This window comes from Vibrio porteresiae DSM 19223 (assembly GCF_024347055.1).
Lineage (GTDB): Bacteria > Pseudomonadota > Gammaproteobacteria > Enterobacterales > Vibrionaceae > Vibrio > Vibrio porteresiae.
Genome location: NZ_AP024895.1, coordinates 2,994,723 through 3,052,393 on the forward strand (window position 1 = coordinate 2,994,723; position 57,671 = coordinate 3,052,393).

The 57,671-nt window shown below is 44.0% G+C and carries 50 protein-coding genes (2 of these 50 cut by a window edge); 16 read left to right on the forward strand and 34 right to left on the reverse strand.

The window, feature by feature from the left end:
• Positions 1–1,572, reverse strand: partial view of a transglycosylase SLT domain-containing protein gene (locus tag OCV11_RS13640; protein ID WP_261893494.1) — the 5' portion only. 375 nt of this gene lie to the left of the window's left edge; only the first 1,572 of its 1,947 coding nucleotides appear in the window; it begins with the start codon at positions 1,570–1,572; its stop codon lies beyond the left edge, outside the window.
• Between the two features lie 274 nt (positions 1,573–1,846).
• On the opposite strand from OCV11_RS13640, the gene ettA reads away from it, so the two are divergent.
• Both ettA and OCV11_RS13650 read left to right on the forward strand, forming a co-directional pair.
• Entirely contained in the window at positions 1,847–3,514 is a 1,668-nt protein-coding gene (gene ettA / locus OCV11_RS13645) for an energy-dependent translational throttle protein EttA (RefSeq protein ID WP_261893495.1), read from the forward strand.
• Between the two features lie 144 nt (positions 3,515–3,658).
• Entirely contained in the window at positions 3,659–4,024 is a 366-nt protein-coding gene (locus OCV11_RS13650; RefSeq protein ID WP_261893496.1) for a PilZ domain-containing protein, read from the forward strand.
• Between the two features lie 82 nt (positions 4,025–4,106).
• Here the strand turns inward: OCV11_RS13650 and tyrA are convergent, their stop codons facing one another.
• Positions 4,107–5,234 (reverse strand): bifunctional chorismate mutase/prephenate dehydrogenase, encoded by a 1,128-nt coding sequence (gene tyrA, locus OCV11_RS13655; protein ID WP_261893497.1) that lies wholly within the window; start codon positions 5,232–5,234, stop codon positions 4,107–4,109.
• An 11-nt stretch (positions 5,235–5,245) separates the two neighbouring features.
• Positions 5,246–6,322, reverse strand: coding sequence for a 3-deoxy-7-phosphoheptulonate synthase (locus tag OCV11_RS13660; RefSeq protein WP_261893498.1), 1,077 nt, complete (start codon positions 6,320–6,322; stop codon positions 5,246–5,248).
• A 243-nt stretch (positions 6,323–6,565) separates the two neighbouring features.
• Between OCV11_RS13660 and OCV11_RS13665 the strand changes: the two genes are divergently transcribed.
• Positions 6,566–8,254 carry a sensor histidine kinase gene (locus tag OCV11_RS13665; protein ID WP_261893499.1) on the forward strand — a complete coding sequence of 563 codons (1,689 nt, stop codon included), beginning with the start codon at positions 6,566–6,568 and terminating at the stop codon, positions 8,252–8,254.
• 1 nt (position 8,255) lies between these two features.
• Positions 8,256–8,981, forward strand: a complete 726-nt coding sequence (gene btsR, locus OCV11_RS13670; protein ID WP_261893500.1) for a two-component system response regulator BtsR — start codon at positions 8,256–8,258, stop codon at positions 8,979–8,981.
• Positions 8,982–8,988: 7 nt separating this feature from the next.
• Here btsR and nagZ read toward each other — a convergent pair whose 3' ends face one another.
• The gene (gene nagZ / locus OCV11_RS13675) at positions 8,989–9,981 is read right to left on the reverse strand and encodes a beta-N-acetylhexosaminidase (protein ID WP_261893501.1); all 993 of its coding nucleotides are present in this window, start codon (positions 9,979–9,981) and stop codon (positions 8,989–8,991) included.
• Positions 9,982–10,116: 135 nt separating this feature from the next.
• Here nagZ and OCV11_RS13680 point away from each other — a divergent pair, with 135 nt between their 5' ends.
• Both OCV11_RS13680 and murQ read left to right on the forward strand, forming a co-directional pair.
• A complete protein-coding gene (locus OCV11_RS13680) occupies positions 10,117–11,226 on the forward strand; it encodes an anhydro-N-acetylmuramic acid kinase (protein ID WP_261893502.1) in 1,110 nt (369 codons plus the stop codon).
• Positions 11,227–11,244: 18 nt separating this feature from the next.
• On the forward strand, positions 11,245–12,159 hold the full coding sequence (gene murQ, locus OCV11_RS13685) for an N-acetylmuramic acid 6-phosphate etherase (RefSeq protein ID WP_261893503.1): 915 nt from the start codon (positions 11,245–11,247) through the stop codon (positions 12,157–12,159).
• Between the two features lie 64 nt (positions 12,160–12,223).
• Here murQ and OCV11_RS13690 read toward each other — a convergent pair whose 3' ends face one another.
• Entirely contained in the window at positions 12,224–14,032 is a 1,809-nt protein-coding gene (locus tag OCV11_RS13690; protein WP_261896305.1) for a cation:proton antiporter, read from the reverse strand.
• Between the two features lie 27 nt (positions 14,033–14,059).
• Positions 14,060–14,398 (reverse strand): DUF2799 domain-containing protein, encoded by a 339-nt coding sequence (locus OCV11_RS13695; RefSeq protein ID WP_261893504.1) that lies wholly within the window; start codon positions 14,396–14,398, stop codon positions 14,060–14,062.
• Between the two features lie 230 nt (positions 14,399–14,628).
• Here OCV11_RS13695 and OCV11_RS13700 point away from each other — a divergent pair, with 230 nt between their 5' ends.
• Positions 14,629–16,104 (forward strand): carbon starvation CstA family protein, encoded by a 1,476-nt coding sequence (locus OCV11_RS13700; RefSeq protein ID WP_261893505.1) that lies wholly within the window; start codon positions 14,629–14,631, stop codon positions 16,102–16,104.
• A gap of 90 nt (positions 16,105–16,194) precedes the next feature.
• Here OCV11_RS13700 and ispH read toward each other — a convergent pair whose 3' ends face one another.
• From ispH to murJ, 6 genes are all read right to left on the reverse strand, one after another.
• A complete protein-coding gene (gene ispH, locus OCV11_RS13705; RefSeq protein WP_261893506.1) occupies positions 16,195–17,160 on the reverse strand; it encodes a 4-hydroxy-3-methylbut-2-enyl diphosphate reductase in 966 nt (321 codons plus the stop codon).
• Between the two features lie 33 nt (positions 17,161–17,193).
• Positions 17,194–17,625: an FKBP-type peptidyl-prolyl cis-trans isomerase gene (fkpB, locus tag OCV11_RS13710; protein ID WP_261893507.1), complete on the reverse strand. Its 432-nt coding sequence runs from the start codon at positions 17,623–17,625 to the stop codon at positions 17,194–17,196.
• Positions 17,626–17,780: 155 nt separating this feature from the next.
• Entirely contained in the window at positions 17,781–18,287 is a 507-nt protein-coding gene (lspA, locus tag OCV11_RS13715; RefSeq protein ID WP_261893508.1) for a signal peptidase II, read from the reverse strand.
• 15 nt (positions 18,288–18,302) lie between these two features.
• Positions 18,303–21,146 (reverse strand): isoleucine--tRNA ligase, encoded by a 2,844-nt coding sequence (ileS, locus tag OCV11_RS13720; RefSeq protein ID WP_261893509.1) that lies wholly within the window; start codon positions 21,144–21,146, stop codon positions 18,303–18,305.
• A 62-nt stretch (positions 21,147–21,208) separates the two neighbouring features.
• Positions 21,209–22,144: a bifunctional riboflavin kinase/FAD synthetase gene (ribF, locus tag OCV11_RS13725; protein ID WP_261893510.1), complete on the reverse strand. Its 936-nt coding sequence runs from the start codon at positions 22,142–22,144 to the stop codon at positions 21,209–21,211.
• Between the two features lie 70 nt (positions 22,145–22,214).
• Positions 22,215–23,777, reverse strand: a complete 1,563-nt coding sequence (gene murJ, locus OCV11_RS13730; RefSeq protein ID WP_261893511.1) for a murein biosynthesis integral membrane protein MurJ — start codon at positions 23,775–23,777, stop codon at positions 22,215–22,217.
• 259 nt (positions 23,778–24,036) lie between these two features.
• Between murJ and rpsT the strand changes: the two genes are divergently transcribed.
• Positions 24,037–24,297 carry a 30S ribosomal protein S20 gene (gene rpsT / locus OCV11_RS13735; protein WP_261893512.1) on the forward strand — a complete coding sequence of 87 codons (261 nt, stop codon included), beginning with the start codon at positions 24,037–24,039 and terminating at the stop codon, positions 24,295–24,297.
• A 95-nt stretch (positions 24,298–24,392) separates the two neighbouring features.
• On the opposite strand, the gene OCV11_RS13740 is transcribed toward rpsT, so the two are convergent.
• The 7 genes from OCV11_RS13740 to rppH all read right to left on the reverse strand — a co-directional run bounded on the left by OCV11_RS13740 (position 24,393) and on the right by rppH (position 31,288).
• Complete coding sequence (locus tag OCV11_RS13740; protein ID WP_261893513.1) at positions 24,393–24,692, reverse strand: ArsR/SmtB family transcription factor; 300 nt, start codon at positions 24,690–24,692, stop codon at positions 24,393–24,395.
• A 256-nt stretch (positions 24,693–24,948) separates the two neighbouring features.
• Complete coding sequence (gene nhaR, locus OCV11_RS13745) at positions 24,949–25,839, reverse strand: transcriptional activator NhaR (protein WP_261893514.1); 891 nt, start codon at positions 25,837–25,839, stop codon at positions 24,949–24,951.
• A gap of 165 nt (positions 25,840–26,004) precedes the next feature.
• On the reverse strand, positions 26,005–26,856 hold the full coding sequence (locus tag OCV11_RS13750) for a thymidylate synthase (protein ID WP_261893515.1): 852 nt from the start codon (positions 26,854–26,856) through the stop codon (positions 26,005–26,007).
• 2 nt (positions 26,857–26,858) lie between these two features.
• Positions 26,859–27,680, reverse strand: a complete 822-nt coding sequence (lgt, locus tag OCV11_RS13755) for a prolipoprotein diacylglyceryl transferase (protein ID WP_261893516.1) — start codon at positions 27,678–27,680, stop codon at positions 26,859–26,861.
• 32 nt (positions 27,681–27,712) lie between these two features.
• A complete protein-coding gene (locus OCV11_RS13760; RefSeq protein WP_261893517.1) occupies positions 27,713–28,507 on the reverse strand; it encodes a sulfite exporter TauE/SafE family protein in 795 nt (264 codons plus the stop codon).
• A gap of 9 nt (positions 28,508–28,516) precedes the next feature.
• A complete protein-coding gene (ptsP, locus tag OCV11_RS13765; RefSeq protein ID WP_261893518.1) occupies positions 28,517–30,760 on the reverse strand; it encodes a phosphoenolpyruvate--protein phosphotransferase in 2,244 nt (747 codons plus the stop codon).
• A 9-nt stretch (positions 30,761–30,769) separates the two neighbouring features.
• Positions 30,770–31,288: an RNA pyrophosphohydrolase gene (gene rppH / locus OCV11_RS13770; protein WP_261893519.1), complete on the reverse strand. Its 519-nt coding sequence runs from the start codon at positions 31,286–31,288 to the stop codon at positions 30,770–30,772.
• A 591-nt stretch (positions 31,289–31,879) separates the two neighbouring features.
• On the opposite strand from rppH, the gene mutH reads away from it, so the two are divergent.
• Entirely contained in the window at positions 31,880–32,545 is a 666-nt protein-coding gene (gene mutH / locus OCV11_RS13775) for a DNA mismatch repair endonuclease MutH (protein ID WP_261893520.1), read from the forward strand.
• 57 nt (positions 32,546–32,602) lie between these two features.
• Here the strand turns inward: mutH and OCV11_RS13780 are convergent, their stop codons facing one another.
• The gene (locus OCV11_RS13780; RefSeq protein WP_261893521.1) at positions 32,603–32,908 is read right to left on the reverse strand and encodes a DUF6482 family protein; all 306 of its coding nucleotides are present in this window, start codon (positions 32,906–32,908) and stop codon (positions 32,603–32,605) included.
• Positions 32,909–33,225: 317 nt separating this feature from the next.
• Here OCV11_RS13780 and OCV11_RS13785 point away from each other — a divergent pair, with 317 nt between their 5' ends.
• A complete protein-coding gene (locus OCV11_RS13785; RefSeq protein WP_261893522.1) occupies positions 33,226–34,260 on the forward strand; it encodes an NADP(H)-dependent aldo-keto reductase in 1,035 nt (344 codons plus the stop codon).
• Positions 34,261–34,304: 44 nt separating this feature from the next.
• Here OCV11_RS13785 and OCV11_RS13790 read toward each other — a convergent pair whose 3' ends face one another.
• From OCV11_RS13790 to brnQ, 5 genes are all read right to left on the reverse strand, one after another.
• Complete coding sequence (locus tag OCV11_RS13790; protein ID WP_261893523.1) at positions 34,305–34,559, reverse strand: hypothetical protein; 255 nt, start codon at positions 34,557–34,559, stop codon at positions 34,305–34,307.
• Positions 34,560–35,014: 455 nt separating this feature from the next.
• Positions 35,015–36,352 (reverse strand): cyclic-di-GMP-binding transcriptional regulator VpsR, encoded by a 1,338-nt coding sequence (vpsR, locus tag OCV11_RS13795; protein ID WP_261893524.1) that lies wholly within the window; start codon positions 36,350–36,352, stop codon positions 35,015–35,017.
• Between the two features lie 227 nt (positions 36,353–36,579).
• Positions 36,580–38,112 (reverse strand): lysine--tRNA ligase, encoded by a 1,533-nt coding sequence (lysS, locus tag OCV11_RS13800; protein ID WP_261893526.1) that lies wholly within the window; start codon positions 38,110–38,112, stop codon positions 36,580–36,582.
• Positions 38,113–38,146: 34 nt separating this feature from the next.
• Positions 38,147–39,245 (reverse strand): peptide chain release factor 2 gene (gene prfB, locus OCV11_RS13805; RefSeq protein WP_261893527.1). Its coding sequence is split into 2 segments (ribosomal slippage): positions 38,147–39,169 and positions 39,171–39,245, totalling 1,098 coding nucleotides; the frame shifts between segments, so codons are not numbered across the junction.
• Positions 39,246–39,502: 257 nt separating this feature from the next.
• A complete protein-coding gene (gene brnQ / locus OCV11_RS13810) occupies positions 39,503–40,816 on the reverse strand; it encodes a branched-chain amino acid transport system II carrier protein (RefSeq protein ID WP_261893528.1) in 1,314 nt (437 codons plus the stop codon).
• A gap of 320 nt (positions 40,817–41,136) precedes the next feature.
• Between brnQ and OCV11_RS13815 the strand changes: the two genes are divergently transcribed.
• Both OCV11_RS13815 and srmB read left to right on the forward strand, forming a co-directional pair.
• Positions 41,137–41,844: a tRNA1(Val) (adenine(37)-N6)-methyltransferase gene (locus OCV11_RS13815; RefSeq protein ID WP_261893529.1), complete on the forward strand. Its 708-nt coding sequence runs from the start codon at positions 41,137–41,139 to the stop codon at positions 41,842–41,844.
• Between the two features lie 87 nt (positions 41,845–41,931).
• Positions 41,932–43,158, forward strand: a complete 1,227-nt coding sequence (gene srmB / locus OCV11_RS13820) for an ATP-dependent RNA helicase SrmB (protein WP_261893530.1) — start codon at positions 41,932–41,934, stop codon at positions 43,156–43,158.
• 98 nt (positions 43,159–43,256) lie between these two features.
• Here the strand turns inward: srmB and prfC are convergent, their stop codons facing one another.
• Positions 43,257–44,846: a peptide chain release factor 3 gene (gene prfC / locus OCV11_RS13825; RefSeq protein WP_261893531.1), complete on the reverse strand. Its 1,590-nt coding sequence runs from the start codon at positions 44,844–44,846 to the stop codon at positions 43,257–43,259.
• A 204-nt stretch (positions 44,847–45,050) separates the two neighbouring features.
• Here prfC and OCV11_RS13830 point away from each other — a divergent pair, with 204 nt between their 5' ends.
• Complete coding sequence (locus tag OCV11_RS13830; RefSeq protein ID WP_261893532.1) at positions 45,051–47,111, forward strand: putative bifunctional diguanylate cyclase/phosphodiesterase; 2,061 nt, start codon at positions 45,051–45,053, stop codon at positions 47,109–47,111.
• On the opposite strand, the gene rimI is transcribed toward OCV11_RS13830, so the two are convergent.
• From rimI to ubiT, 4 genes are all read right to left on the reverse strand, one after another.
• On the reverse strand, positions 47,090–47,542 hold the full coding sequence (gene rimI, locus OCV11_RS13835) for a ribosomal protein S18-alanine N-acetyltransferase (protein ID WP_261893534.1): 453 nt from the start codon (positions 47,540–47,542) through the stop codon (positions 47,090–47,092). The two genes, OCV11_RS13830 and rimI, sit on opposite strands and share 22 nt — an antisense overlap.
• Before the next feature lie 7 nt (positions 47,543–47,549).
• Complete coding sequence (locus tag OCV11_RS13840) at positions 47,550–47,951, reverse strand: DNA polymerase III subunit psi (RefSeq protein ID WP_261893536.1); 402 nt, start codon at positions 47,949–47,951, stop codon at positions 47,550–47,552.
• Positions 47,952–48,034: 83 nt separating this feature from the next.
• The gene (locus tag OCV11_RS13845; protein WP_315972736.1) at positions 48,035–48,532 is read right to left on the reverse strand and encodes a GNAT family N-acetyltransferase; all 498 of its coding nucleotides are present in this window, start codon (positions 48,530–48,532) and stop codon (positions 48,035–48,037) included.
• Positions 48,516–49,049: a ubiquinone anaerobic biosynthesis accessory factor UbiT gene (gene ubiT, locus OCV11_RS13850; RefSeq protein ID WP_261893538.1), complete on the reverse strand. Its 534-nt coding sequence runs from the start codon at positions 49,047–49,049 to the stop codon at positions 48,516–48,518. Before ubiT ends, OCV11_RS13845 begins: the two co-directional genes overlap by 17 nt.
• Positions 49,050–49,240: 191 nt before the next feature.
• On the opposite strand from ubiT, the gene OCV11_RS13855 reads away from it, so the two are divergent.
• The 3 genes from OCV11_RS13855 to OCV11_RS13865 all read left to right on the forward strand — a co-directional run bounded on the left by OCV11_RS13855 (position 49,241) and on the right by OCV11_RS13865 (position 53,308).
• Complete coding sequence (locus OCV11_RS13855) at positions 49,241–51,313, forward strand: sensor domain-containing protein (protein ID WP_261893539.1); 2,073 nt, start codon at positions 49,241–49,243, stop codon at positions 51,311–51,313.
• Between the two features lie 88 nt (positions 51,314–51,401).
• The gene (gene ubiU, locus OCV11_RS13860) at positions 51,402–52,415 is read left to right on the forward strand and encodes a ubiquinone anaerobic biosynthesis protein UbiU (RefSeq protein ID WP_261893541.1); all 1,014 of its coding nucleotides are present in this window, start codon (positions 51,402–51,404) and stop codon (positions 52,413–52,415) included.
• Positions 52,416–52,432: 17 nt separating this feature from the next.
• Positions 52,433–53,308, forward strand: a complete 876-nt coding sequence (locus OCV11_RS13865; protein WP_373332794.1) for a U32 family peptidase — start codon at positions 52,433–52,435, stop codon at positions 53,306–53,308.
• 29 nt (positions 53,309–53,337) lie between these two features.
• Here OCV11_RS13865 and OCV11_RS13870 read toward each other — a convergent pair whose 3' ends face one another.
• From OCV11_RS13870 to pnp, 4 genes are all read right to left on the reverse strand, one after another.
• Positions 53,338–54,681, reverse strand: a complete 1,344-nt coding sequence (locus OCV11_RS13870) for an MATE family efflux transporter (RefSeq protein ID WP_261893543.1) — start codon at positions 54,679–54,681, stop codon at positions 53,338–53,340.
• Positions 54,682–54,727: 46 nt separating this feature from the next.
• Complete coding sequence (locus tag OCV11_RS13875) at positions 54,728–55,138, reverse strand: MarR family winged helix-turn-helix transcriptional regulator (RefSeq protein ID WP_261893544.1); 411 nt, start codon at positions 55,136–55,138, stop codon at positions 54,728–54,730.
• Positions 55,139–55,249: 111 nt separating this feature from the next.
• On the reverse strand, positions 55,250–56,179 hold the full coding sequence (gene nlpI / locus OCV11_RS13880; protein ID WP_261893545.1) for a lipoprotein NlpI: 930 nt from the start codon (positions 56,177–56,179) through the stop codon (positions 55,250–55,252).
• Between the two features lie 155 nt (positions 56,180–56,334).
• Positions 56,335–57,671 carry the 3' portion of a polyribonucleotide nucleotidyltransferase gene (gene pnp / locus OCV11_RS13885; RefSeq protein ID WP_261893546.1) on the reverse strand. Its footprint extends 799 nt past the window's final position, so 1,337 of the gene's 2,136 nt are visible here — the last part of the coding sequence; its start codon lies beyond the right edge, outside the window — the gene reads right to left on this strand; the stop codon is at positions 56,335–56,337.

Consider the following 57,671-nt stretch of genomic DNA (forward strand, 5'->3'; position numbering starts at 1 on the left):
ACCGCGTGCACCTACTGGTGACTGAGCTTCTGTATCCCATGCACTCTCTTGCCTTGCTAAGGACATCAAGGTCACAGGATCAATACCATTTTTATTGCCGTAAAAGTTAAACCACCATTGATGTGCCAAGGGAAATCGCAATTCGATGTTATTCCAAAGACTGGCTGATATCGAAGCGGTTACGGTTAGGTGATACCAATGTTTATTTGCCGCATAGACCGCCAGCATCTCTTTTTCGTCTTGAGAAACTCTATCTAATAACCAACTCCATTCACTTTTAGCCGCAGTGATCTTGTCCCGATTGATCAACTCTTCAATTCGAGTTAAAGCTTTTTGATATGGGTGAATCAGTTGAGGATCAAACTGCAGATCATGACTAGGATATTGAACCGATTGTCGTAACTCTATCGCTGCAGCGACACTGTAGAAATTGCGATGCCCAATAATGGCTTTTAAGCGTTGATGCCCTTGCTCTGTTTCGCCCGTTTCCAACTCACTACGACCTAACCAGTATTGCCAACAGAACTCTTGCTGTTCATCTTTTGGTAAGAGACTAATCCAGCTTTTCACTCCCGCCCAATCGACTTGACGCAATGCCATTCGAATCCGCATTTTAAGTAAATCAGGGTCACGACTTGCAGCAATCACACTGTCTCGCCATGGAACAAGCTTACGATCATTAGAATCCACCAGTTGCAACGCAATATATTGAGACAACGATTGCACTTGCTGCTCGGTTAAATCAACCGAACTTTTGGTGTCATTCAAAACCGACTTAGCTTTAGCTGGATCGATTCGTGCCAATTTTTCAATAGAAAGTAGCACCTGTGATGGCAAATCTAAGGTAGCAGGATAACGCACCGCAACGTAGGTAATCCGTTCGGGATGATGATACAGCTCAAGCATATGCTGACCCCAAAGCCGAATTTTCTCATCTTTGAGTTGTTGATAAAGGTAGCTCATCAAGCTGATGTTACGCCCTTCAAAAGCCAATAACATTCGCTCATAAATCAACTCATCCGTCTTCCCGCCAAGACGCGCCCATTCTCGAAACAAAGGATCACAAGCATCAGAGATGCTTGAACCTTTTAACCAAAGCGACTTAGCACCTTTAAAGGCCTCTTTAAGATCACCAGTTTGCAATTTGGCGTAGTAATACCAACACTGATACTCTTCACCTACTGGTTCTTGCCGCTGAAATTCAACCAATCTTGCCCACTTTTGTTGACTGGCCAGAGCAGTGATATAAGGAGCACCAATCCGCGCCGCAAAGGGATACTCTTGGTGGCTATCAATAAAAGCGCGCACCACAATCGGAGGCTTGCTACCAATATTGATTAGCAACGAGCGATAGTCCAAATATGGAGTTAAGGGGTATTCATCAAGCTGGGAACGAATTTTTTGGTAAACAGCAAGATTATCTTCGTCTAGCCATCGTTGAGCTTTGTCGTATAAATCCCTTTGCTGCTCCAAGGTTTGCGCGGTGACACCAAAACTACTTGCACAAACCGTTAATGCCAGACCATACAGAGTCGCTCCACAAAACCGAATGGCCCGCCAACATCTTGTCATGAAACTAACTTCCTTATCCCACTCATCAGGTTGACTATTTATTACGCAAATTTTGAAGAAAAAAGTAAAGAGTAAGGCTGTAAACTTGCTGTAAATAATAGGACATCACCTACCTTTATAGTGAAAGTCTATATAACAATCGTGATGTCGTTACCAAGCTGTTTTGGATAGGCCCACATTTTGACAACCTCTCACTTGACGCTAGTAACAAATCATTGATGTTTAGTATAGAATGACGGTTTTACTTTGTTAGAAAGATTAGGAACGATCGGCAATGGCTGAATACGTATATACCATGTCTCGGGTGAGCAAAATTGTGCCACCTAAGCGTCAAATACTGAAAGACATCTCGTTGAGCTTTTTCCCTGGGGCTAAGATCGGTGTTTTAGGTCTTAATGGTGCTGGTAAATCCACTCTGCTACGTATCATGGCAGGTGTTGACCAAGACTATGATGGTGAAGCTCGTCCTCAACCAGGCCTCAATGTAGGCTACCTACCTCAAGAACCAAAACTTGATGAAAACAAGACAGTTCGTGAAGTAGTTGAAGAAGCTGTTGCCGATGTTGCAGGGGCACTTAAACGTCTTGATGAAGTGTATGCTGCATATGCTGAAGAAGATGCAGACTTCGATGCACTAGCAAAAGAACAAGGTGAGCTTGAAGCGCTCATTCAAGCAAAAGATGGCCACAACCTAGAGAACGCTTTAGAACGTGCGGCTGACGCACTGCGTCTCCCTGAGTGGGATCAAAAAATCGCTCACCTATCCGGTGGTGAACGTCGTCGTGTGGCTATCTGTCGTTTACTTCTTGAACGCCCAGATATGCTGCTTCTCGATGAACCAACCAACCACCTTGATGCAGAATCAGTTGCATGGCTAGAACATTTCCTTGTTGATTATTCAGGTACTGTTGTGGCGATTACCCACGACCGTTATTTCTTGGATAACGCAGCAGGTTGGATTCTAGAGCTTGACCGTGGTGAAGGTATTCCATGGCAAGGTAACTACAGCTCATGGCTTGAACAAAAAGATGCGCGTCTAAAACACGAAGCAGCTCAAGAGAAAGCTCGTCAAAAAACCATTGAGAAAGAGCTGGAATGGGTTCGTCAAAACCCTAAAGGTCGCCAAGCGAAATCAAAAGCACGTATGGCACGTTTTGAAGAGCTGCAAAATACTGATCATCAAAAACGTAACGAGACCAACGAACTGTTTATTCCGCCAGGTGAACGCCTAGGTGACAAAGTGTTGGAAGTGAAGAATCTGACCAAGTCTTTTGATGGTCGAGTGCTAATTGACAACCTATCGTTCAACATGCCTAAAGGTGCAATCGTCGGTATCATCGGTGCCAACGGTGCAGGTAAATCAACACTATTCAAGATGTTGAGCGGCGTTGAGCAGCCTGATTCTGGCACCATCGAAATGGGCGACACCGTGAAATTGGCGTCTGTGGAACAGTTCCGCGATAGCATGAATCCGAAAAATACCGTATTCCAAGAGATCTCTGAAGGTAACGATATTATTCGCATCAATAACTTCGAAGTACCTGCTCGTGCTTACTGTTCACGCTTTAACTTCAAGGGTGTCGATCAGCAAAAAGTGATTGGTGAGCTTTCTGGTGGTGAACGTAACCGTGTTCATTTAGCTAAGCTGCTTAAAGCTGGCGGTAACGTACTCTTACTCGACGAACCAACCAACGACCTTGACGTAGAAACTTTACGTGCGTTGGAAGAGGCTCTATTGGAATTCCCAGGCTGTGCCATGGTGATTTCGCACGACCGTTGGTTCCTAGACCGTATCGCTACGCACATCATCGATTATCGCGATGAAGGTCAAGTTAACTTCTATGAAGGTAACTACACCGAATATATGGAATGGTTAAAAGCAACGCTTGGTGCACAAGCTGCTGAACCACACCGTATCAAGTACAAACGTATCGCTAAATAATCGCTATAAGATGCATTAAGAGGTCACTCATCGTGGCCTCTTTTTTTGCCCTATCCCGCATTTTTATATCTACATCTCTATTATTTAAGACAATCTGCTATGCTTACCAGCGTAATCCATTTCTCTTTTATGGACCTAAATACAATGGAAAGACGGCGGTTTTTACGAGTCATTTATCAAGCTCCTGCGAGCTTAACGCAATGCGATATCAGCTTTAATGCAATGGTGAAGGACATATCCCTTCACGGACTACTCGTTTCCTGTGAAACACCGCAAGCACTATTGTCGGACAAACCCATCGAGGTCAATATTCCTTTATCCGGTAGTGATGTCTCTATCCAATTAACCGCTCAAATAGTAGATTTACGCAGTAACCTTCTCCGGCTACAAGTGGATCATATCGATCTAGAGAGCCTAGGCCATCTCAAACGCCTCGTTGAACTCAATATGGGGAATGATGAATTACTGCATCGCGATCTAGACCATTTGATGGATCAGCATGACATTTGATGCCCATCGCTTCTCAAGCCCAACTTAATCCCATAAAAAAACGCTGCACAAAAGCAGCGTTTTTTTATTAAAGCATCATCAGTTAGCCGCGATGAATCGCATCATGTGCTTGTTTTAGCAGGTTTTGGCTCTCTTTCATAAACTGCTGAGAGTAATCGCCAAACCATTCGCTAACTTGATTGAAATTATCAATAAAGCCTTGCTTATCCTGACGTTTGATCAATTCAACTGACTCAGAGAAACTTTGGTAGAAGCGATCAATCATGTCGATATTTTCTTGAGAAGAAAGAATGATGTCACCGTACAAGTTAGGATCTTGAGCAAATAGTCGACCGACCATAGCGATCTCCAAACGGTAAATCGGCGAACTCAACTTCAGGAGTTGTTCAATGTTCGGTTTTACTTTGGATAGATGCACACCGTAAGCAAACGTCGTAAAGTGACGCAGCGCCTGAATCATCGTCATACCATGATCATGATCTTCTGCTGGCATATGGCACACACTGGCACCCCAGATACCAAACTGTTGTAACAACCATTGGTAAGACTCTTCGCCACGGCCATTACAGCAAACAATGACTTGCTTAGCCAAGCTAGGAACATCAGGACCAAACATCGGGTGTAAACCCACAACTGGACCTTTGTGCGCGTTTAGCATCGCAGCCAAAGGCTTTGACTTAATTGACGTGAAATCAGCAAGGATACAGTCTTCTGGTAATTGATTGAGTTTAGCAATGACATCCAACGTTAAATGAATCGGCACAGTGACAATCACTAATCCTGCGTTTTTCAACACTTCATCAGCATTATCCCAGTCGTTTTTACCAATTACATTTACTTGATAGCCTGATAAACGGAACATACGGCCAAACAAAGAACCGAGTTGACCATTACCACCAATCAACACCACTGAACGCAGATCTGGATTTAAGCATTTAAAGCCTGAATCCTTTTCACTGGCATAAGACTCACGCATCGTACGACGCAGTATGTCTTCAATCAGTTGCGGAGGTACACCTTGCTTTTCAGCTTCTGCGCGGCGAGAAGCTAACATGGCTGCTTCACGATCAGGTGCATAGATGGGTAAACCGTGCTTACTTTTGACTTGTCCGACTTGCTCAACTAAAGCAAGACGACGTGCCAATAACGCAACCATTTGTTGGTCGACCGCATCGATTTGATCTCTTAATGCACTTAATTCTACAGCCATGTTCTCTTTCCTTAATTATTCTTCAATCGTTCTGTCAAAAACGGAGTTAATTCACTATGCGCACGACGTAGCAAGGTCTCAGTCGTATCCCAACCAATGCATGCGTCGGTAATAGAAACCCCGTATTTCATTTCAGACAGAGGCAAGTCAGCCGATTGACTTCCTTCATTAATATGACTTTCTATCATAAGACCGATGATAGAGGTATTCCCTTGACGAATTTGCTTAATCACGTCGTTCGCCACCAAAGGTTGACGACGGTAGTCTTTGCGTGAGTTCGCATGACTGCAGTCGACCATTAATGAAGGTTCAAGATGAGCATTTTTCATCTCTTCTTCACACTCAGCCACAGAAACTGAATCGTAGTTAGTCTGCTTGCCACCACGTAAAATGACATGACCATTCTGGTTGCCTTGTGTTGTCAGCAGTGCAACTTGACCTTCACGGCTAATCCCCATAAAACGGTGACTTGAAGAAGCCGCTTTCATCGCATTAATTGCTGTCGATAAGCTGCCATCAGTACCATTTTTAAAACCAATTGGCGAAGACAAACCACTGGCCATTTCACGGTGCGTTTGCGACTCAGTCGTACGAGCGCCAATCGCCGCCCAACTAAAGGTGTCAGATAAATATTGAGGACTGATTGGATCCAGTGCTTCTGTTGCTAAAGGAATTTCCATCTCAGAAAGTTCCACCAACAAACGACGACCGATGTGTAACCCCTGCTCAATATCAAACGTACCATCTAAACGAGGGTCGTTGATCAAGCCTTTCCAACCTACCGTAGTACGAGGCTTTTCAAAGTAAACGCGCATAACCAGATAGATTTGGTCTTTTAATTCTTCAGAAAGTGCTTTCAGGCGACGAGCATAATCTTTAGCAGCTTCGATATCATGAATGGAGCATGGACCACATACCACCAGCAAACGATGATCACGTTTGTGAATAATATTAGCGATCGTTTCGCGTGACTCGCGAATAAAACGACGCGCTTTATCACTCAGTGGCAGTTTTGCTTTGAGCACATCTGGGGTGATCAGTATCTCTTCATCAACGATATGAATATCGCTTAAATCACTTTTTTTCATCTCGACACCTGTATATATATCTTTACACTTTGTATTAAACATCAGTTCCTCAAACCCAATAGGCAACAAATTAACAGTCTTTTGAAACATTGCAAGTGTAAATTTAAAAAAACATATAATGTAAATAATTATATACGGTCCAAATACTCTCACAGAATGACAAAAATCTGGTGAGAGTGATGTTTTCTCTTCCTTGAGTTATTTAAAATAGGCACTCGTATTGATTAGGAATCTTGGACTCATATGGAGTTAATACTCTCTTTAATGCAGCAAATGTGCGTCTATCTAGTATTAGCGTACATGTTGAGCAAAACTCCTATTTTCTTGCCGTTACTGAATATTTCTTATCGTCCCGGCCATAGAATATGCCTATATATCCTGTTCTCCCTCTTTTGTATCACTGGAACCTACTTCGGTCTACAGATCGATGACGCTATCGTAAATACTCGTGCGATTGGTGCCATAATGGCAGGCTTGTTCGGTGGGCCTATTCTGGGTTCTGCGGTCGGTTTTACTGGGGGAATACACCGTTATTTCATGGGCGGCTTTACCGATGTGGCTTGTGCGGTTTCAACTACAGTCGAAGGATTAATTGGTGGCTTACTGCACGCCTACCTAATTTATCGTGGTAAACCCAAGCAACTCTTTAGTCCTATGATTGTCTTTTCAATTACGCTCGTTGCTGAAATCATTCAAATGGCGCTCATTTTGGCCATCGCCGATCCATTTGATGAAGCATTTCATCTAGTCAAGAAAATCGCTGCCCCGATGATCATAACCAACTCGTTTGGTGCGGCGCTCTTTATGAGCATCCTCGTTGACCGCAAAACCATTTTTGAAGAGTATTCTGCTGCGTTTTCTCGCCGCGCTCTGAACGTGGCTGAACGCTCGGTGGGCATTCTTTCTGAGGGATTTACCCCAGAAAATGCCAAGAAGATTGCCCGCATTGTTTATGAGCAGACGAACGTCGGGGCTGTGGCCATTACCGACACCGAACAAATTCTTGCGTTTATTGGCATTGGTGATGATCACCATATTCCTGGACGACCTATCTCCTCAACCAGTACGTTAGACTCCATCCGCTCCAATCGGATTATTTACCTTGATGGGAAAGACCACCCTTATCAATGTTCGATTCATGAGGACTGTAAGCTAGGTTCGGCACTGATCATCCCTCTGCGTGCTGGCGATCGAGTGATTGGTACCATCAAGATGTACGAACCTCGCCGCAAGTTGTTTTCCACCATCAATATGTCGATGGCGCAAGGGATCGCTCAACTGCTCTCTAGTCAAATTCTGTATGGTGAATATCAACAAAAACAAATGCTGCTGTCTCGCGCGGAAATAAAACTGCTCCAAGCGCAAATCAACCCGCATTTTTTGTTTAATGCGCTCAACACCATTAGTGCGGTCATTCGCCGCCATCCTGATACCGCAAGAGAGCTGATCCTTAATCTTTCCCAATTCTTTCGCAGTAACCTAAAACAGAATGTCGAATCAGTGACCTTAAGAGAAGAATTGGCTCACGTGAATGCCTATCTTTCTATTGAAAAGGCACGTTTTTCCGATCGACTTGATGTTGAGATATCAATATCTCCGACACTACTCGACAAGAAAATCCCCACATTCACTCTACAGCCATTAGTGGAAAATGCCGTGAAGCATGGCATCTCTAACTTGCTCGAAAATGGACGTATCCGAATTTACAGTGAAACCCATTTGTCTGGTGACAAAATCGTCGTTGAAGATAATGCGGGGGCTTACCAAACAAAAGCGTCAGATGAAAGAGAAGATCACTGCGGATTGGGCATGGAGATTGTTGATAAACGCTTGACCAATAAGTTTGGGCATATCGCGAAATTACAAACCGATGTAAAATCAGGATATTACACAAGAATGAGTTTTATCATCCCCTTTTTAGGAAGCGAGTAACATGAGCCAGAAATTGACGGCACTGGTCATAGACGATGAAAAATTTGCGCGTGAAGAGCTGATCGATCTATTGAGTGAAAGCGACGACATTCAAGTGTTAGATGAAGCAAACAATGCCATCGATGGTTTAAAGAAGATCCACCAGCTCAAGCCTGATGTGATCTTTCTAGATATTCAGATGCCTCTGGTGACTGGTATCGAATTGATTGGCATGCTCGATCCCGACAATATGCCCCACGTTGTTTTCGTCACCGCGTATGATCAATATGCGATTCAAGCTTTTGAAGATAACGCCTTTGATTACCTACTCAAACCCATTGATACCCAGCGACTGCAAAAAACACTGCAAAGATTAAAACGTACCCAACAAGAAAAAGGTTCTTATCAGGTGCTCTCGCCCAATCAGTTGGAACAGATTCCCTGCGCAGGGCATAACCGCATTATGCTGATTCCAACCGATAACGTCGAATTTGCTTGTATTGAAGTCAGTGGCGTTCAGATTCAAACAGCAGAGCGTAAGATGACCACGCAACTAACGCTCAAAATATTGGAAGAGAAAACGCCACTGTTACGCTGCCATCGCCAATATTTGATTCACCTAAAAGCCATTCGGGAAATCAAGCTGATTGACAACGGACTGGCAGAAATCACCACTGTGAGTGGTCACCAAATTCCTGTCAGCCGTCGCTACTTAAAAGAGCTCAAAGAACGTCTGGGTTTCTGTTGATGACGTCTTAAGCCAGCAATGAATCACGAATTTTTAGTGCAGTGTTGTGAGCCGTTTTCCACTCATGACTCGTTATCAAATCGCTGTATCGGATAGTTTTTTTCTTTAACAGAGATAACGCATTCGGCACGTCGATAATCGGTAGGTTATCCAAGACTTCGATCGCGGCAGCACGTTGATTGCACATCAATATCATATCGCAGCCGCCGTCTAATGCTTGTTGAGAGCGCTCAGCAGGCCCTCCCATAATTGCCGCACCTTCCATGCTTAAATCATCGGAAAAGATAATGCCGTTAAACCCTAGCTCACGACGTAATACCTGTTTCAACCAATAGTGGGAACCACTGGCTGGAGAAGCATCGTAACTTGGATAAATGACATGGGCAGGCATCATGGCATCCAAAATACCTTGATTGATCTGATGACGAAAAATTTCCAGATCTTGGCTAATGTCATCACGATGATCATACGGTGTTTCTAAATGGGAATCGGCGATTACCCCACCATGCCCTGGAAAATGTTTGCCAGTGGTTGCCATACCAACACTTTTCATCCCACGCATAAAGGCTGAGCTGTACTCAATGATGGTATTCACTTTATCGCCAAACGCCCTGTTACCAATCGCTTTACAGTCATAGCCTTTGTCTAATACCGGGGCAAAACTTAAGTCCACATCATGAGCAATCAACTCTGCTGCCATGAGCCAACCGCATTGTTCAGCAAAACGAGCGCCTTCGTCGAATTGTTGGTACGCCTGCGCCGGCGGTAACAACGAAAATCCCTCTTTGAAGCGCTGAACTCGTCCCCCTTCTTGATCAACACCAATCAAAATAGGCCGTTTTGCTGCTTGGCGAATGCTCGCATTCAACGCAATAAGCTGCTCATTATCATGATAGTTGCGTGCAAAAAGAATCACGCCACCCACGGTCGGGTGAGCCAAAATTTCACGCTCTTCTGCGTCCAATTCATAACTTGCAACGTCTAACCATAACGGACCCATGTTGTCTCCTTGGTTCTTAGGCAAAAGTTGAGGAAAAAGGTGATCTGGAAAATTTGTCACATTGCAGGAGGTTATTCAGTTTAAATTTCAATTACAATGCCTTTGTGGTGATATCACAGAGGGATGACAGAAGATATGCAGAAAGAACTTTATATTGGCATTATGTCCGGTACCAGTTTAGATGGGGTTGATACCGTATTGGTTGCCATCAATGAAGGAAAAATTGAGCGAGTGGCGAGTGATTGCTTTGCCATTCCAGCATCGCTACGTGAAGCCATCTTAGCCATCAACTTAAATCAGCCCACGACAATTGCTCAAATTGGAGCCATTGATCATCAACTCGGTAAACTTTATGCACAATCGGTGCAAGCTTTACTGGCTCAATCAGGTCATTTAGCCCAAGAGATCACTGCAATAGGTTGTCACGGACAAACAGTTTTTCATCAGCCCGTTGGCGAAGAGCGTTTTACGATTCAATTGGGTGATGCCAACCTTATCGCTGCACAAACCAACATTACCACCATCGCAGACTTTCGCCGTAAAGACATGGCCTTAGGCGGTCAAGGAGCGCCACTCGTCCCAGCGTTTCATCAAGCCATCTTTGGTCTAAAAGAGTCCACTGTGGTCATTCTTAATATCGGCGGTATTGCCAATATCTCCGTATTGAACTCCGATGGGACTGTTCTCGGCTATGATACTGGTCCTGGTAATATGTTGATGGACGCTTGGTGTTATCAGCATCAAGGTAAGTTGTATGACAAAAACGCCGCTTGGGCGAAACAAGGGCAAGTTCATCCCGAGTTACTAACCGAGCTGCTCTCTGATCCCTATTTTGCCTTGTCAGCTCCCAAAAGTACTGGGAGAGAATATTTTCATTTAGATTGGCTTACTCAGCACTCGATGCTTAACGATATCAGCGCCGTCGATGTTCAACGAACCTTGTGTGAACTCACCGCACGAAGCATTAGCGATCAAGTTAGGCGGTTTAGTCAAGGCACCCAACCGGCGCTCTATGTTTGCGGTGGCGGCGCGCGCAATCCATTGCTGATGCAACGCCTTGCCAAGCACCTTCCTAACTGGTCAGTATCAACGACATCTGACCAAGGCGTAGACAGTGATGATATGGAAGCTATCGCCTTTGCATGGCTAGCCTATCGTCGATTCCACGCTCTTCCTAGCAATCTGCCCTCGGTGACAGGCGCTTGTCGCCCAGCCTCTTTGGGCGTAATTTATTACCCAGATTAAGATCACCCAAGGATATTTATGACAAACGATGCCCTGCTAACCGCACTGTCCCATCTAGTATCAGAAACCCGAAATCCTGACACGATGGATATCGACTTGCTCAGTTCGCTAGATATCGTCACCCGCCTCAATCAACAAGATAAGCTGGTTCCGCTCGCTGTGGAAAAAGTACTTCCTGAGGTTGCAAAAGGGGTTGAAGCCATTACGGCAGCTTTTAAACAAGGCGGTCGATTAATTTATCTTGGCGCAGGCACGAGTGGACGCTTGGGCGTTTTAGATGCCGTGGAATGTCCGCCTACCTTTAGCGTCAGCGATAGCATGGTCATTGGTTTGATTGCTGGCGGCAAAGAGGCGATGTTTAAAGCCCAAGAAGGGGCAGAAGACTCACTCTCTCTTGGCGAACAAGAACTCAAGAATATCGAATTCAATCAGCATGATATTTTGGTGGGCATCGCTGCGAGTGGCCGTACGCCTTATGTGATTGGCGCCATTGATTATGCAAATCGCGTCGGAGCAACCACTATCGCTATCTCATGCAATCCTAATTCTCCGATTGCCGATATTGCGACTATTGCCATTTCACCAGTGGTAGGCCCCGAAGCATTAACCGGTTCTACACGGCTAAAATCAGGCACAGCTCAGAAGCTGATTTTGAATATGTTAACTACCGCAAGTATGATTCGCTTGGGCAAGAGTTATCAGAACTTGATGGTGGATGTGAAAGCGACCAACAAGAAGTTAGTTGCGCGCGCAGTGCGAATCGTAATGCAAGCGACTGACTGCGATCGTAGTCAAGCTGAGGCACTCCTCGCCCAAAGTGACAATAACGCCAAAGCGGCTATTTTGATGCATTTCACGGGTATGAGTTATGAACAAGCCAAAGAGAAGCTCAATGACTCAGACGGTTTTCTTCGCCGAGCCATTGAACCTTAATGGTTAGCGCCTTAATAGTTAAAGCCTTAATAGTTAGAGCCTTAATACCAAGTCAGCTTAAACGTTACTCTGGTTGCGTTGTTGATTTTTTCCCAGTCATCAACGCAACAACTGTATCTCCCGTTTGTGGATCAAAAGCAGCTAAGTCATAACACATTTTGACTCTGCCTTTACTGTTAACCAAAAATAGCGGTAATACGTAGCGATCTTTATGCTCTTGCAGATAATTCGCATAAGTAAATTCATCACTAAGCTTAGTGTGTTTAATTTCTGCACCTTGGTTGATTAAACTCGCGAGCTTTTTATAACTCACATCGCCACCTAAGAATGGCAGACCATGATATTCCTGAGCCACATTGTGCTTATCATTTGGATCGGCATTGACCTTGTCATGCAAACAAAAGACTCGCTGCTCACCAAAGTCTTGCATTAATTGCATACACGCCATCGCGTTGAAATGCTTATCCGATGTCACCGCAACAACGTGCCCAATACCAATTAGATTAAGGTAATTGTCGGCATGGCTAGAGATGGGGTTACCGTAATAATGCTCCAGTCCCATCATGCGAGCTTGGCGAATGTAATCCCAGTTGGAATCCGTCACAACCACTCGACAATCGTACTTATTAATCGCCTGCGCTAAAGTTCGTGCCACATCGTTAGCCCCAATAATCAGGAACCCTTTTGGTGCGGGTTCAGCAACCCCAAGTTTTAATGCCAGTGGACGAGCAGAAGCACTTTGTAACACCACAGTCCCTATGATGACCATGAAGGTTAACGGCACCAACATCTTCGCGCCTGGGACACCAAGCTCAACTAACTTAATCGCAAAAAGAGATGAGATAGACGCAGCAACAATGCCTCGAGGAGCAACCCAAGAGAGAAAGACTTTATCTTTAAAGGTCAATTTGCTTTTTAACGTCGTTAGGAAAATCGCGACCGGTCGAGAGATTAACTGCATAAACACAAACAGACCTAACGCACCCCAGTTAAAAATCAAGAAATCTTCAGGGTCAATACGCGCAGCCAGTAGGATAAAGAGGCCAGTGATGAGTAAAACGGTAAGGTGCTCTTTAAAATGCAAAATATGACGAATATTGACGTCTTTCGCGTTAGCAAGCCACATCCCCATGACGGTTACCGTCAACAACCCCGATTCCGACTCTAAATAGTTAGAGACAGAGAAAACGCCAAGGACGATACTCAGCACGGCAAATGGTTGTAGATATTCGGGAAGTAAACGTCGTCTTAACACTGCCGCAACAAAAGCACCGGAAACCGCACCGATGATGAGTCCGACCACCAGTATCATGGCGAGAACTTTTAAACTATGGGCTTCGCTACTTGAGACTAAAAACTCATACACCATCACGACGAACAGCGCACCGAGCGGATCAATAAGAATCCCTTCCCAACGCAAAATATTGGACAGGCGACTATTAGGTCGAACCGTGCGTAACAGAGGCACAATAACCGTAGGGCCTGTCACCACGGTTAAGCTCCCAAACAAAAACGCGATAGTCCAATCAAGACCAATCAAGTAATGGGTAGCAGTACTGGTTAACACCCAAGAGATCAGGGCCCCAACCGTCACGATTAACCATACCGTATGGCCAACCCCCCGAATTTCTTTGAAGTTGAGCGTTAAACTCCCTTCAAACAAAATCACCGCCACCGCCAGTGAAATAAGCGGAAATAAAAGGTCGCCAAGCAACTCTTGTGGATTTAAAACGCCAGCAACCGGACCAACGATGATGCCTGCGAGTAATAAAAATAAGATAGCCGGCAGACGCAGTCGCCATGCTAACCACTGGCAAGCCAAGCCGACAACACCAATCCCAGCCACCGATAATGCGATACCTTCTCCGTGCATCATGACTCCTTAAGAAACGTAGGTAACTTATTGATTATAGTCGCGCCAGCCGCGCTGCCATTCCATTCTGAATTTTTGTCCATTTTTCATATGATCACATACGCCTTCGTACATCTGACCACTAAGGCCAATTTGGTATGCAGCGTTAGGATTACAGTACACCGCAACCCCTTGTGAGTATCCGCGATCATAATCAGATTGACCGCCCGCACCCAAACTAGTCAACTGCTGATAAGAGCGTTCTTCGCGACCACGAATACCATCTTGATAGCCCATACTGTAAGCATCAGTTTGTGTGGTAACGCCCGCATCATTAGCCGCACAGCCTGCCAGTACTAATGCGATTAGGCAAAATACGTTTTTCATTGAAATCCTTAATACGATTGATAAAACCGCTCATCATTATGCACATAAGCATTGTAGCGCCTAAGTGTATCGCGTAAACCGTTAAGAAACTGTAAAAACCACTCACGGTGTTTAAAAACCACTTAAATAGCTATTCGACCACTCAGCCTAAAACCACGTGCTTCTGCTTATTTACACTTCTAAAATCAGCACAATTATTAATGTAATAACGAACAAAAGGATCCTACCCTATGTTGTGGTTTCTTACCTGCGTAGCTGCGCTACTCGCTGGATACTTTATATACGGTGCGTTCGTAGAGAAAGTATTTGGTATTAATGAACATCGCAAAACCCCTGCTCATACTATGGCCGATGGTGTCGACTACGTGCCGATGTCAACGCCAAAAGTGTACTTAGTACAACTACTCAACATTGCTGGTGTAGGTCCAATTTTTGGCCCAATCATGGGCGCTCTATATGGCCCAGCCGCAATGTTATGGATTGTTATCGGTTGTATTTTTGCTGGTGCAGTTCACGACTACTTCTCTGGTATGCTTTCTATCCGTAATAACGGAGCCTCTGTTCCAGCTATCACAGGCAAATACTTAGGTAATGGCGCAAAACACTTTATGAACATTTTTGCCATTGTCCTACTGCTTTTAGTTGGTGTGGTATTCGTTTCTGCTCCAGCAGGCATGATCACTAACTTGATCAATGAACAAACCAGTATGCATGTCAGCATGACTTTCATGGTGGTGATCATATTCGCTTACTACATTTTGGCGACCATTGTTCCTGTCGATAAAATCATCGGCCGCTTCTACCCTCTGTTTGGTGCCCTACTGATTTTCATGTCAGTTGGTCTGATTACTGCGATGGCGTTCTCAAGTGAACATCATGTACTAAGTAACTTCAAAGTCACCGACATGTTCTACAACCTCAATCCAAACGATATGCCATTATGGCCAGCGCTGTTTATCACCATTGCTTGTGGTGCTATTTCAGGCTTCCATGCAACTCAGTCACCTCTAATGGCTCGTTGTATGGAAAACGAAAAGAACGGTCGCTTTGTCTTCTATGGAGCAATGATTGGTGAAGGCATCATCGCGCTAATCTGGTGTGCAGTAGCGCTGTCATTCTTCGGCTCTCTAGATGCATTAACTGACGCCGTTAACCACGGTGGTCCTGGTAATGTGGTGTATACCGCATCCTTTGGTCTACTGGGTGTCTTTGGTGGCGTGATTGCCTTCCTAGGCGTTGTTATTCTACCAATCACTTCAGGTGACACAGCATTCCGCTCAAGCCGCCTAATTTTGGCTGAATACTTCAACATGGAGCAAAAATCACTGCGCAATCGCCTGCTGATGGCAGTGCCACTGTTCGTTATCGGTGCAGCTCTAACTCAAGTTGACTTTGGCATCATCTGGCGTTACTTCGGTTTTGCTAACCAAGCAACCGCAGTAATGATGTTGTGGACAGCATCAGCTTACCTACTACGTCACAATAAACTGCACTGGATCAGTACAATTCCAGCCGTGTTTATGACTGCCGTTTGTATCACTTTCATCCTAAACAACAGCACATTAGGCTTTGGTATGCCGATGCAAATCTCAACACTTATCGGCAGCGGCTTATCTTTAGTTGCGATGATTGTTGTGATGGTGAAATCCAAAGGGAAAGGCGAAATGAATTCAACAGAACAGGATTCTAATCTGCCAACCGCTTAATTATCTAAGCACCCAAATTTAAGACATCAAAAAAGGCTCCTCGGAGCCTTTTTTCATTTCATTGAAGTCATCTGTCAAAGCAAATACCGATTAATCTACTTGCTTAATTTGCAGTTCTTTAGGCACTTCAAAGAACATATTCTCTTCACGGCCTAACACTTCTTCAACGTAGTCTTCTGCACCCAACTCTTTAATGCGATCGAGAATTTGATTCACCAACTCTTCAGGAGCCGATGCACCAGCCGTTACCCCAACCAGTTTAGCGCCAACAAACCACTCAGGTTGAATATCTTCGGCACTATCCGTCAGGTAGCCTGGCGTACCCAATTTCTCTGCTAGCTCTTTTAAACGCGTCGAGTTAGACGAATTTTTAGAGCCAACCACAATCATTACATCCACCTGAGAAGACAAAGCACGAACAGCGTCTTGACGGTTTTGAGTGGCATAACAGATGTCGTCTTTACGCGGGCCTTGAATTGCTGGAAAAACTTCGCGTAGGCGATCGATGACATCCGCTGTTTCATCCACAGAAAGCGTCGTTTGACTAACGTAATGTAGATTGTCACCACTTTTAACTTTGGCTTGCAACGCATCTACATCGGCAGGATTCTCAACCAAATACATTCCACCTTCACTGCTGGTGTATTGGCCCATCGTACCTTCAACTTCTGGGTGACCAGCATGACCAATCAGCACCACTTCCATATGCTTGCGACTGGCACGAGCAACTTCCATATGGACCTTAGTGACCAAAGGACAAGTGGCATCAAAAACAGTCAAAGAACGCTGTGCCGCTTCTTGACGTACCGCTTGAGATACACCGTGAGCAGAAAAGATCACAATATTGTCATCAGGAACTTCCGCTAGCTCTTCAACAAAAATAGCACCACGCTGTTTTAGCCCTTCAACGACAAAGCGGTTATGAACCACCTCATGACGCACATAAATAGGCGGTTGATAGATTTCTAATGCTCGTTCAACAATGCTGATGGCACGATCGACGCCAGCACAAAAGCCACGCGGGTTTGCTAACAGTATTTTCATTTTTTTGCTCATGAAATGTATTTATGACCGGTATTCTACGGTAAGTTACGCGACAGACAAAATTTCCACATCGAAAATCACATCTTGTCCGGCGAGTGGGTGATTAAAATCCACAGTGACAGAATCACCGGCTATTGAGGTAATAATGCCGGGAATTTCTGAACCATCTGGAGCACTAAACGCCATAATGGTGCCGACTTCAACTTCAGCGTCTCCAACAAACTTACTTCGATCCATATATTGGATGTTGTCAGGATTAGGTAGACCAAAAGCATCTTTTGCGGCTAATTCAATAGCACGTTTATCACCAGCCACCAATCCCAGCAGATGCTGCTCAAAATTCTCACTGATATTACCGTCACCGATAACAAACTGAGCTGGCTTACCTAAGTTGAATGTACTATCTGCAATTGAACCGTCTTTCAATTTAATAGTGAAATGTAGAGTAACGACGGAGTGCTCTTTTATTGTTGTCACGTGCCTATCCCTGCGTTATGCGGTGATTTTCCGCTGTTATGAATATTATGACGCTAAAGAAAAAGGAATTTCCGTTCTTCTTCTAACAAAAAGCGCCATCCGAATCAACGGACAGCGCTTAGGGTTATTCAGATTTTAGCAAGCCAATGGCAAGATTAAGCCTCTGCTTTTTTAGTGCGAAAGCCCTCTAATAAGATCATTACCGCACCGATACAGATTGCACTATCTGCTAGATTAAAGGCTGGCCAGTGGTAATTACCCCAAAACACATCAAGATAATCCACCACGAAACCATGAACAACGCGGTCAAACACGTTCCCCACAGCACCACCAATAATTAATGCATAAGCGATATTGCCCCATTTTTCACTCGCGCTCGAACGACGCATTGAAACCACAAGGAACATCACCACAGCAAAAGCAATTGCCGTAAATAGCCATCGTTGCCAACCGGCTTGGTCACTGAGGAAGCTAAATGCAGCACCAAAGTTATGAACGTACACCAGATTAAAGAAAGGCAGAACCTCAATACGATTCTCCCAACCAAATCCAATGGTGTTCATTACTACGAGCTTAATTGCAATATCGACAATGAATACGAGTAACGCTAGCCCTAGCCAGCGCACTCCCGATTGTTTTAACGTAATAGCTTGTTTTGTCATGAATACCGTCTTTCGTTAAGCGTACTTACGTACTTCACCATCACCGTCAACGTTTGACACACAACGACCACAAATAGTTTCATGACCTTTGATAGTGCCTACATCATGAGTATGGTGCCAGCAACGCTCACATTTTTCTGCTTCAGTTTTGCTTACTTGAACGAACAGACCTTTGATCTCAGTTTCATGAGCTTGTTCAGTCTTCTCAGCAAGTGGTTTAACTGTTGCAGCTGAAGTCAGAAGTACAAAACGCAATTCGTCTTCAAGCTTGTTCAGATTCGCAGCAATAGCGTCATCAGCAAACAAAGTCACTTCAGCTTGTAGAGAACCACCAATCACTTTTTCGGTACGTGCATTTTCTAGCAGTTTATTCACTGCATCACGAACGTGTTGGATGTTGTCCCAGAACTCATTGTTGAGCTCTTCGCCTTCAGCCAAACCGAATAGACCATCGAACCACTCTTCAGTGAATACGTATTTCGCACGATCTTCACCGTTTGCTTGTTTCACTGGCATTTCATTCCAGATCTCATCAGCAGTGAATGACATGATAGGTGCCATCCAACGAACCAATGCTTCAACGATGAAATACAGCGCAGTTTGACAACTACGTTGTGCATGGCCACCACGTTTCGCGGTGTACTGACGGTCTTTGATCACATCAAGATAGAAAGAACCCATCTCGATTGAACAGAAGTTCATCAGACGTTGCACAACAGTGTGCATGTTGTATTCGTCGTACGCTTTAACGATCTCTTCTTGAGCCGTTAGAGCAACACCGACAGCCCAACGATCCAACGCCACCATCTCTTCAACAGGAACGATATCTGTTGCAGGGTTGAAACCATTTAGGTTGGCTAAGAAGAAACGCGCGGTGTTACGAATACGACGGTACGCATCAGCACTGCGTTTTAGGATTTCATCAGAAACCGCTACTTCACCGGTGTAGTCAGTTGATGCAACCCATAGACGTAGAATGTCAGCACCAAGCTTATTAGTCACATCTTTTGGCGCAACTACGTTACCGATAGATTTTGACATCTTGCGGCCTTGGCCATCGACAACGAAACCATGAGTTAGCACTTCTTTGTAAGGCGCTTTACCCTTGGTCGCAACAGCAGTGATCAATGAAGATTGGAACCAACCACGGTGTTGGTCAGAACCTTCAAGGTACATGTCTGGTTCATTGCCGTTAAACTCTTCACGCGCATCCACAACCGCATAGTGAGTCACACCAGAGTCAAACCATACGTCCAACGTATCCAGTACTTTTTCGTAGTTTGCTGCGTCTGCACCTAGCAATGCTTCAGGTTCAAGATCCCACCATGCTTGAATGCCTTTTTTCTCAACTAGTTGAGCGACTTTTTCAATCAGGTTTAGAGTATCTGGATGAAGTTCTGCTGTTTCTTTGTGTACAAACAGAGCAATTGGCACACCCCAAGTACGTTGACGAGAGATACACCATTCAGGGCGACCTTCCACCATACCTTCGATACGGCTTTGACCCCAATCTGGCATCCATTTAACACCTTTAATTGCGCTAAGTGCTTGAGCACGAAGGCCAGCTTGATCCATAGAAACGAACCATTGTGGTGTTGCACGGAAGATAATTGGAGTTTTGTGACGCCAGCAGTGTGGGTAGCTGTGTTCAAACTCGTTGTAATGCAGCAATGCACCTTTTTCTTTCAAAAGCTCAACCACTGCAGGGTTTGCTTTGAATACGTGCTCGCCAGCAAAATATTTAGTGTCTGGAAGGTAAACACCGTTAGAACCAACAGGGTTAGCCACTTCTAGACCGTATTTTTGACCAACCACAAAGTCTTCTTGACCGTGGCCTGGTGCAGTGTGAACCACGCCGGTACCTGAATCAGTTGTTACGTGATCACCAAGGATCGCTGGAACAGAGAATTCAAGGAATGGATGGTTGAATTGCAGCAACTCAAGATCCGCACCTTTGGCATAACCAAGTGTGTGGTAATTTTCGATACCAGCACGAGCCATCACATCTTTTAGCAGCTCTGCTGCAACGATGATGCGTTCAGCTTGTTCACCTTCAATTTGAACCAATACGTACTCTAGATCTTCGCGCATACAAACCGCGCGGTTTGCTGGAAGAGTCCATGGAGTGGTTGTCCAAATAACGATAGAAACGTCACCAGAACCTTGTTCACCATCGAATGTAAATTTGCTTAGTACAGCCGCTTCATCAGTCGCTTTAAAACGTACATCGATTGAAGGAGACTTTTTGTTTTTATACTCAACTTCTGCTTCTGCTAGTGCAGAACCACAGTCAGTACACCAGTGAACTGGTTTAAAGCCTTTCAATAGGTGACCATTGTCAGCGATTTTGCCTAGTGCGCGAATGATGTTCGCTTCAGTAGCAAAATCCATAGTGCGGTATGGTTTATCCCAAGCGCCCAGCACACCTAGACGTTTGAAGCTCTCTTTTTGACCTTCAACTTGTCCAGCAGCGTATTCACGACATTTTTCACGGAATTCAGCAGCAGTCAGTTTTTGACCTGGCTTACCGAATTTCTTTTCCACCATCAGTTCGATTGGTAGACCGTGACAGTCCCAACCTGGTACGTATGGCGCGTCAAAACCAGAAAGTGTTTTGGATTTAATAATAATGTCTTTAAGAATCTTGTTTAGTGCGTGACCAATGTGAATATCACCGTTGGCGTACGGAGGGCCATCGTGTAATACGAAAGATTTTTTGCCTTTCTTAGCTTTACGGATTGCACCGTAAAGATCCTCTTCATACCAACGCTGAAGCATTTCTGGCTCACGATTGGCCAGATTGCCGCGCATCGGAAACCCTGTTTCAGGTAAGTTCAGGGTATCTTTATACTCACTCATCGATTCTTAATTCCGTTAGTTGGGCGAAGTTAGACATTATGTTGAAAGGTAGACGATTCCAATCAACCATTACGCTGACGCAGCCACACCCTTGCTGCCTCAGCATCCAATTCGATTTGTTGTTTCAATGCAGCAAAAGACTCAAATTTCACTTCATTACGCAATTTATGCAAAAGGACAACTTCTAACTGTTTACCGTATAAATTGCCTTGGAAGTTAAATAAGTGTACTTCAAGCTGCTGACGGACACCGTTTACGGTTGGGCGATTACCAATGTTGGCCACCCCACCGATGGTGGTGTCTCCTAAACCTTTTACCTCAACAACGTAGACTCCCGACACCGGAGAAACGGTACGTTTCAACGGAATGTTAGCGGTAGGAAAACCAATCGTTCTTCCTAATTTGCGGCCATGGGAGACACGTCCACTGATACTGTAATGACGACCAAGCATGGTTGCGGCAGAAGCCAAATCGTCATGGGCAAGTGCATCGCGAATTGCAGTGCTACTCACGCGCAAAGCTTCTAGGCAAAAACTCTGCGTATTAACGACTTGAAAACCATATTCTTGGCCTGCTTGCTGCAACATAGCGAAATTGCCTTTTCTTTCGCGCCCGAAGCAGAAGTCATCACCTACGACGAGAAACTTAACACCCAATTGCTTGACCAACAAGTCACGGATGAAGCTTTCTGCTGTCAGTGAGGCAAAGCGATAATTAAAGTTTACGCACAGGAGTCGATCGAGCTCCAATTTGCTCAATTGAACAAACTTGTCTCTCAATCGAGTTAAGCGAGCTGGCGCCCGCTCCTTAGCAAACAATTCCATAGGTTGCGGTTCAAACGTCATCACAACCGAGTCCAATCCTAATTGTTTGGCTCGTTGTGCAACCTGACGTAGCACTTGCTGGTGACCAAGGTGGACACCATCAAAATTCCCTATCGTCAAGACACAACCATGGTGGTGTGGTTTGATATTATGTATACCGCGAACGAATTCCATCAGAACCTGTTTAAAACCTATTTTTCTTGTTGTTTGGGCGTAAAACTGGCGGATTATACCCTAAAAGACATCAATCTGTCGCCGCTTTTAAATCTTTTAAACGGATGCCAAATAAAAGCACTGCAGCGAGATACACCAAGGCTCCCAGACCTATTAGTCCGACTAAGGTCATCGCACGTTGAGTCAAGCCCCAAGTCAACCACACCGACATATCAGCTAAGGCCCAATCCAAGGCGGCTAACATCAAAGCACCAGCAATCATCAAACGTACAATAAAGAAGACCGTTTTACGAGTCACAATATACACGCCTTGCAAATGCAAACCACGATAGAGCAACGCCATATTAATGAAAGCAGAGATCGACGTAGCCACAGCTAACCCGATGTAACCAAAGAAATAAGCAAAAATCGCGTTTAACACCATATTGCTGACCATCGCGACAATACCATAGCGCACTGGCGTTTTGGTATCTTGACGAGAGTAATAGCCCGGAGCTAGGACCTTAATCAACATAAAGTTAAGTAATCCAGAGGCATACGCCAATAATGACAACGAGGCTTGATGTACATCTTCCGGAGAGAAAGAGCCTCGCATAAACAGCACCATAATCATCGGTTTAGCCAGTACCATCAGTCCCAACATCGCTGGAATGCCAAGCAGCGTCACCATACGCACGCCCCAATCCATCGTCTCAGCAAAACCAGAACTTTGCGCATCAACGTGTTTACGCGATAACGCGGGTAGGATAACGGTTGCAATAGCAATACCAAACATACCCAAAGGAAACTCAAGTAAACGGTCAGAATAGTAAAGCCAGCTGATTGAACCCGTTTGCAAGAAACTGGCGATAAAGGTATCGAAGAGCAAGTTAATTTGACTGACCGACACACCAAATAGAGCAGGAATCATTAAGGTGCGAATTTTCACTACACCAGGATCACGCCATCCCCATTTAGGACGAGAAAGTACGCCTGCTTTCAATAAGAAAGGTAACTGAAATAGAAATTGGACCAATCCACCTAAAAAGACACCGATCGCCAAGCCGATTTCAGGCAGTTCCAGATGCGGAGAGAGAAACCATGCGCAACCGATGATCATCACATTTAGGAATACGGGCGTAAAAGAAGAGACCGCAAATTTCCCCATGGTATTGAGGATAGCGCCCGACAAGGCGACAAACGTGATAAACCATAAATAGGGGAAAGTAATTTTTAGCAGAAAGCTGGCTAATTCGAATTTCGCAGCGGCAGGACCACCGTGTAACCAATCGATAAACCAACCGGCACCAAAGACCGCTGTCACAACACCAGAAAAAACAATCCCCAATAAGGTAACCAAAGTGACAATGACACCTAAGGTTCCCGATGCTCGAGCAACTAACTCACGGGTTTTGTTTATATCCCCAGAAGCATGATATTCAGTCAGTACAGGGACAAAGGCTTGCGAGAAAGCCCCTTCTGCAAATAACCGACGTAAAAAGTTAGGAATTTTGTTAGCAAAGAAAAATACATCGGCACTTGCACCGGCCCCCATTAGGTTAGCGACAACAACGTCACGAACTAGGCCAAGTACACGAGAAATCAACGTCATAGCACTTACAATCATGCCTGACTTGAGCAAGCGTTTACTCACGGTTACCTCGAAAAAATACGCTAAAACAACATTATCATCATCCGCAGGTAAAGAATGTCAGTTCCTGATTAGATAAGTATTAGCATTGGAAAAAAAATACTGTTAGAATCCACGCCATCTTAACCGCGAAGCTCTTCTGATTCCAAACTTGTTTGGCTTAGCTGGGTTTTTGCACAAATCATTTGACATTTAAGTGCAAATAAGGGATATTTCCGGCCCTTAAATTGTCACCGAACTAAAGTTTTTGGGAGTTAGACCCTTGGCAAATAATAAATCTGCTAAGAAGCGCGCTATCCAATCTGAAAAACGTCGTCAGCACAATGCTAGCCGCCGTTCAATGATGCGCACTTACATGAAGAAAACTGTTGCTGCAATCGCTGCTGGCGACAAAGAAGCTGCAACTGCTGCATTCGCTGTAGTTACACCTATCCTAGACCGTATGGCGACTAAAGGCCTTATTCACAAGAATAAAGCTGCTCGTCACAAGTCTCGTTTCTCTGCAGCTATCAACGCTCTATAATTAGAACTTTGATAATGTAGTGATAAAAAAAACCGGCTTTGGCCGGTTTTTTTATTGGCTAAAACAGCCAAGGAAAACAAAAAAATATTACTGCATTACTCGGTTACACAAAAAAGGCTATGTAAAGCCTCCATCAGTGACTTCACTTCATTACTGCTCAAAGTGTAATACACGGTTTGCGCTTCCTTGCGGGTTTCTACCAAACCATCTCTTCGTAACCACGCTAGGTGTTGTGAAAGAGCTGACTGGCTAAGTGCCAACTTGCCGCATAACTCACCAACAGACAGTTCTTGATTGTGCAACATGCACAGGATCTGCAAACGCCTTTCGTTGGCCATCGCTTTAAGCAGAACGACTGCTTCAGCGGAATTTTTTTCTATTTCTTGTAGGTTCATGAGTAAAAGAGCCTCATAGGACAACTATTCAAAAACGCAGTTCATTCGGCAAATATTCAACAAAGTGAAGAATCAAACTAATAAGGCTTACGTAAACGGGGAGTATTTTACGAAAGCCTAAAATAACAACTTTTATGAATTTGCGAACACTAGAGCGAGACAAATCCAGTGTTTGTGCATATCATTTCTAAGACTACAATGATATTTAATACTGGATTGTGTGATATTAATTCATTTAATCACGCTAATAAATGGGTTAATCGAATAATTTATTAAAATTCGCATCACACACATTTTTTACTGCCGGGTGTTGAATCATCCTTTCGGCAAATATGACATAGTATTCTTCTTTTAATTCATCAATTTGTTCTATTTTATGTAACGGAATATCATCTTCAATTTCCTGTTCATAAAAAGATGGGGCTAAGAAAATCATTTCAGGGTGATAACGCGAAAATGCATTCATTAATGCAGCATCGTCAAACTCTCCAAGAATATTTGGATGTAACCCCTGACGATCGAACCATTGACGTACTTTTCTCCCCATTGCAGTGCGGCTTCCCGGCACCAGCAGCTTCTTGTCCTGTAACAAGTCAGGAAATGTCCCAGTCACCTCGGATGTACGACAAAAGAAGCTCATACGGCTCTCTCCGAGCTTTTTACTGTATAACCCAGGGCTTTGACTAGAATCGACAGGACAATCGGATAGAATCATATCCAATTTATGTTGAGATAGCTGCTCAAGTAACATTTCATGCGTGGATTCAAAACAACGTAGGTGAATTCGCTGATCCATGGGAATAGTCATCCCCAATATCTTGCTCACCAAACGTTTGGACAACGCATCAGCCACGCCAACATCAAATAGCAAATTGGCTCTTTGACTGTAATTAACAATATCCATCATCTCATAGCTTAGGCCAAACATACGATCGGCATACTTAAACACCAACTGACCTAATTCGGTTGGCTCAATACTGCGCCCAGTTCGCTTGGTGAGTTTACCGTCCATGCGTTCTTCTAATGCTTTTATTTGCCCGGTGACTGTTTGAGGCGTTAAAAACAAAGCATCTGCGGCTTTGGTAATTGAACCTTGCTTGCATACCATCCAGAAATAGTAGAGATGGTTGTAGTTGAGATGTGACATTGTATTTATTCCGCAAGTCTTAGTTTAATCAATATATTCATCGTTTCTAATGCTTATTTCAGAGTATATACTCAAATAACCAATTACTAATATAATAAATAATTTAGAATATATTTAACTATTTTAAATTAATATTAAAAAAGCGCCAACATAGGCGCTTTTTTATTAAACAGAAAATGGATATTGAATCGGATCGTGATATTCATATCCAATCACTTCGAAATCATCCAAGGTCACCCATGTTTCCAAATCTTCTAGCGATTGAATCTTTGGATTGATCTTAAACTGCGGAGCGGCGAACGGTTCACGTTTAAGCTGCACATCACGCATCAATTCCAATTGGTCTTCGTAAATATGAGCATTGACGATTTTATGGTAAGCCTGCCCCGGTTTTTTACCGGTTATCTGCGCCATGATCGCTAAGAACGCATACACTTGAACCATATTGAAATTTAGACCAAGCGGAACATCACAAGAACGCTGCGTGCTGTTCAGGTACAAGGTATCACCAAGTAACGAGAAATGATGACTGTACATGCAAGGGCGTAAGCAGCCCATATGAAATTCACCTGGGTTGTAAAAATTGAGGATTTCACCTCGGTCATCTACCCCACGTTTTAAATCATCGACAATTTTACGTAATTGGTCGACATGTCCGCCATCAGGCTTAGCCCAAGCACGACCTTGAACGCCATAAACGCGCCCCATGTCATCTTCGCCTTTACGAAATGGGTTATTTAGCCATGCGTCGTTTAAGTTCGCATTTGCATCCCATGTCTTAGTACCAAGCTTGCGAAAGTCTGCAGCGTTATCATAGCCACGGATATAACCAAGCAGCTCTGCAACCGCTGCTTTCCAAAAACTTTTACGCGTCGTTACGAGTGGAAATTGGTTAGCAGCAACATCGTAAGTGAGATCAGCATTGATGACGGTTAGACAACGTTTACCTGTTCGTTCGTTTTCAATCCACTGCCCATGCTCAACGATACGTTGGCAAAGCTCTAAATACTGTTTCACTTTTAACCCTTATTTTCTGCTGAGTTATCTTTATAAACACCGCGTTTATAAGACCAAATAATCAATCCCAAGCCAATAACAATCATCGGAATGGAGAGTATTTGTCCCATAGAGATGACACCATCAAACAGCCCTAACTGAGGATCTGGCTGACGGAAAAACTCAATGAAGCTGCGGAATATACCATAAAGCACCAAAAAGAGACCAGACACTGAGCCAAGTGGGCGAGAACGGCGAACAAACACGTTCAAGACCAACAGCATCACTACCCCTTCCAGCAGAAACTCATACAGTTGTGAAGGATGGCGAGGAATTGGACCACCACCTGGGAAAATCATCGCCCAAGGCACATCTGTTTGACGTCCCCAAAGTTCACCATTGATGAAGTTACCCATACGACCAGCACCTAAGCCAAATGGCACAAGTGGCGCAACAAAGTCGGCAATACTGAAGAATGATCGATTGTGTTTACGCCCATACCAGAACATGGCTGTAATCACACCAAGCAAACCACCATGGAAAGACATACCGCCAGTCCACACTTCAAAAAGATACAGTGGGTTATCTAAAAACAGACCAAGGTTATAGAACAACACATACCCAATGCGTCCACCGATAACCACACCTAAAAATCCGGCAAATAACAAATCGGAGACTTGTTCACGAGTCCAACCGCTACCTGGTTTATCAGCGCGGCGATTAGCCAGCCATAAAGCGAACATGAATCCCACGAGATACATGAGTCCGTACCAACGCACCGATACAGGGCCAATAGAAAAGATCACAGGATCGAAATCAGGAAAATGGAAATAGTCTTGCGACATAAATGAAGCTCTCTTTTGTTAGTCTGTATCCATTATTGCATCATCATGGTGGATGCAACACACATCAGAAATAGGGAAAACACTCTCTTTAGCACTGCTGACGGCAAACGTACTGCCAATTTAGCCCCAAACTTTGTGGTCAGTATTGAGGTACATGAGATCGCGACCAAGGCTGGCAGATAGACATAACCAACACTGTATTTAGGAAGACCTTCCACGTTAATACCGTGCAGAATAAATCCCACCATGCCTGAAATCGCAATACCAAAGCCACAGACCGCCGAACATCCCACAGCTTTACGCATTTCTACACCATGTTTGTTCAGAAATGGAACCGATAGAGAACCGCCCCCAATCCCTGCCAAACTGGAAAGAATACCGATACCGCTTCCCCAGATGGCCGTTATCCAAGCATTTGGCATAGGTTGGTAGGTCTCGATACGGATAGAACGGTACATTTGTATCGCCAGTCCAAACACAATGACACCAAACACTTTAGGCAGATATTGGCTGGGAATCCACTCGGCAATCGTTGAGCCAAGAAAACCACCGATCAACACGCCAGGCATCAGCCATTTCACAATAAAGAAATCGACGTTACCTAACTTAAAGTGATTAAACGCAGAAGAAGCGGAAGTCACTATGATAGTGGCTAATGAGGTTGCCAATGCCAAATGCATGACAATATTCGAAGAAATATCGGCATAAGGGAGTAAAAACAGCAGTGAAGGAACAACCACCAGCCCACCACCTATGCCTAATAAACCAGCAAGCACACCAACACATGACCCTAACACCAACATTAGAGCCATCAATTCTATATTCACATTCTGTTCCTATTTTTTGCCAGCGCGGACAAAGCCTGAGAAGCCTTTTTCCTCAAAATGCGCCAGCATCATATTATAAATATCTTTACCATAGGATTGCAGAAGTGCTTGCTGCGCCAATTTTTTCAGATCATTGAGATCTGAATTACGTAGCAAGTATTTGATCCTCGCCACGTTGGACGTATTCATACTTAATGACGTAAATCCGAGCCCAGCTAGCAACAACGCTCCCATAGGATCACCCGCTAATTCACCACACACACAAGCAGGTATGCCATTGTCATGACAGATCTGCTTAATTTGATTGAGCGCCATGATAACGGAAGGATGCATAGAGTCATAGACATCAGATACACGTGTATTGTTTCTATCTACTGCCAATAAATATTGTGTCAAATCGTTAGTACCAACTGAAACAAAATCGATCTTACTTGCAATACGAGGCAGCAAATAAAGCATTGAAGGAACTTCAAGCATGATGCCAACCGGTGGCATTATCACTCGAGGGTCAGCCAACGCCGCATCTTGATAGGCTTGCTGCAAAAGACCTAACGCATCATCCAACTCTTTCGCGTTAGAGATCATTGGCAACATAATAGCTAAGTTATGATGTTCAGCCCCCGCTTTTAACATCGAACGTAGCTGAATTAAAAAGATATCTGGATGGTCAAGAGTAAAGCGAATACCGCGCCATCCTAAAAATGGATTGTCTTCTTCAATTGGCAAATAAGGCAGTGGCTTATCACCACCAACATCCAATGTACGCATCACCACACGTTTATCGGGATACGCCCCCATTACCGTTTTATACAGCTGCACCTGCTCTTCTTCCGAAGGGAAACGGTGCTGCATAAGGAAGGATATTTCAGTGCGATAAAGGCCAATTCCATCAACGCCTTGGTTAATCGCAACCGAGGTTTCCCCAGTTAATCCGGCGTTGAGAAGCAATTCGATGCGCTGTCCATCTTGAGTAAAAGCAGGCTCTGAAACCGTTTCATTGACCATATTGGCCAATTCACGCTCTTCGTTAGCTAACGCTTTGTATTCTCGCAGTACCTGACGATTAGGCGTGATGAACAGTTTGCCACTGTAGCCATCCACAATCCCGCGTTTACCGTTGATATCTTTTAGGTTTAGCTTGATACCAACAATCGCAGGAATACCGAGAGCGCGCGACAAAATAGCCGCGTGGGAGTTTGCCGCCCCTTCTAACGAGACAACAGCCAACAATTTATCTTTTGGTAACGTCGCTAGCAAAGAAGCGGTGAGCTCTCGCACCACTAAGATGATCGGCTTTTCAATGTTCTGTTGATCGTGCTCGGTATTGTAGAGGAAGTAGAGCAGACGCTGCCCCAATTCACGAATGTCTTGCGCCCTCTCACGCAGATAGACATCAGACATACGAGCAAAACGGTTCGAATAAGCTTCAACAACTTGACGCAAAGCCCAATCTGCACGATCCCCTTTTTGCACTTGTTCTTTGAGATCCTTTCGTAACATAGGATCATTAAGTAAGTGCGTGAACAAGTCGAAGATCGCCAGTGCCTCTTTATGAATCTCACTGTCGAGCTTTTTACGCATCTTGCGAAAGTCCGCTAACGCACTTTCAATCGCTAGCGTTAACCACTCTTGCTCACGTTGAACATCCAACGTCGATGCTGGGTATACTTCTGATAATTGGGGCTGAGTATCATCCCACCAAAACTCACCAATCGCGACACCAGAAGAAGCAGCAATACCACTGACCGTTCTCTGTTTCGATAATAACCATTGGCCTTGAGTTTGTGCGTGAGTAACAATCACCGCGAGCTGGGCTGCGAGGGTAACAAGGAAGGAGACTTCCATTTCACTAAACAAGCGCGGTTTTTTCTGCTGGACAACCAGCACACCCAACACCTGTTTACGATGGATTATGGGTGTTCCAAGGAAGGAATTGTAAACTTCCTCCCCTAACTCTTTAAAATATTTAAAATTAGGATGCTTTGATGCTTCAGCAACGTTTAACGGCTCGGCTGATCGCTTCACTAACCCCACCAAGCCCTCATCAAAGCCGATATGAATTTTATCGCCTTTAAACTTCAGACCTTGGGTTGCCATCAACTCGAGTCGTTGTTGTTCTTCGTTGGCTAGATAGACAGTACAGCAATCTGTACCCATAGCTTCGCATATCTGCTTAACAAAAGTGTCCAATGCCAAATACACATCTTCGACCTTCGAAACCTGTTCAACTATGTCCCTTAGCTGAGAAAGCATCTCTTTCGTCTATCCTCTTCGGTTCTTACGCTTGCCTTTTACTTTTCGTTCTCTAAAAGGCATCGCCAACGACGCAAATTCTTTCATTGCTCGACGATAAACATCGCGCTTAAAAGAAACAACTTGACGTACTGGGTACCAATAACTCACCCACCGCCAACCATCAAATTCAGGGGCATTACCGCGTTGCATGTTAATCTTTGATTCATCACATTCAAGACACAGTAAAAACCATTTCTGTTTTTGTCCAATACAGACAGGTTGAGAATCCCAACGCACAAGACGTTTTGGCAACTTATAGCGTAACCAATGCCGACTTGTCGCTATGATTTTCACATCTTTTTTAGTCAGACCCACTTCTTCGTAAAGCTCACGGAACATTGCTTGTTCTGGAGTCTCACCTTCGTCAATTCCTCCTTGCGGGAATTGCCATGAGTGCTGCCCGTATCGTTTCGCCCAGAATACCTGACCATGGTTGTTACATATCACGATACCGACGTTAAGTCGGTAACCATCGCCATCTATCACTGGCAAACCTCTAGCAAATTCTTAATTACGGTGATTTTTCCACATATCCCCAGCCGGAGCAAACTAACTAATGTGATAAACACGATATTTATGTACGAGAAGGCGAAAAATGTTCGTTTTTTCATCCTTGGTTAACTTATCAACAACAGAATGAGATGCAGAGCACATTTATTCACGTTTTCTGTGAATAAGTTTGTGTAGAAGCCGATTATTCGTTCAAAAAGCCAACAAAGCGAACAAAAAAGATCCTATTAGACCAGTGAAAGAATTAAAATAAAATACATTGAAAACATAAAGTTAAATAACAAAAATCACTAGGTAAATTTTTCTGGATAAAAAAGGATCATTTAAAAATAAAAATCGAACAAAGATCCACCATTACTTAGGTTATCCACATCACTCTCACGTATCACTGGGCAAAACCCAGTAATCATGGCCAAAAATCCTCCTGCCACTCCTGTTTATCCATACATACTCACCTTATCGTCGCAAAAATCAGTGCATTATTTGTGGATAACTTTTATTGGCGATCCCATTTATTCTGCAAAAAAATGGTGTAGGATCTTTTGCCACGTTATTGAGCAGGTCGCTATGAAAACAGAACCACAATCAGAACAAGAATTACTTGAACGAGCTCGCGCGATCGCAGGGATGAGTTTTGCCGATTTGGCTCATGAAGCGCAGATGACGGTTCCTAGGGATCTTCGTCGTGATAAAGGCTGGGTTGGTCAACTCCTTGAATGGCACCTTGGTGCCACGGCGGGCAGTAAACCGCAGCAAGACTTTGCTGATTTAGGTATTGAACTGAAAAGCATCCCTATTGGCTATAACGGTCAACCACTGGAAACCACCTTTGTGTGTGTGGCTCCATTAACCGGTGTCTATGGACTGACATGGGAACAAAGCCATGTACGCAATAAGCTTTCTCGGGTTTTATGGGTTCCGGTGGAAGGAGAACGAGATATTCCTTTGGAAGATCGTCGTGTCGGCATGCCACTGATTTGGAGTCCTTCAGCGGAAGAAGAAGCAGAGCTGAAAGCCGATTGGGAAGAGCTAATGGAGATGATCGTACTTGGTAAATTTGCGCAGATCACAGCAAAACATGGCGAAGTACTGCAGCTACGTCCTAAAGCGGCCAATGGAAAAGTGCTGACTGAAGCCTATGGCGCGAGTGGTAAACCCATTCGCACACTGCCGCGCGGTTTTTACTTACGCACTCAATTTACTGCTCGAATTTTGCAGCGTCACTATGCTTGATCATCACGGTGCTAATGCTTACAGCAGAGAAACTGCCCCCTCCATTTCCCAAGGGAGTCAGTCATTGGTAAGGGGTAGCTCCATATCACTATAATGCATACGTCCGGCCGTACCGCACTCTTCATACGGCGTAAATAAGCGCAAACAGGCATGACTTACGCCTTGTTTGATCAAATGCTGTTTCGCTTCATCGATCGATTGAAAATGCATAACTCCCTGTTCATTGCGCAATGGCTCCATCCTATGACGGCATTCAACCGCGATGGAGTATTGGGATAAATCGGCACCACCTAAGATATACACTTTGGGCTGATGATCTTGATCGGTATGGTGCAACCATTGATGGAATTGATGTTGATCCATCTTAACCTCCGTGTGCATTACTGGTCGGTCATCAGTACGTTCTTGCCAAACTACAGGTCAACAGACTTTAAACTTAGAGTGATTCCTACATAAGAAACTCTGAGTATTTTCAAGTCACTATCGACGTTTTCTTAAGGACAGCGTACAGTCTATAAAGGTGTCTCAGAACAACCTACTAAGAAACACATATATCCAAAGTAGTTGATGAGTGCGTAAAGAGGCAATAACTCCATAGGTTAAGACATAGGTCTCTTGAATCGATTCGCTATCTTCACTCTCAATCACTAGGATAACGGCCCTAAAAGCAAGGAAGAGCTATGCAATACACTAGACTGGCTAATTCGTCTTTAGAGATCAGTAAATTGTGTCTTGGCACCATGACTTATGGTGAACAAAACACACAAGCAGATGCGTTTCAACAATTGGATTACGCCCTTGAGCGAGGCATCAATTTCATTGATACCGCTGAAATGTATCCAGTGCCACCTAAGACAGAGACTCAAGGAAAAACCGAAGAATTTATTGGCAACTGGTTAGAAAAATCAGGGAAGCGAGAAAAGATCATTCTGGCTACTAAGGTTTCTGGCCCAAGCCGAATTAACCATATTCGTGAAAATATGGCGTTAGACCATCGCAACATTCATCAGGCAGTTGATGATAGCTTGCGTCGGCTGAAAACGGATTATATCGACCTGTATCAAGTTCACTGGCCACAACGTAATACCAATATGTTTGGTCAACTGAACTACCCAGATCAGGAAGAAAAAAGTGCGGTGAGTTTGATTGAAACTCTGGAAGCACTTAACGACATCGTCAAGATGGGGAAAGTGCGTTATATCGGGGTCTCCAATGAAACACCTTGGGGCTTGATGTCCTACCTGCGCTTAGCCGATAAGCACGATTTACCCAAAGTGGTATCGATTCAAAACCCATACAATCTTCTCAATCGTACTTACGAAATTGGCTTATCTGAAATCAGTCATTATGAAGGTATTCAATTACTTGCCTACTCACCAATGGCGTTTGGTATCTTGAGCGGTAAATATCTCAATGGCGCGAAACCGCACGGAGCTCGCTGCTCTTTGTTTGAACGCTTTCAGCGCTATTTTACCCCTCAAGGAATTAAAGCAACCGAGGCTTATGTCAACCTCGCCAAGGAGTTTGGTATCGATCCGGCACAAATGGCGCTGGCGTTTGTTAACCAACGTCCATTTGTGGGGTCAAACATCATTGGTGCCACTACGATGGACCAATTGAAAAGCAATATCGACAGTTTAGAGATCACACTGAGTGATGAGTTACTGGCTCGTATCAATGAGATCGCCACTGTCTACTCAAATCCATGCCCTTAGTTAAGGGCGTTCAAGGGGGAAAGCATCGCTTTCCCCCATTTGTATTACGTCGGTATTCGCGACGTTAACACCCGGCGAAGATGACGAACACGGCGTTGAGCGATGATGGCATCAGGTAAAGTGCATTCACCAATAACTCGACCATCTGGTTCTAAACCAATATCTTTCAATAGATGGGCATTATCCCAAGGAACGTCGTAACGAACACGGCGAATTTGGCGTCGCCAACGGCGCTCTTCTCTTTTGATATCAGCACGAACAAACAGAACGGCCAAAGTAAGGTAAAGTGATTGTTGCATGATTTTCTCCAGCAAAATGGATAGCTGAGGAAAAAGACAATACAGATAGGAAACTGGAATAGATCGATCCCATAACAGACTGCCTTTTCCGCAGCCTATTAAAGGATACGGACAATTTATTTCTTGGGTTTGCTCGCGCTAACGGTGAGATCAAATCGATCCACGGTTAAATTTTGGCGATCAGACGCATTGATATGAGTTACGTTCATAAGTTTCATAATGCGCCTCCAAGCAAATAAAAAAGTCCAAATAGAAGTAAATTCAGTGAGTTAAGCTCACGGTTAAATGATAACCTCCAGTGATTATTATTCAACCAAAAAAGTGAACTAATTCAAAAAACAATTGATTAGGCTGATAAATGCTAAAAAATACAGGCCATAAAAGAGTATATGACCTGTGTTTCATTAACTATTCAGCAATTATCACTAGATAAGTGTCTCTTTCACAGAGAACAATCAAGATGTGTAGTGTGTATCTGAGATTAGATTATGTTTGTTAAGCAAACGATACATGGTTGCACGGGAGATCCCCAGCTCTTTGGCAGCCAACGATACTTGCCCAGAGTTAGATTCTAGTACCAAAAGCAACGCATCACGTTCAGAACGCTCACGAATCGTTTTCAAGCTACGCTTGCCATCAATCCGTTTAGGTAAGTCTAAATCCCCTTCTTGCAGCATTACACTGTCTGACATCAGTACCACGCGCTTCACTTGGTTCATGAGTTCACGAATATTACCTGGCCAGTAATAACGGGTTAAAGCACGTACAGCATCTTCAGAAAAACTGCGAGCTTGAGCGTTGTACTCTTTTGAATAAACTTGCAAGAAATGGGTCGCTAACGGCGCAATGTCAGCGGCACGCTCTTTCAAACTAGGGACGTTGATACGCAATACGTTGATATAATGGTAAAGCTCATCGTTAAAATCGCCATCGATCAGCGCTTTTTCAATGTCTGATGAGTTAGCCGCCAAAATTCGCACATTCACTTCTTTCGTACCATTTGGCGTTTCAACCGTACCCTCTTGCAAAAAACGCAGTAAATTCAATTGCTGCTGCTTAGGGAGAGTCAAAATGTCATTCAGTAGAATCGTACCGCCATTGGCTTGAATCGGCAGAATCGTTTCGATGCTATCGTTATCAATACCAAAGAGCTCTTGTTCAATACGCTGCTCAGACATGGCGCGGCAGTTCACAGAGAGAAACGGTTTTTGGTTACGTGATGACGTTTTGTGGATTGCTCGCGCTACAGTCTCTTTGCCAGATCCACTTTCACCGTAGATTAAGATGCTCACATCAGTTGGGCCAATGCGCTTAATTTGATCACGCAGACGCTTCACTGCTGTCGACTCGCCTAACAGCCCCATATCCCCAACAGAACCAAAACTTGGCCACACTTTCTTCTCAAGCTTAAGCATACCTAGTTGGTGACCAATGGTGCTAAGCAGTTGAGCATCAGGAATCGGCGCAGTAAAGAAGTCGATACAGAAGTTCACAATAAATTGGCAAATGGTATCTGAGCCCAATTGAGCTTCTCGAATAAACGCCAACCAACGAACTTGCTTATGGCTGCTCACTAAGTTAGCAATACCATTCAAACTGAACTCGTCTTGGCTCAAATCCACAATGCCTATGCAGGGACCGCTCTCATTAAATAAAGAATCCGCTTTACGCAAGTCCGAACACAGTTTACAGTTCCAACCTGCTTGCTCTAATACAGACAACCACGGCTCGTAAGTTCCCCCTACGAGGATTAACGAACCTGGCGCTGAATCCATTCGAAATTGTGTCCCCATGTATCCGTTCCTTTTCTAAACTTAAAATGGCTGTGTCACTTTTGGCACTAAATCTCTATGTCGTTACAATAACGAGACTTTCCCCATTAATCTGTCTCACATTTAAGACTAGAAGTAATTAACCCTTTTTGCCACATGGAAACAAGAAACTTTTTGCCTAAGTTTCGTGCTGTTGCACAACAAAAAAGCCGCCTATAACGGCGGCTTTTGTTAAACAAGGCGATCTATTAGTTTGCTGGACGCATTGCTGGGAACAGGATTACGTCACGAATCGTGTGCGAGTTAGTAAACAACATCGCTAGACGGTCGATACCGATACCTTGACCCGCTGTTGGTGGTAGACCATGTTCTAGTGCAGTGATGTAGTCTGCATCGTAGAACATTGCTTCGTCATCACCCGCATCTTTAGCCGCAACTTGTGCTTTAAAGCGTGCATCTTGGTCTTCTGCATCGTTCAACTCAGAGAAGCCGTTTGCTACTTCACGACCACCGATAAAGAACTCGAAACGGTCAGTGAAGAATGGGTTGTCATCGCTACGACGAGCCAATGGAGAAATGTCTGCTGGGTAGCCTGTGATGAACGTTGGTTGCATCAATTGTGGTTCAGCAGTTTCACCAAAGGTTTCTTCAAGAAGCTGACCGCAAGTCCAGAAAGATTCTACTTCCACACCCACAGATTTCGCGATACGAACCATTAGGTCACGGTCTTGTACGCTTTCGTCTGTTAGAGCTTGGATATCAGCATGATCTGGGTTGTATTTTTTGATCGCATCCAACATGGTCATACGAGCATATTGACCGCCAAATTCAACCACGTCATCGCCGTAAGGAAGTGAAGTGGTACCTAGAACTTCCATCGCAACAGTGCTTAGCATTTCTTCAGTTAAGTCCATTAGGTCTTTGTAATCTGAGTATGCTTGGTAGAATTCCATCATAGTGAATTCTGGGTTGTGACGAGGAGAAAGACCTTCGTTACGGAAGTTACGGTTGATTTCAAATACGCGATCAAAACCACCAACAACCAAACGTTTTAGGTAAAGCTCAGGAGCGATACGCAGGTACATTTCAAGATCCAATGCATTGTGATGCGTCACGAACGGACGAGCACTTGCACCACCAGGGATAGAATGCATCATTGGAGTTTCAACTTCTAAGTAGCCTTTTGATGTCATGAATTGACGAATCGCAGCAACCAGTTTTGAACGAATGATAAATGCATTGCGTGAATCTTCGTTTACGATCAAGTCAACATAACGTTGACGGTAGCGCATCTCTTGGTCAGTCAAACCGTGGAATTTTTCTGGTAGCGGACGAAGTGCTTTAGTCAGCAATTCATACTCTTCCATGTTCACGTAAAGGTCGCCTTTACCTGATTTATGCAGCGCGCCTTTCACACCGATGATGTCACCGATATCTAGACCTAGGTATTTGTCTTTAAGCTCTTTTTGCACTTCTTTGGCTGCGTATGCTTGGATACGACCGCTTGTTTCTTGCAGAACAATGAAAGGACCACGTTTCGCCATGACACGACCAGCGATCGCAACAATGTGGTTCAACTCTTCTAGTTCTTCTTTCGTCTTTTCACCGAACTCTTTTTGAAGGTCGCCAGCTAGGCTGTCACGACGAAAGTCATTTGGGTGACCATTCGCTTTTGAATCCTTACGGATGTGCTCTAGCTTGCTACGACGTTCTGCAATCAGTTTGTTTTCTTCGTGCGCGAGTTGATCTTCGCTTTTTTCGTTTTGAACAGCATCAGTCATTTTGCATGTATCCTGTTAATTGGTCGGTGAAAGCTTAAAGGCCTGATTTAAGGCTTGCTTCGATGAATTTGTCTAGGTCACCGTCGAGAACCGCTTGAGTATTACGGTTTTCTACGCCGGTACGTAAATCTTTGATACGGGAGTCATCCAATACATAAGAACGGATTTGGCTACCCCAGCCGATGTCTGATTTCGCATCTTCATTGGCTTGCTTTTCTGCATTTTGCTTTTGCAATTCATATTCAAACAATTTTGCACGAAGCTGCTTCATTGCCTGATCTTTGTTCTTATGTTGTGAACGATCGTTCTGACATTGAACCACGATATTGGTTGGCAAGTGGGTAATACGAACCGCTGATTCAGTGGTGTTAACGTGCTGACCACCGGCACCAGATGCGCGGTATACGTCGATACGCAGATCGGCAGGGTTAATATCCACTTGGATGTTGTCGTCAACTTCAGGGTATACGAATGCCGATGCAAATGAAGTATGGCGACGACCGCCTGAGTCGAACGGAGATTTACGAACAAGACGGTGTACACCAGTCTCTGTGCGTAACCAACCATAAGCGTATTCACCAGATACACGGATCGTTGCCGATTTCAGACCAGCGACTTCGCCTTCTGACACTTCGATCACTTCTGTTTTGAAACCTTTTGCTTCAGCCCAACGAAGGTACATGCGCAATAGCATTGAAGTCCAGTCTTGAGCTTCAGTACCACCAGAACCGGCTTGAAGGTCTAAGTAACAATCTGAACTATCGTGGTCACCGGAGAACATACGGCGGAACTCAAGCTTCGCCAGTTTGCTTTCTAACTCATCCAACTCTGGACCAATTTCATCGAATGTCTCTTGGTCTTCAGCTTCAACAGCCAATTCCAATAAACCTTCAACATCATCGACACCCTGATCCAGTTCACGGATAGTGTTTACGATAGCTTCAAGTGCAGAACGTTCTTTACCTAGAGCTTGAGCTCGTTCAGGTTCATTCCACACATCAGGTTGTTCTAGTTCTGCATTGACTTCTTCAAGACGCTCTTTTTTGGCGTCGTAGTCAAAGATACCCCCTCAGGATGTTCGTGCGCTCAGACACATCCTGAATACGGTGTTTAATAGGATTGATTTCAAACATTTTGGCTTAATAGTTATGAATAGAATTTAACCGAAGAATTCTACTGAAAAATAGCTGCAAGATACAGGAAAAAATCGTCGAAATTGCCTTATATGGTCAAGAGCGATCTCCAATAGAGGCTTTACTAGAAAGAGTCTCTACATCAAACAAACAGCAATGGCTCAATACCACCAGCGCATGTTTATTCAACTCCTTATTTCGTCTAAAAAAGAAAAGGCAGTGATCACTCACTGCCTTTGCATCTAACTCAACCGAATTTATGCGGCTTCTTGTTCTAACTGAGCTTCGCTATTACGACCAACGAAGAACATGATAAACAGAGTAGCAAGAGTGGGTAGAACCCATCCCATACCATCGCTAAACAGTGGTAAGAAGTTAAAGAATGAAACATCTAGACCCACAATTTTCGCAGCGTCTAACAGAGCAAAGAACAAAGACACTAGAAGAACAACACGGTAAGACAATCTTGGACTTGGCAATCTATTGCGCACAAAGGCCAAAATAACCAAAGCAATCGCCACTGGGTACAGTGCAAACAGCACTGGAACTGACAGTGAAATCAGCTGAGATAAACCAACATTAGCCACCACTGCACAGATAACACCAATGATAACCACCCATTGACGATAGGTCACACCAGTAATCCCACTAAAGTAATCAGAGACAGATGAAAGTAGGCCAATAGCCGTAGTCAAACATGCCAAAGTTACAATGATAGAAAGAACCAACTGTCCATAGCTACCAAACAACGCTTGGATATACAGGCTTAAGATGGTACCGCCGTTGTCTGAACCCGCTGCAATCGATGAGCTGGTTGCACCCAAGTAGAACAGAGAGATATAGACAAATGCCAAACCAGCAGCAGCAATAAATGCAGCGCTAATCAGATATTTTGTTGTTGCTTTCTCTTCCGTAATGCCTTTGCTACGTAAGCCTTCAACCACCAAGATACCGAACATCAGAGATGCGAATGTATCCATCGTGTTGTAGCCCTCGAAAAAGCCAGTGGTAAATGGTGCTACCGCATACGCTTTCTGTGCTGCCATGATATCGCCCTGAGGAGAAACGAATACCGCAATAGCCAAAATGGCTAAGCATAGAAATAGTACTGGTGTTAGCAACTTACCAATCATGTCGATCAATCGACCACGCGACCATGAGAAAAACATCGCGATAGCAAAGAAAACGACTGAGAAGATAGCCAAAGTCACGCTGCTAGGCGCGTGAATTAGAGGCTTAACCGCCATCTCATACGCCACCAACCCTGTACGAGGAGCGGCGAACGCTGGACCAATGATAATAAAGATCAATGACGCCATAATGGTCGACACTTTCTTCGGCAAATCTTTAGTCAAATGCTCCCAACTACCACCGGCTAACGCAACGGCGATGATACCAGAGAGAGGAAGACCTACGGCTGTCAAAAGGAAACCACCCATGGATGGCAAAAGATTTTGGCCTGCAAGCTGTCCTGCCAAAGGTGGAAAAATGATATTACCTGCGCCCAAAAAGAACGCGAAAAGCATAAAACCAAGAGCGATAATATCTGTTAATTTTAAACGCTGATTCACAGATAATCCTTAATTAATTATGTGTTGGATGTTGTGTGCAGATGGAGGTCTGATACATTCCCGCCACCCATCTAAGGTCAGAATAATGAACAAATCGTTAATTTTTCGCAAGCCTAAAGAAAAAAACACTAGATTAATTTACAAGTAGAGCAAATAAGCAGTTATTTAATCTGGTTTAGTAGTAAAAAATTAGAATTATACTCTATAAAACAGCGTACATATCTGAACCAAAAATAGAACAAACCACTATACATTTGATCAACATTAGAGAAATTTACTCCAATCAACCAAAAACCCAATATTTCACCTAAATTAAGAAAATGAAGAAAAAAGACTTTAAATTCAAGCAATTCACCATTAAAAACGGTGGTAATATCGGTATGCCGGTAAGCACGGATGGTGTCATGCTGGGCGCTTGGGCGTTTCAACAACCGCCATCGACCATTCTAGACATAGGGACTGGATCAGGATTACTGGCATTAATATGCGCACAGCGTTTTCCCAACGCTCTGATTCAAGCCATTGATATAGATAACAATGCTTATTTAACCGCCACTGAAAATGCACTTTCATCTCCATGGTCTGCGCGTCTGCAGATTAGCCAGAAGAATGTGCTGGAATATCACTTAGACCATCGTTTTGATGCTGTTATTTGCAACCCACCCTATTTTACCTCCGGGGAAGCCTCTCAAGATGCCTCACGAGCCATCGCGCGTCATACGAATAGTCTCGATCACAAGGCGCTTATTACTCAATTGAATTCACTATTAACCCCAGATGGTGTCGCAGCTTTTGTCCTCCCCATCACTGAGGGGGAAGCATTTATTAAGCTTGCTGAGCAGCAAGGTTGGTCTCTTACCCGGCGCTGTGATGTCCGAACCACCTTACGTAAACAACCAACTCGGTTATTATTTGAATTAAAACAGGGGAAAATGACACCTCATTTTGAAACACTCACGATCAATGCAGAACAAGGCTACAGCGAACAATTTATTGCCCTTACCCATGAGTTTTATCTTAAGATGTAGAAATTAAGATATGATCTGGCCATTGATCCCACTATAATGTGCGACCTATTTTTTGACTGAATTATCCATACCTGTGGAGACAACACTGTGATCAAAACCTTTGCTGACCTTGAACTGGACCAAAATATTGTCGAGGCCATTGAAGAGCTAGGCTTTACCCGCCCAACTCAAATTCAGGCTGACGCGATACCTCAAGCCCTGGATGGCAGAGATGTGTTGGCGTCCGCTCCAACGGGAACGGGTAAAACTGCTGCTTTTGCTATTCCGGCACTGCAATACTTACAAGATTTTCCTCGTAAGAAAGCTGGTCCTGCACGTATCCTCATTTTGACGCCAACTCGTGAACTTGCTATGCAAGTGGCAGATCAAACCCGCGCACTGGGTAAAAACTCTCGTCTGAATGTCATTACCATCACCGGTGGCGTTCAATATCAAGAACATGCTGATATCCTTGCGCAAACTCAAGATATCGTGGTTGCTACTCCTGGGCGTCTGCTGGAATACATCGATGCCGAACGTTTCGACTGTCGTGCTATTGAATGGCTGATTCTTGATGAAGCAGACCGTATGCTCGATATGGGCTTTGGTCCTGTTGTTGACCGCTTATCTGCTGAATGTCGCTGGCGTAAACAAACCCTTCTGTTCTCTGCGACGTTGGAAGGTAAAGGTGTAGAAGGCTTCACCGAAGATCTACTAAAAGATCCTGTCGAAGTGAGTGCTGAACCATCACGTCGTGAACGTAAAAAGATCTCTCAGTGGTACCACCGTGCAGATACGCTAGAACATAAAAATGAATTGCTGAAGAAGATCCTGACAGAGCAATCAGAAAAGGCGATCGTGTTCGTTAAAACCCGTGAGCGCCTTGCTGAACTACGTACTGAATTGGAACGCGCTCAAATCGTCTGCGCATGGATTCAAGGTGAAATGCCTCAAGACCGTCGTAACAATGCGATCAGTCGTTTCCGTAGTGGTGAAGTCAATGTGCTGTTAGCGACCGACGTTGCTGCTCGCGGTATTGATATCCCAGATGTTAGCCATGTGATTAACTACGACATGCCTCGCAGTGCCGATGTGTATCTACACCGTATTGGCCGTACTGCTCGTGCCGGTAAGAAAGGTTCAGCAATCTCGTTAGTAGAAGCACATGACCAACCAATGATTGAGCGTGTAAGTCGCTACGTTGATGAAGAGATCAAAGAACGCTACATCAAAGACATGCGCCCACAACACAAAAAGCCTGTGTTTAAGAAGAAAAAGAAAAAAGAAGCCGACAAGAAAACAACGGCTAAAAAAAGCGCCAAAAAGAAAAAATAATGTCTTAAGTGTTGCTGGCAACCAAACAGCATAAAATACACAGATAAAAAACCGCTGCACTGCAGCGGTTTTTATTTGGGTTAAATCATTAACTCAAATTAGTGTTCACGGGTCGCACGGAAATCGACTTCAGGGAAACGCTCTTTCGCTAGATTCAAGTTCACCATCGTTGGCGCGATATACGCAAGGTTATCACCACCATCGAGAGCAAGGTGCGCTTGGTTCTTACGTTGGAACTCGTCGAATTTCTTCACATCTGCACATTCAACCCAACGGGCAGTTGCAACGTTGACGGCTTCATAAATCGCTTCAACGTTATATTCTGATTTCAAACGCGCAACAACCACATCAAACTGCAGCACACCGACCGCACCAACGATCAAATCGTTGTTTTGCAATGGACGGAATACCTGTACCGCACCTTCTTCAGAAAGTTGTACCAAGCCTTTCAGCAATTGCTTTTGCTTCAATGGATCACGCAGACGAATACGACGGAACAATTCAGGTGCGAAGTTTGGAATACCCGCAAACTTCAAGCTCTCACCTTGAGTGAACGTATCACCAATTTGGATCGTACCGTGGTTATGCAGACCGATAATATCACCCGCATACGCTTCTTCCGCACGTGAACGGTCACCCGCCATGAAGGTTACCGCATCAGAAATACTTACGGTTTTACCAGTACGAACATGGTTCATCTTCATACCTTGTTTATAGGTACCAGATACCACGCGCATAAACGCAATACGGTCACGGTGTTTCGGGTCCATGTTGGCTTGGATCTTAAACACGAAACCAGAGAAGTTTTCTTCTGTTGCTTCAACGACGCGTTCGTTAGCATGACGCGCTTTTGGCGCAGGAGCCCATTCAGTTAAACCATCAAGCATATGGTCTACACCAAAGTTACCTAATGCCGTACCGAAGAAGACCGGCGTTAATTCACCCTTAAGGAATAGCTCGCGATCAAACTCGTTTGATGCACCAACCACCAGCTCCAACTCTTCACGAAGTTGCGCAGCAAGATCATCACCCACAGCTTTGTCTAGATCTGGGTTATCCAGGCCTTTAACAATGCGTACTTCTTGGATCGTGTGACCTTGACCAGTTGAATAAAGAACCGTTTCATCACGATGGATGTGATACACACCTTTAAACTCTTTACCACAGCCAATCGGCCAAGTAATTGGAGCACACAGGATATTCAGTTCATTTTCAACTTCATCCAATAGCTCCATTGGATCACGAATATCACGGTCCAATTTGTTCATAAAGGTAATGATCGGCGTGTCACGCAGACGGGTAACTTCCATCAGTTTACGCGTACGATCTTCAACACCTTTTGCCGCATCGATAACCATTAGACATGAGTCCACCGCCGTTAGAGTACGGTAAGTATCTTCCGAGAAGTCTTCGTGTCCCGGAGTATCTAACAAGTTAACCAATGCATCTTGATATGGGAATTGCATTACAGAAGTGGTAACCGAGATACCACGTTCTTTTTCCATCTCCATCCAGTCAGATTTTGCATGCTGACTCGCACCACGGCCTTTTACTGAACCCGCAACTTGGATAGCGTGTCCGAACAACAACACTTTTTCTGTGATGGTGGTTTTACCCGCATCCGGGTGGGAGATGATCGCGAAAGTACGACGCTTCGATACTTCGCTCGCAAATGGACTATTCGTCATGAGAAACCAGTCTTCTTAATTACCTAAAAGGACACTTCCAAACAGCATCCTTGGCTATTCGGTTCAAATTTGGTCGGTATTCTCGCCTATTATCACGCTTGGGGCAACTTAAAGGCTGAAATGTATTTTCACTGTGTCTTTTCATCTGCCAAATCAGGGATTTTGAACTATACCTTTAAGACGTTGAAATGGATCTTTGAGTCTATGGTCGAAATAAAACCCAGCCAATCCATCGCTTTCAAGCAAGCAATTACCGTGTTCATTGTCTCTATGTTGCTTGGAATGGCCTTTAGCATTAACTACACACTGATCGATCTTCATCAAGAACAAAATCGTCTTGAGGAACACTATCGTTTTCAATTAATGCAAAGTTATACCAATGCGAGCCAAGCCGCCTATCGACTCAATCCTATTTTGGCAGAACAAGTGGTCTCAAGCTTGATGAATGACCCGGCTATTTATCATGTACAAATCCTGGATGACTTCAACGAAGTTCTGTTTAAAAAAGACAAGCCCATCCCGCCGCAAAGTCAATTCGTTGAATTGGTATCTCGCTACATTACGCCAACTGAGACCACTTTCTCGACAAGCCTACACCAACCCAACTCATCCACAATTGTTGGGTACTTACTTTTTTCGGTCAACACCAGCGAATTAGCCCAAAGCTTTATTACCAAACATGCCAACATGTTGATTTTGGATCTGCTTAGAACCTGCTTGCTGACGTTCATTTTGTTGATCTTTTTCTACTACAAGCTCTCTTTACCTCTGATTCGCTTAATCCGTTGGGTTCGCTCACTGCAAGACAAACAGCACAGCTCTCCAGAGGCATTATTTCATCACAACAATGAGTTACGAGAACTTGCCGGAACGTTTCATCAGCTTTGGCAAGAAAGAGAAAATGCAGAAGGTAAGCTCAATAAACTCGCCTATTACGATACTTTAACGGGGCTAAATAACCGCAGCATGTTAATGAAAATGCTGCATGTGAACATTAAAAAAAGCTTACAAAGCAATACCAAAGGTGCTTTGTTATATTTGGATATGGACAGGTTCAAAACGATAAATGATTCGTTGGGACACACCATTGGTGACAAATTGCTGATAGCCGTTGCCAACCGTATCGAAGAGTGGGCTCACTACAATTATGTGATTGCTCGGGTTGGAGGGGATGAATTTGCCGTGCTTATTCCTACTTACCATGAGAACGAAATTGAAGAAGTCGCACAACAACTACTCGATACGTTATCTGCCCCTTATATTGTTGATACTCACCAACTCTATTGCAGCAGCAGTATCGGCATTGCGCTTTTCCCCGGAGAAAATAACGCCAACATTGACGTATTAAGACAAGCGGATACAGCACTGTACCGAGCAAAAGTTCATGGGCGAAATACTTACCAGTTTTACCAACCTGAAATGCAATCGCAAATCGAGAGTTTCCTCAACACCGAAAAAGGATTGCATGAAGCACTCGCCTTAAATCAATTGGAGTTGTACTACCAACCACAGGTCAACGATAAACATGAAATTGTTGGTGCAGAGGCGCTTATCCGTTGGAATCATCCAACCAAAGGATTAATTCCTCCAGGACTGTTTATGCCGATCGCAGAAGAGACTGGGCAGATCTTACCTATTGGACACTGGATCATTGAAACCGCATTTGAACATTATGCTAAATGGCAAGATCAAGGTTTGCTACCCAAAAGTTTTCAACGGTTAGCCATTAACATCAGTCCACTTCAATTTGCTCAAGATAGTTTTGTTGAACAAATTGATCACGCTTTGAAAGAGCGTGGCATTTCAGGTCAATCGATCGAGTTAGAGATAACAGAAAACCTCTTGCTAGAAAACGTTGAGGTGGCGAGACAAAAGATGGCACAGCTTAAAAAATACAACCTGCATCTTTCTATCGATGACTTCGGTACGGGGTACTCTTCATTGCGCTACCTAAAACATCTAGACGTCGATGTGCTTAAAATTGATCGATCTTTTGTCACTCAATTGCACAAAGATGAAAGTGACCAAGCGATTGTAGACACCATTTTAATGATCGCTAAACGCCTTAATTTGCAAGTCATCGCAGAAGGTGTAGAAAACGAGAGCGAACTGAATGCCTTGAAAAAGATGGGATGCAAACAATTCCAAGGCTACTTATTTGATAAGCCACTTAACGAAGCTGAGCTACTGAACCGCTTTAAAAACGCACCTTATCAACGTGTGGGACTGCACATTGTCGACACTCATTCAGGCAGGAACATATAACTCATAATGAGCGCATCCTCACTACCTTTCGCCGTTGGGTAGTAATTAATGCGTCGATCAATCTCATGAAAACCGAGATCGTCATAGAGAGAAATAGCGCGGTGGTTACTTTCACGCACTTCTAACCAAGCACTCTCAGCATTCGCTTTCTCACAAAGCTCTATAAAATAATTTGCTAGCGCTCTACCGTAACCTTTGCCTTGCTGCGTCGGATCAATCGCAATATTCAATAACGATACTTCCCCAACAATATTTTGCGCGTAAAAATAGCCAACAACCTTTTCATCCACCAGCATGACACTGTGCAATTGTCCACGACTCTTCAAGTCGTAAATCATCGATTGTTTCCAAGGGTGAGAATGAGCGATTTGCTCGATAGCCCAAACAGCATCGAGATGGCGCTCAGAAAGAGCGGCAAAAGTGACTGACATAAAACGATTAATCCTCGTAGGAACAAATCTGCTGCCACAATGCTCGACGTTGTTGATTATTCCCGTCAATATCACGCAAATGTGGAGAAACCAATTGTTTATGAACTGGAGTGGGCATGGGTTCACAGCCAGCAAACCAAAGCCATTCAAGATTAGAAAGATCAAACTGCGTCAGTTGAGCAAGAAGAATAAAGCAAGTTTCAGTATTGGCAACGTGAAAACTGCTGATCACTCGCTCAAACATTGCGACTTCAGTTGCTGTAGGATACTCGTCACTCACCAAAACCAAACGGCACGCCGTCGGCAGTTGACTTAGTGATGGCTGATAACCTTGCAGCCTCTCGGCGTGCACCAATTCCCAGCTTTGAATCCCCATTTCCTGAAGATACGATACATGTGACGTTGACATAGAGTTGATCTGATATTGTCGAAAGCTCAATGCTAACAAAGAAGCACTAGCAGACTCAAGCATCGAGCTTTCTCTTGGCGTGATTAGACAGTCAAAGCATAACTCTGAAATTCAGTGCTGCACTCAACTAAACCCGTAGGTGTACCCTCTTCGGTTTCCCAAAGAGTAAAAATTTGGCATTGATTACCGGCCATCGTCAAGGCAGAGTTAGACTCAAAACCAAGTGAAGTCCAAAACTCTGGTTTTCCAGCGGAAATACATCCTGGGTAACCAAGGTCAGAGAGAGAATCTAAGCCTTCACGAATCAGCTGTGAACCAATTCCTTGATGGCGGTATGGCTTACTCACGCAAACCGGAAAAATACCTTGCCAATTCGTCTCTTCACCCGCGATGGTTAATGGCGTAAACATCGCATGCCCAATCACTTCACCTTCATCAGTACAAGCGACCAAAGACAACGTCAGATGACCATTTTCGCGCAGTGACATCACCAAATCAGCTTCCGCTTCTGTGGCAAACACCGATTTTAATAATCGGTCAATTAACAGAATGTCCGCAGGTGCTTCAGTTCGAATAAGCATGAACAACCTCATTATTAGATCGTGCTATAGGCACAGAGAGGCCTTTATGCACAAATTCAGCTAATTGTTGAAGTAAAATCTGCATCGGTTTAGGTAATTGTTCCAAATCGATGCTGTCCATCAAATTTTTCACTTCCAAACCAAGCTCAGTATCGCCTTCAATCAGTAAACGACGCTGAAAGAACAGAGTATCTGGATCTTCTTTGCGTCCGGCTATCAATACTAAATCATTCAGGTTGCCACTGAAACGAACATCTTCAGTCACTTCTTTATTGGCGACTAATAATCGGTCGTTTTGATAGCTAATAAACCAATGCAGATTCATATCGCGAATTTCAACTTTAAGCCACTTATCCGTTAAAAAGGCGAAATCACCGTCATCAATCGCTTCACGAAAGACCATTAACATACTGTCAAGTAAGGCTTTTTTTTGAACAAATTGCGGAATAAAGTGTACCGGAGATCGCAAAATTGACGCTGCATTTTGCACTAATTGAGAACGTATCTTGTTAATCACGAGCATTATCCGTACTGTAGAACAAATAAGGCTCATATTAGAGTAACTCTTGACCATAATTTCTGTTATGTATCAAAAAATCGGCGTCTAATCTGGTCCTAATTGACATTGATAACGCAAAGTTATAGTTAATAAGCTCAAGATTATGTAACATCGTATGAATTGCATTTGGGGAAGTTGGTAGTATTTTCATGCCTGCGCAAACATTATCAGACAATCTGCAGCATTGGTTTGCGAAGTTAACCGCTAATCGCACGTTTTTCTTTGCTATTTTGGATAGAGAGCACCGTTATGTGATGGTGAATGAACGCTATTCAGAATTGGCACAGATGCAACAAAGTGAATTAGTGGGAATGAACGATCAAACCATACTTGGCGAGCATTACTACCGATACTTAAAACCGTTTTACGAACGGGCCTTTCAGGGCGATAGCCAAGAAAACGAGATAGAATTTGAGCATCAAGGCATCAGATTAAGTTTTCTTTTTTCTTTATCGCCGATTGTACAGAATGGACAGATTAGCCACGTTATTTTTCAAGCCATCGATACCTCCGAAAAACACCTGTTACTGCACTCCTTAGACGAATCAGAACAAAAGTTTCTAACGTTATCTACCTTGCTCCAAGATGGACTATTGCTGGTTGAAAACAACACTATTCTCTCAGCTAACCCAGCAGCAGCTCGCCTACTTGGTTTTGAAGATCAAAGTGAATTACTGGGTGAAGAGTTTTCTGTTTTATTTGTTGATAGTCAAACTCATGTAGGTATGTCTCCTGGCTTTATCGAGCAGTTGTCAAGTTCTCCTCTTATTTGCCAAACCAGTACTCGCTGTGGTTTTGAACGCCTATTATCTCTCAATACTGCTTGGACACCCATGTGGGGGCATCATTCTCACTTAGTCCTCATGCAAGAGTACTTACCAACGCCAAGTGAGCCAGTACCAACGTCAATTAACAGTCTCGATATCCATTTAGATCCATTAACTGGACTGTATAACCGTTTAGGCTTTACCAAACGAGTTGATCAATTAATCAAAACCTCAACTCCATTAACCATGCTCTACTTAGACGTTGATAACTTTAAAAATATCAACGATTCACTTGGTCATCATGTGGGTGACAAAGTGATTAGAGAAATTGCAGCTCGTTTAAAACGAATTTTGCCGCCTCATGCCATTCTTGGTCATTTAGGTGCCGATGAATTTGCGATTGTTTGGCCGAATCCCGATCACCATCGAGCAGCAGAAATGCTCTCCGATCGCATTATTGCTTTGATTAACCAGCCATTCGATCTGCATCATTTTACTAAGCGTCTTTCTTGCTCGATTGGTAGTGTTCGTTATCCAGAAAATGGACAAAATGCGCGCGTCTTGCTGCAGAATGCCGATACTGCCATGTACGAGGCCAAAGAGCGTGGGCGTAACCGACTGATCATTTACGATGATCAAATGAATAAAGAAGCCCGAGCAAGATTATGGCTTGAGATCGAACTGCAAAAAGCGCTACAACAAAATGGCTTAGAAGTTTGGTATCAACCTAAAGTAAACGCTAGAGATTTCAGTATTAATGGCGCTGAAGCTTTAGTAAGGTGGAAACATCCTGTTGAAGGCTATATTAGCCCTGCATCATTTATCCCCGTAGCGGAAAAGTCTGGCTTAATTGAACATTTAGGTCGCGTGGTCATTCGTGAAGTATTTACCACGGTAAAACGCTGGCAACAACAAGGCATACTGCCTGGAAGAGTGGCTATAAACTTATCACCAGAACAATTTGGTAATCGTCAATTACTGGATTATTTGGAAAAGCAGTTAAGAGTCACAGGACTTGATCCAAGTTGTATTACCTTTGAGCTTACTGAGACAGCAGTAATGAGCAACAGTGAAAATACTCTGCAAATGCTCAATGCGATAAAAAAACTGGGGTTCAGTCTTTCTATCGATGACTTTGGTACCGGTTACTCTTCATTGGCCTACTTAGCCCGTTTCCCTTTAGATGAGCTTAAAATTGATCGCGGCTTTATCAATGATATTGATACCCTGCCAAAACAAGTGACCGTGATTGAAAACATCATTAATTTGGGTAAATCATTAAACATGACCGTAGTTGCAGAAGGCGTTGAAACTCAACAGCAAGCTGCGTTACTGTCGAATCTGCACTGTAATACGATTCAAGGATTTCATTTCTATCGTCCACAACCGAAACAAGAGGTCGAAGAACTGTTTGTAAAAAACTGCCGTCACAGAAAAGGAAACGGTGAACTTTAGAATGAACTAAACCTAATTTACATCAAATCCTCTACGCAATTTTGTTCATAAAATACCACGACTTATTAGACACAATAGTAATTGAGCCATGGAACTTTTATGTCCGGCGGGAAATCTTCCTGCCCTGAAAACGGCGATCGATTGTGGAGCGGATGCCGTCTATATCGGTTTTAAAGATGACACGAACGCACGCCATTTTGCTGGTCTTAACTTTGCAGGCAAAAAACTCGATAAAGCCGTAGAATACGTTAAAGATCACGGGAAAAAGCTGCATGTTGCGATCAATACCTTTGCCCATCCTGATGGTTTTGAACGCTGGACCAACGCCATTGACCAAGCAGCACAACTCGGTATTGACGCACTGATTGTTGCCGATATCGCTTTGTTAGACTATATCAGTGAACGCTACCCTCATATTGATATCCACCTTTCGGTACAAGCGTCTGCAACCAATAGTAAAGCCATCGAGTTTTATAAAAATAATTTCAATATCAAACGCGTAGTGCTCCCCCGCGTTCTCTCTATCCATCAAGTGCGCCAACTTTCCAACTCAATTCCTAGTGATGTCGAGTTAGAGGTCTTTGCTTTTGGCAGTCTATGCATCATGTCAGAGGGTCGCTGTTATCTCTCTTCTTACTTGACTGGAGAATCTCCCAATACTGTTGGCGCTTGCTCTCCTGCTAAATACGTTCGTTGGCAAGAAACATCATCAGGCTTGGAATCACGCTTAAATGAAGTATTGATCGACCACTACTCCCATGGGGAAAATGCCGGCTATCCAACCCTGTGCAAAGGCCGTTTTATCGCTGAATTAGACGGTCAAACCAAGCGCTACCATGCCCTTGAAGAGCCGACTAGCCTTAATACTCTATCCATGCTGCCGGAGCTGTTTGCCGCCAATATTGCCTCGGTAAAAATTGAAGGCCGCCAACGCAGTCCAGCCTACGTAGAACAAGTGACCAAAACTTGGCGAGCAGCGATCGACCACTACCTCGCAGCACCTGACCAATATCGAGTAGCCCCAGCATGGGATGCCACTTTGGCTAACGTCTCTGAAGGTACTCAAACCACTCTCGGTGCCTATCACCGCAAATGGCAATAATTCGCTTGGAGAACAACATGCGTTACGCACTTGGTCCACTACTCTACTTTTGGCCTAAACAAGACGTGGTAGAGTTTTATCAACAAGCACGAGATAGCTCAGCCGATATTGTCTATTTAGGAGAAACGGTCTGCTCTAAGCGTCGTGAAATGAAGTACGGTGATTGGTTTGAATTGGCAAAAATGTTAGCCCAATCGGGAAAGCAAGTCGTGCTTTCAACCATGGCGCTGCTAGAGTCTCCCAGTGAAATCAATGTGATGAAGAAATACATCGACAATGGTGATTTTGCTATCGAAGCCAATGATGTCTCTGCGATTCAACTGGCAGCAGAACAACATGTTCCATTTATCGTAGGCCCAGCCATTAACGCCTACAACGCCCGCGCATTGAAAATACTGCTTAAACAGGGCATGACACGCTGGTGTATGCCAGTAGAGCTTTCTAGAGAGTGGCTGGTAAAAACCTTAGATCAATGTGATGAACTGGGAATTAGGGGCCAATTTGAAATAGAAGCGTTTGGTCACGGCTATTTACCTTTGGCCTATTCAGCACGTTGCTTTACAGCAAGAGCAGAAAACCGCGCTAAAGATGAATGCGAAACCTGTTGTATTAAATATCCAACAGGGATTATGGTCGACAGCCAAGAAGGCCAACGAGTGTTTAACCTTAACGGCATCCAAACTCAATCTGGTTACTGTTATAACCTAATTAACGATCTTAAACAGATGCATGATCTGGTCGATGTGGTTCGCTTGAGTCCTTTGGGCAAAGTCACATTTGATCATCTACAAGCTTTTCGCTCCAATGAAAATGGCGAGCACCGAATTCATCTCGATCAACGTGAGTGCAATGGTTACTGGCACCAGATTCCTGGATTAGAAGTTCAGCTATAACTAAGGGGAGCAATTTTGCTCCCCTTAGGCTATCTACGGCACTCGGTTGGATAAACTGAACGACTTAATGGTATTTCTCTGCGCACTTCCCACCACAGCATTATCGCCACTACCACACTTAGTGTGATATTCGAAAGTGGGAAAGCGAGCCACACACCATCTAAGCCAAACCAACGTGGCAAAAGAAACAGAAATGGCAGTTGTACAGAAATATTACCAACGGTAATAAACATTGCCTTACGACTGTGCCCCAATGCTTGGAAGTAGGCGCCTGCCACCACCAAAAATCCATCAAAGAACAGGGCAAAGAGATGCAAGTGGATGGCCTCCTCTGCACATTGGATCAATGCATTATCGTCACTGTTGAAGATACCAATAATCGCCGTTGGGAAAAGATTCACGACAGCCACAAAAACGATACCTCCGAGCACCACAATCGACATTGAAAGACGTAGCAAGGTACGAATCGCTTGATAATTTTTTGCGCCATAGTTGAACGACGCAAGTGGCTGCATACCGTTAGCAATCCCTTCTACCGTTAAGTAATACACAGTGATGATGTATCCCAAGATAGCGTAAGCGCCAATACTGACCGAACTCCCATAATACGCTAATTGACTATTATGAAACGCAACCGTCGTGGCACTATAGATATACATGAAGAAGCTCGAGAGCCCAATCAGAACCATCTTAGGTAAATATTGCCATTCCACTTTTAAACATTGGCGAGTAAGACGCAATGTTGCTCGATTAGAAAAGAAATAACGCCCGCCGCCAAGTGTGACCACCATTTGCGACAGTAAGGTCGCTAGTGCCGCACCTTGCAACTGCCATCCCATTACAGCAATAAATAGGTAATCAAAAACGATATTGGTAACCGCACCACTCATCATCAAAATAGTGGCTAAATTCGGGCTATTATCGTTACGTAACAAAAATGGAGTAGCTATAGAACCAAGGGTAAACACACAGCCTACCGTCAATACATCCAAATATTGGCGCGCCAATACCATGCCACCATTATCAGCGCCTTGCCACGCCAGAAAATAAGGCGCACCAAAATAGATAATGACCGCAATGACAGGGGCAACACAGACGAGCGTAATAAGCCCCGTCGCTAGTATGCGCTTAGCACTGTCCCAATCCCCCTCTCCTTGTTTAATCGAGGAGAGAGCACCAGTACCTACCCCTAGTAACATGCCCAACCCAAGCACTGTGGCAATCACAGGCCAAGCTAGGTTGATGCCAGCCAATCCATCGGCTCCCATGTAATGACCAATAAAAATGCCATCAACCACTTGGTATAAACCGTTGACGAGCATCGCTGCCACTGTAGGAATGGTATAACGTAGAAATTGACGATAGACAGGCATAACATCACCGCTCAAGTAGTTAGGCAAGCTAACCACTTGACCTATATTAACTTAATGATTTGTGTAGCAGGGTATCCAAGAAGATAGCTTCTTCATCGGTCAAACGATCGGTCATTTCTAATGCCATTAGAGCATAGACCTTACTTTCATTAGACAAATGTTTTTCCGCTTCTTCGGTTAACTCAAATCGAACAGATCGTGCGTCTTCATGACATAAAATTCGACGAATCATACCGCGACCTTCTAGGCGTTTTACCATAGAAGACGCAGAGGGTTTCGTCACTTCCATTTTTTTGGCTAGATCGGTTAGACGAATCGGCTCACCAGCACTCTGGATCGCTTTAAGATAGTCATACTCGTTAAAACTTAAATGAGAAATTGGATCTTCTTTCCCATGTTTTCGCCAAACTTTGGCAGAAAATCTCTCTAATTGTTCTAAGTTCATTGCCAAACTCATAAGAGCCTCAAATGGTTAGCTTACCTAACTAATTAGTTCAATAATCAGGCGCTAATTATCAAAAAGGCGACTCTAACGAGTCGCCTTTCAATAGTCAATCACTTACTAAAATTATACTTTATCTTCTGTTTCTGCAGCCTGCTTCGCAGCTTTTTCAGCTGCAAGCTGCTCATCTCGTACCTGCTTGAAAATACGTTCTAATTCCAAAAAGGCATAGCGATGCTCAACGTACTCGTACACATTCATCGAGATAGCAAGTTTATAAAGTGAAAGCGCATGGGCTAATTCGCCCTGCATTTGATAACGCTTACCCAGATAGAAATAGGTTTCAGTTAAACGCTGCGCGAGTAACTGATTATCATGGGTATGTTCTAAAATTAGGGTAAAGGCTTGCTGTTCAGAAATTTCATCTAACATCAGAGCAACGATTGTCCAGCCCCATACATCATTATGAGCGCTGTAGCTGGTTAAGAGCTGCTGCTTCGCCTGAATCGGTTCAATATCGTACTGGATGATATAAGTCCATAATGCGTTAAATGGGTCACCTGGGGTCTTATCATCTAATGTTTTCATGTCCTCTAAAGCAAGTTCAGGACGCTCGCCATAATAGAGGGCAACGGCACGATTACGCAGTGCGTACACGTCGTCAGGATTCATTTCTAACGCGGTATCAAATGATTCATAAGCCGCATCATGTTGATCGACGCCAGTGTAGTAAACACCAAGCAAATTAAACACATCTGGTTGCTTTGGATCGATGGCTAGTGATTGAGAAAAATCGAGACGAGCCAAATCTTGTAACCCAACACTGTCATAAGCGTTACCACGATCATTTAGCATTTTGGTTCGCACTTTATCGCTCAGATCTTGTCGTTGCAACAATTGAGTCAACCGAGCAATTTGCACTTCTTGTTGTACTGAATTTTGCAAAGGAACCGCCATAGGTGGATAAATCCAATGCGCCTCTTGTGCGCCTTTTGATACACACCCTGCCAATAACATTACTGCTAGGCTAGTCGATACGGTACGAAACCATTTCACAGATACATACTCCTGTTATCCGGTGGAGAATTATGCTTAGGTAGACTTCACCTTCTACCTTATTGTCCCAATAGTAAAAAAGGGAGCGTAAACGCTCCCTTTATAACATGCTTTAGAATAGAAATGTGAAATTACAGTTCTAATCTAGTCGACAATTATTCAGCTTGGTTGTCTGCTGAATCAGCAACAGTCTCTTCTTCGGTTTTCTCTACCGCTTCTTTCATACTTAGACGAATACGGTTTTGACGGTCGATTTCAAGAACTTTTACTTTCACTTCCTGACCTTCAGTTAGGTAGTCAGATACTTTCTCTACGCGTTTGTCAGCGATTTGAGAGATGTGTACTAGACCATCTTTACCAGGAAGAACGGTAACGAACGCACCGAAATCAGCAAGGCGAGCAACTTTACCAGTGTAGATTTTACCTACTTCAACTTCAGCAGTGATAGCTTCGATACGAGCGATCGCATCTTTCGCTTGAGCACTGTCTGTCGCTGCAATCTTGATTGTGCCGTCTTCTTCAATTTCGATAGTTGTGCCAGTTTCTTCAGTCAATTGACGGATAACTGCACCACCTTTACCAATAACGTCTTTGATCTTGTCTGTGCTGATCTTCATCGTGTAGATGCGTGGAGCAAATTCAGAGATCTCTTCACGAGCACCAGAGATAGCTTGATCCATAACAGAAAGGATGTGCATACGAGCACCTTTCGCTTGGTTCAATGCAATTTGCATGATCTCTTTAGTAATACCTTCGATCTTGATGTCCATTTGTAGTGCAGTTACACCTGTTGATGTACCAGCTACTTTAAAGTCCATATCGCCAAGGTGGTCTTCATCACCTAGGATATCAGACAGAACAACAAAACCTTCTTCTTCTTTAACAAGACCCATTGCGATACCCGCAACAGAGGCTTTGATTGGCACACCAGCATCCATAAGCGCTAGAGATGAACCACATACAGAAGCCATTGATGAAGAACCGTTAGATTCAGTGATTTCTGATACAACACGTACAGTGTATGGGAATTCATCAATTGAAGGCATTACCGCTGCAATACCACGTTTTGCTAGACGACCATGGCCGATTTCACGACGTTTTGGTGAACCAACAAAACCAGTTTCACCTACACAGTATGGAGGGAAGTTGTAGTGCAGTAGGAAGTAATCTTTCTTCTCACCTGTTAGCTCATCAATGATTTGAGCATCACGTTGAGTACCTAGAGTTGCAGTCACTAGAGCCTGAGTTTCACCACGAGTGAACAGTGCGCTACCGTGAGTACGTGGAAGAACGCCAGTACGTACATCAAGTGCACGAACCATGTCTTTCTCACGACCATCGATACGTTTTTCACCAGCGATAATACGACCACGAACGACTTTCTTCTCTAGAGAACCAAGCATGTTCTTAATGGTGTTTTCATCAGTTGCTTCATTTTCTGCAACGATAGCAGCAACTACATCAGACTTGATGTGACCCACTTGCTCGTAAC

Coding starts and splice junctions, on each gene's coding strand:
- vpsR (WP_261893524.1), bottom strand. CDS start 36,352: ATGGGGACACAATTTCGAATGGATTCAGCGCCAGGTTCGTTAATCCTC.
- OCV11_RS13680 (WP_261893502.1), top strand. CDS start 10,117: ATGCAGAAAGAACTTTATATTGGCATTATGTCCGGTACCAGTTTAGAT.
- lgt (WP_261893516.1), bottom strand. CDS start 27,680: ATGTCGCAAGACTATTTCCATTTTCCTGATTTCGATCCTGTGATCTTT.
- OCV11_RS13870 (WP_261893543.1), bottom strand. CDS start 54,681: ATGCCTGTCTATCGTCAATTTCTACGTTATACCATTCCTACAGTGGCA.
- ribF (WP_261893510.1), bottom strand. CDS start 22,144: ATGGAATTCGTTCGCGGTATACATAATATCAAACCACACCACCATGGT.
- ubiU (WP_261893541.1), top strand. CDS start 51,402: ATGGAACTTTTATGTCCGGCGGGAAATCTTCCTGCCCTGAAAACGGCG.
- OCV11_RS13695 (WP_261893504.1), bottom strand. CDS start 14,398: ATGAAAAACGTATTTTGCCTAATCGCATTAGTACTGGCAGGCTGTGCG.
- OCV11_RS13845 (WP_315972736.1), bottom strand. CDS start 48,532: ATGCTTATTCGAACTGAAGCACCTGCGGACATTCTGTTAATTGACCGA.
- lspA (WP_261893508.1), bottom strand. CDS start 18,287: ATGACAAAACAAGCTATTACGTTAAAACAATCGGGAGTGCGCTGGCTA.
- nagZ (WP_261893501.1), bottom strand. CDS start 9,981: ATGGGTCCGTTATGGTTAGACGTTGCAAGTTATGAATTGGACGCAGAA.
- prfC (WP_261893531.1), bottom strand. CDS start 44,846: ATGACGAATAGTCCATTTGCGAGCGAAGTATCGAAGCGTCGTACTTTC.
- mutH (WP_261893520.1), top strand. CDS start 31,880: ATGAAAACAGAACCACAATCAGAACAAGAATTACTTGAACGAGCTCGC.
- OCV11_RS13660 (WP_261893498.1), bottom strand. CDS start 6,322: ATGAAAAAAAGTGATTTAAGCGATATTCATATCGTTGATGAAGAGATA.
- tyrA (WP_261893497.1), bottom strand. CDS start 5,234: ATGGCTGTAGAATTAAGTGCATTAAGAGATCAAATCGATGCGGTCGAC.
- OCV11_RS13740 (WP_261893513.1), bottom strand. CDS start 24,692: ATGAACCTACAAGAAATAGAAAAAAATTCCGCTGAAGCAGTCGTTCTG.
- nhaR (WP_261893514.1), bottom strand. CDS start 25,839: ATGTCACATCTCAACTACAACCATCTCTACTATTTCTGGATGGTATGC.
- lysS (WP_261893526.1), bottom strand. CDS start 38,112: ATGACTGATGCTGTTCAAAACGAAAAAAGCGAAGATCAACTCGCGCAC.
- OCV11_RS13690 (WP_261896305.1), bottom strand. CDS start 14,032: ATGCACGGAGAAGGTATCGCATTATCGGTGGCTGGGATTGGTGTTGTC.
- OCV11_RS13780 (WP_261893521.1), bottom strand. CDS start 32,908: ATGGATCAACATCAATTCCATCAATGGTTGCACCATACCGATCAAGAT.
- OCV11_RS13855 (WP_261893539.1), top strand. CDS start 49,241: ATGCCTGCGCAAACATTATCAGACAATCTGCAGCATTGGTTTGCGAAG.
- OCV11_RS13790 (WP_261893523.1), bottom strand. CDS start 34,559: ATGCAACAATCACTTTACCTTACTTTGGCCGTTCTGTTTGTTCGTGCT.
- OCV11_RS13650 (WP_261893496.1), top strand. CDS start 3,659: ATGGAAAGACGGCGGTTTTTACGAGTCATTTATCAAGCTCCTGCGAGC.
- OCV11_RS13665 (WP_261893499.1), top strand. CDS start 6,566: ATGGAGTTAATACTCTCTTTAATGCAGCAAATGTGCGTCTATCTAGTA.
- ileS (WP_261893509.1), bottom strand. CDS start 21,146: ATGAGTGAGTATAAAGATACCCTGAACTTACCTGAAACAGGGTTTCCG.
- rimI (WP_261893534.1), bottom strand. CDS start 47,542: ATGTCAGTCACTTTTGCCGCTCTTTCTGAGCGCCATCTCGATGCTGTT.
- OCV11_RS13700 (WP_261893505.1), top strand. CDS start 14,629: ATGTTGTGGTTTCTTACCTGCGTAGCTGCGCTACTCGCTGGATACTTT.
- murQ (WP_261893503.1), top strand. CDS start 11,245: ATGACAAACGATGCCCTGCTAACCGCACTGTCCCATCTAGTATCAGAA.
- OCV11_RS13875 (WP_261893544.1), bottom strand. CDS start 55,138: ATGAGTTTGGCAATGAACTTAGAACAATTAGAGAGATTTTCTGCCAAA.
- OCV11_RS13785 (WP_261893522.1), top strand. CDS start 33,226: ATGCAATACACTAGACTGGCTAATTCGTCTTTAGAGATCAGTAAATTG.
- OCV11_RS13865 (WP_373332794.1), top strand. CDS start 52,433: ATGCGTTACGCACTTGGTCCACTACTCTACTTTTGGCCTAAACAAGAC.
- OCV11_RS13830 (WP_261893532.1), top strand. CDS start 45,051: ATGGTCGAAATAAAACCCAGCCAATCCATCGCTTTCAAGCAAGCAATT.
- btsR (WP_261893500.1), top strand. CDS start 8,256: ATGAGCCAGAAATTGACGGCACTGGTCATAGACGATGAAAAATTTGCG.
- OCV11_RS13840 (WP_261893536.1), bottom strand. CDS start 47,951: ATGTCAACGTCACATGTATCGTATCTTCAGGAAATGGGGATTCAAAGC.
- ettA (WP_261893495.1), top strand. CDS start 1,847: ATGGCTGAATACGTATATACCATGTCTCGGGTGAGCAAAATTGTGCCA.
- ispH (WP_261893506.1), bottom strand. CDS start 17,160: ATGAGCAAAAAAATGAAAATACTGTTAGCAAACCCGCGTGGCTTTTGT.
- OCV11_RS13815 (WP_261893529.1), top strand. CDS start 41,137: ATGAAGAAAAAAGACTTTAAATTCAAGCAATTCACCATTAAAAACGGT.
- ptsP (WP_261893518.1), bottom strand. CDS start 30,760: ATGCTTTCTCAGCTAAGGGACATAGTTGAACAGGTTTCGAAGGTCGAA.